The sequence below is a fragment of the Pseudooceanicola sediminis genome, assembly GCF_003575965.1.
GTDB lineage: Bacteria > Pseudomonadota > Alphaproteobacteria > Rhodobacterales > Rhodobacteraceae > Pseudooceanicola > Pseudooceanicola sediminis.
In genome coordinates this window covers 1-56,080 of sequence record NZ_QWJJ01000003.1, presented here as the reverse complement: position 1 = coordinate 56,080, position 56,080 = coordinate 1, and the positions used below count along the sequence as shown (strand labels likewise).

Annotated in this window: 56 protein-coding genes and 1 pseudogene; 19 read left to right on the top strand and 38 right to left on the bottom strand. The window is 65.1% G+C overall.

Going from position 1 to position 56,080, the window contains the following annotated elements:
* Window positions 1-117: 117 nt before the first annotated feature.
* Together DL237_RS03950 and rocF are read right to left on the bottom strand one after the other, a co-directional pair.
* On the bottom strand, window positions 118-1,170 hold the full coding sequence (locus DL237_RS03950; RefSeq protein WP_119397746.1) for an ornithine cyclodeaminase: 1,053 nt from the start codon (window positions 1,168-1,170) through the stop codon (window positions 118-120).
* A 10-nt stretch (window positions 1,171-1,180) separates the two neighbouring features.
* Window positions 1,181-2,107: an arginase gene (gene rocF / locus DL237_RS03945; protein WP_119397745.1), complete on the bottom strand. Its 927-nt coding sequence runs from the start codon at window positions 2,105-2,107 to the stop codon at window positions 1,181-1,183.
* Between the two features lie 127 nt (window positions 2,108-2,234).
* Between rocF and DL237_RS03940 the strand changes: the two genes are divergently transcribed.
* Entirely contained in the window at window positions 2,235-2,669 is a 435-nt protein-coding gene (locus tag DL237_RS03940; RefSeq protein ID WP_119397744.1) for an Lrp/AsnC family transcriptional regulator, read from the top strand.
* On the opposite strand, the gene DL237_RS03935 is transcribed toward DL237_RS03940, so the two are convergent.
* From DL237_RS03935 to DL237_RS03910, 6 genes are read right to left on the bottom strand one after another with little or no spacing between them, the layout of a single operon-like run.
* On the bottom strand, window positions 2,666-4,108 hold the full coding sequence (locus DL237_RS03935) for an aldehyde dehydrogenase family protein (RefSeq protein WP_119397743.1): 1,443 nt from the start codon (window positions 4,106-4,108) through the stop codon (window positions 2,666-2,668). The two genes, DL237_RS03940 and DL237_RS03935, sit on opposite strands and share 4 nt — an antisense overlap.
* Complete coding sequence (locus DL237_RS03930; RefSeq protein WP_119397742.1) at window positions 4,108-4,839, bottom strand: MBL fold metallo-hydrolase; 732 nt, start codon at window positions 4,837-4,839, stop codon at window positions 4,108-4,110. The genes DL237_RS03935 and DL237_RS03930 overlap by 1 nt, the downstream gene beginning before the upstream one ends.
* A gap of 2 nt (window positions 4,840-4,841) precedes the next feature.
* Entirely contained in the window at window positions 4,842-5,888 is a 1,047-nt protein-coding gene (locus tag DL237_RS03925; protein WP_119397741.1) for an ABC transporter ATP-binding protein, read from the bottom strand.
* Window positions 5,885-6,652 (bottom strand): ABC transporter permease, encoded by a 768-nt coding sequence (locus DL237_RS03920; protein ID WP_119397740.1) that lies wholly within the window; start codon window positions 6,650-6,652, stop codon window positions 5,885-5,887. Before DL237_RS03920 ends, DL237_RS03925 begins: the two co-directional genes overlap by 4 nt.
* Window positions 6,649-7,500, bottom strand: coding sequence for an ABC transporter permease (locus tag DL237_RS03915; protein ID WP_119397739.1), 852 nt, complete (start codon window positions 7,498-7,500; stop codon window positions 6,649-6,651). The genes DL237_RS03920 and DL237_RS03915 overlap by 4 nt, the downstream gene beginning before the upstream one ends.
* Window positions 7,497-8,549, bottom strand: coding sequence for an extracellular solute-binding protein (locus DL237_RS03910; protein WP_233544855.1), 1,053 nt, complete (start codon window positions 8,547-8,549; stop codon window positions 7,497-7,499). The genes DL237_RS03915 and DL237_RS03910 overlap by 4 nt, the downstream gene beginning before the upstream one ends.
* A 124-nt stretch (window positions 8,550-8,673) precedes the next feature.
* On the opposite strand from DL237_RS03910, the gene DL237_RS03905 reads away from it, so the two are divergent.
* Complete coding sequence (locus DL237_RS03905) at window positions 8,674-9,300, top strand: TetR/AcrR family transcriptional regulator (protein WP_119397737.1); 627 nt, start codon at window positions 8,674-8,676, stop codon at window positions 9,298-9,300.
* A gap of 29 nt (window positions 9,301-9,329) precedes the next feature.
* On the opposite strand, the gene DL237_RS03900 is transcribed toward DL237_RS03905, so the two are convergent.
* The 16 genes from DL237_RS03900 to DL237_RS03825 all read right to left on the bottom strand — a co-directional run bounded on the left by DL237_RS03900 (window position 9,330) and on the right by DL237_RS03825 (window position 24,088).
* Window positions 9,330-10,139: an IclR family transcriptional regulator gene (locus DL237_RS03900; protein WP_119397736.1), complete on the bottom strand. Its 810-nt coding sequence runs from the start codon at window positions 10,137-10,139 to the stop codon at window positions 9,330-9,332.
* A gap of 27 nt (window positions 10,140-10,166) precedes the next feature.
* A complete protein-coding gene (locus DL237_RS03895; protein ID WP_119397735.1) occupies window positions 10,167-10,628 on the bottom strand; it encodes a flavodoxin domain-containing protein in 462 nt (153 codons plus the stop codon).
* Window positions 10,625-11,929 (bottom strand): FAD-dependent oxidoreductase, encoded by a 1,305-nt coding sequence (locus DL237_RS03890; RefSeq protein WP_119397734.1) that lies wholly within the window; start codon window positions 11,927-11,929, stop codon window positions 10,625-10,627. Before DL237_RS03890 ends, DL237_RS03895 begins: the two co-directional genes overlap by 4 nt.
* A 15-nt stretch (window positions 11,930-11,944) precedes the next feature.
* A complete protein-coding gene (locus tag DL237_RS03885; RefSeq protein WP_119397733.1) occupies window positions 11,945-12,685 on the bottom strand; it encodes an SDR family oxidoreductase in 741 nt (246 codons plus the stop codon).
* Window positions 12,685-14,187, bottom strand: coding sequence for an aldehyde dehydrogenase (locus DL237_RS03880; protein ID WP_119397732.1), 1,503 nt, complete (start codon window positions 14,185-14,187; stop codon window positions 12,685-12,687). Before DL237_RS03880 ends, DL237_RS03885 begins: the two co-directional genes overlap by 1 nt.
* A 7-nt stretch (window positions 14,188-14,194) precedes the next feature.
* Window positions 14,195-14,998 carry an aspartate dehydrogenase gene (locus tag DL237_RS03875; protein ID WP_119397731.1) on the bottom strand — a complete coding sequence of 268 codons (804 nt, stop codon included), beginning with the start codon at window positions 14,996-14,998 and terminating at the stop codon, window positions 14,195-14,197.
* 5 nt (window positions 14,999-15,003) lie between these two features.
* A complete protein-coding gene (locus tag DL237_RS03870) occupies window positions 15,004-16,731 on the bottom strand; it encodes a thiamine pyrophosphate-binding protein (protein WP_199671960.1) in 1,728 nt (575 codons plus the stop codon).
* Complete coding sequence (locus DL237_RS03865) at window positions 16,697-17,488, bottom strand: SDR family oxidoreductase (RefSeq protein WP_119397729.1); 792 nt, start codon at window positions 17,486-17,488, stop codon at window positions 16,697-16,699. The genes DL237_RS03870 and DL237_RS03865 overlap by 35 nt, the downstream gene beginning before the upstream one ends.
* A 4-nt stretch (window positions 17,489-17,492) precedes the next feature.
* Window positions 17,493-18,425, bottom strand: coding sequence for a VOC family protein (locus DL237_RS03860; protein WP_119397728.1), 933 nt, complete (start codon window positions 18,423-18,425; stop codon window positions 17,493-17,495).
* Window positions 18,422-19,264, bottom strand: a complete 843-nt coding sequence (locus tag DL237_RS03855) for an alpha/beta fold hydrolase (protein ID WP_119397727.1) — start codon at window positions 19,262-19,264, stop codon at window positions 18,422-18,424. Before DL237_RS03855 ends, DL237_RS03860 begins: the two co-directional genes overlap by 4 nt.
* Complete coding sequence (locus DL237_RS03850) at window positions 19,257-20,060, bottom strand: ABC transporter permease (RefSeq protein WP_199671957.1); 804 nt, start codon at window positions 20,058-20,060, stop codon at window positions 19,257-19,259. Before DL237_RS03850 ends, DL237_RS03855 begins: the two co-directional genes overlap by 8 nt.
* An 83-nt stretch (window positions 20,061-20,143) precedes the next feature.
* Entirely contained in the window at window positions 20,144-21,133 is a 990-nt protein-coding gene (locus DL237_RS03845; RefSeq protein ID WP_119397725.1) for an ABC transporter substrate-binding protein, read from the bottom strand.
* Window positions 21,134-21,288: 155 nt separating this feature from the next.
* Complete coding sequence (locus DL237_RS03840) at window positions 21,289-22,068, bottom strand: ABC transporter ATP-binding protein (protein ID WP_119397724.1); 780 nt, start codon at window positions 22,066-22,068, stop codon at window positions 21,289-21,291.
* A gap of 29 nt (window positions 22,069-22,097) precedes the next feature.
* Entirely contained in the window at window positions 22,098-22,736 is a 639-nt protein-coding gene (locus DL237_RS03835; RefSeq protein WP_119397723.1) for a pentapeptide repeat-containing protein, read from the bottom strand.
* Entirely contained in the window at window positions 22,736-23,788 is a 1,053-nt protein-coding gene (locus tag DL237_RS03830; RefSeq protein ID WP_119397722.1) for a Rieske 2Fe-2S domain-containing protein, read from the bottom strand. The genes DL237_RS03835 and DL237_RS03830 overlap by 1 nt, the downstream gene beginning before the upstream one ends.
* A 21-nt stretch (window positions 23,789-23,809) precedes the next feature.
* Window positions 23,810-24,088 carry a recombinase-like helix-turn-helix domain-containing protein gene (locus DL237_RS03825; protein ID WP_119397721.1) on the bottom strand — a complete coding sequence of 93 codons (279 nt, stop codon included), beginning with the start codon at window positions 24,086-24,088 and terminating at the stop codon, window positions 23,810-23,812.
* 109 nt (window positions 24,089-24,197) lie between these two features.
* Here DL237_RS03825 and DL237_RS03820 point away from each other — a divergent pair, with 109 nt between their 5' ends.
* Complete coding sequence (locus DL237_RS03820) at window positions 24,198-24,539, top strand: hypothetical protein (protein WP_233544854.1); 342 nt, start codon at window positions 24,198-24,200, stop codon at window positions 24,537-24,539.
* Entirely contained in the window at window positions 24,536-24,910 is a 375-nt protein-coding gene (locus tag DL237_RS03815) for a RidA family protein (RefSeq protein WP_119397719.1), read from the top strand. Before DL237_RS03820 ends, DL237_RS03815 begins: the two co-directional genes overlap by 4 nt.
* 158 nt (window positions 24,911-25,068) lie before the next feature.
* On the opposite strand, the gene DL237_RS03810 is transcribed toward DL237_RS03815, so the two are convergent.
* On the bottom strand, window positions 25,069-25,926 hold the full coding sequence (locus DL237_RS03810) for a GNAT family N-acetyltransferase (protein ID WP_119397718.1): 858 nt from the start codon (window positions 25,924-25,926) through the stop codon (window positions 25,069-25,071).
* Window positions 25,923-26,633 (bottom strand): GntR family transcriptional regulator, encoded by a 711-nt coding sequence (locus tag DL237_RS03805; RefSeq protein ID WP_119397953.1) that lies wholly within the window; start codon window positions 26,631-26,633, stop codon window positions 25,923-25,925. The genes DL237_RS03810 and DL237_RS03805 overlap by 4 nt, the downstream gene beginning before the upstream one ends.
* A 349-nt stretch (window positions 26,634-26,982) precedes the next feature.
* Here DL237_RS03805 and DL237_RS03800 point away from each other — a divergent pair, with 349 nt between their 5' ends.
* The 5 genes from DL237_RS03800 (at window position 26,983) to DL237_RS03780 (ending at window position 31,893) form a co-directional block, all read left to right on the top strand.
* Window positions 26,983-27,978, top strand: a complete 996-nt coding sequence (locus tag DL237_RS03800; protein ID WP_119397717.1) for an ABC transporter ATP-binding protein — start codon at window positions 26,983-26,985, stop codon at window positions 27,976-27,978.
* A 57-nt stretch (window positions 27,979-28,035) separates the two neighbouring features.
* Window positions 28,036-29,301, top strand: a complete 1,266-nt coding sequence (locus tag DL237_RS03795; RefSeq protein ID WP_119397716.1) for an ABC transporter substrate-binding protein — start codon at window positions 28,036-28,038, stop codon at window positions 29,299-29,301.
* Window positions 29,302-29,509: 208 nt separating this feature from the next.
* Window positions 29,510-30,406, top strand: coding sequence for an ABC transporter permease (locus tag DL237_RS03790; RefSeq protein ID WP_119397715.1), 897 nt, complete (start codon window positions 29,510-29,512; stop codon window positions 30,404-30,406).
* 1 nt (window position 30,407) lies between these two features.
* Window positions 30,408-31,244, top strand: a complete 837-nt coding sequence (locus tag DL237_RS03785; protein WP_119397714.1) for an ABC transporter permease — start codon at window positions 30,408-30,410, stop codon at window positions 31,242-31,244.
* 1 nt (window position 31,245) lies between these two features.
* The gene (locus tag DL237_RS03780) at window positions 31,246-31,893 is read left to right on the top strand and encodes an aspartate/glutamate racemase family protein (RefSeq protein ID WP_119397713.1); all 648 of its coding nucleotides are present in this window, start codon (window positions 31,246-31,248) and stop codon (window positions 31,891-31,893) included.
* A 3-nt stretch (window positions 31,894-31,896) separates the two neighbouring features.
* On the opposite strand, the gene DL237_RS03775 is transcribed toward DL237_RS03780, so the two are convergent.
* The 4 genes from DL237_RS03775 to DL237_RS03760 form a co-directional block, all read right to left on the bottom strand.
* Entirely contained in the window at window positions 31,897-32,688 is a 792-nt protein-coding gene (locus tag DL237_RS03775; RefSeq protein WP_119397712.1) for an NAD-dependent epimerase/dehydratase family protein, read from the bottom strand.
* Between the two features lie 22 nt (window positions 32,689-32,710).
* Window positions 32,711-33,988, bottom strand: a complete 1,278-nt coding sequence (locus DL237_RS03770; protein ID WP_119397711.1) for a TRAP transporter large permease — start codon at window positions 33,986-33,988, stop codon at window positions 32,711-32,713.
* Window positions 33,989-34,510: a TRAP transporter small permease gene (locus DL237_RS03765; RefSeq protein WP_119397952.1), complete on the bottom strand. Its 522-nt coding sequence runs from the start codon at window positions 34,508-34,510 to the stop codon at window positions 33,989-33,991.
* 162 nt (window positions 34,511-34,672) lie between these two features.
* Window positions 34,673-35,647 (bottom strand): TRAP transporter substrate-binding protein, encoded by a 975-nt coding sequence (locus DL237_RS03760; protein WP_119397710.1) that lies wholly within the window; start codon window positions 35,645-35,647, stop codon window positions 34,673-34,675.
* A gap of 153 nt (window positions 35,648-35,800) precedes the next feature.
* Between DL237_RS03760 and DL237_RS03755 the strand changes: the two genes are divergently transcribed.
* The 4 genes from DL237_RS03755 to DL237_RS03740 all read left to right on the top strand — a co-directional run bounded on the left by DL237_RS03755 (window position 35,801) and on the right by DL237_RS03740 (window position 39,512).
* Window positions 35,801-36,523: a FadR/GntR family transcriptional regulator gene (locus tag DL237_RS03755; RefSeq protein WP_119397709.1), complete on the top strand. Its 723-nt coding sequence runs from the start codon at window positions 35,801-35,803 to the stop codon at window positions 36,521-36,523.
* Between the two features lie 77 nt (window positions 36,524-36,600).
* On the top strand, window positions 36,601-37,506 hold the full coding sequence (gene kdgD / locus DL237_RS03750; protein ID WP_119397708.1) for a 5-dehydro-4-deoxyglucarate dehydratase: 906 nt from the start codon (window positions 36,601-36,603) through the stop codon (window positions 37,504-37,506).
* A 6-nt stretch (window positions 37,507-37,512) separates the two neighbouring features.
* Window positions 37,513-38,649, top strand: coding sequence for a mandelate racemase/muconate lactonizing enzyme family protein (locus tag DL237_RS03745; RefSeq protein WP_119397707.1), 1,137 nt, complete (start codon window positions 37,513-37,515; stop codon window positions 38,647-38,649).
* Window positions 38,649-39,512 carry an amidohydrolase family protein gene (locus tag DL237_RS03740; RefSeq protein ID WP_119397706.1) on the top strand — a complete coding sequence of 288 codons (864 nt, stop codon included), beginning with the start codon at window positions 38,649-38,651 and terminating at the stop codon, window positions 39,510-39,512. The genes DL237_RS03745 and DL237_RS03740 overlap by 1 nt, the downstream gene beginning before the upstream one ends.
* 268 nt (window positions 39,513-39,780) lie before the next feature.
* Here DL237_RS03740 and DL237_RS03735 read toward each other — a convergent pair whose 3' ends face one another.
* The 3 genes from DL237_RS03735 to DL237_RS03725 all read right to left on the bottom strand — a co-directional run bounded on the left by DL237_RS03735 (window position 39,781) and on the right by DL237_RS03725 (window position 42,877).
* Window positions 39,781-40,563 (bottom strand): hypothetical protein, encoded by a 783-nt coding sequence (locus tag DL237_RS03735; RefSeq protein ID WP_147405308.1) that lies wholly within the window; start codon window positions 40,561-40,563, stop codon window positions 39,781-39,783.
* A 31-nt stretch (window positions 40,564-40,594) separates the two neighbouring features.
* Window positions 40,595-41,803 (bottom strand): amidohydrolase family protein, encoded by a 1,209-nt coding sequence (locus DL237_RS03730; protein ID WP_119397704.1) that lies wholly within the window; start codon window positions 41,801-41,803, stop codon window positions 40,595-40,597.
* Between the two features lie 180 nt (window positions 41,804-41,983).
* Window positions 41,984-42,877 (bottom strand): LysR substrate-binding domain-containing protein, encoded by an 894-nt coding sequence (locus tag DL237_RS03725; protein WP_119397703.1) that lies wholly within the window; start codon window positions 42,875-42,877, stop codon window positions 41,984-41,986.
* A gap of 131 nt (window positions 42,878-43,008) precedes the next feature.
* On the opposite strand from DL237_RS03725, the gene DL237_RS03720 reads away from it, so the two are divergent.
* From DL237_RS03720 to DL237_RS03695, 6 genes are all read left to right on the top strand, one after another.
* Window positions 43,009-43,773 carry an HAD hydrolase-like protein gene (locus DL237_RS03720; protein ID WP_158585583.1) on the top strand — a complete coding sequence of 255 codons (765 nt, stop codon included), beginning with the start codon at window positions 43,009-43,011 and terminating at the stop codon, window positions 43,771-43,773.
* Complete coding sequence (locus tag DL237_RS03715) at window positions 43,773-44,699, top strand: ABC transporter permease (protein ID WP_119397701.1); 927 nt, start codon at window positions 43,773-43,775, stop codon at window positions 44,697-44,699. Before DL237_RS03720 ends, DL237_RS03715 begins: the two co-directional genes overlap by 1 nt.
* Before the next feature lie 16 nt (window positions 44,700-44,715).
* Window positions 44,716-45,588 (top strand): ABC transporter permease, encoded by an 873-nt coding sequence (locus DL237_RS03710; protein WP_119397700.1) that lies wholly within the window; start codon window positions 44,716-44,718, stop codon window positions 45,586-45,588.
* 63 nt (window positions 45,589-45,651) lie between these two features.
* Window positions 45,652-47,205 (top strand): ABC transporter substrate-binding protein, encoded by a 1,554-nt coding sequence (locus tag DL237_RS03705; protein WP_119397699.1) that lies wholly within the window; start codon window positions 45,652-45,654, stop codon window positions 47,203-47,205.
* Window positions 47,206-47,284: 79 nt separating this feature from the next.
* Window positions 47,285-48,127, top strand: coding sequence for a metallophosphoesterase family protein (locus DL237_RS03700; RefSeq protein ID WP_119397698.1), 843 nt, complete (start codon window positions 47,285-47,287; stop codon window positions 48,125-48,127).
* Entirely contained in the window at window positions 48,124-49,785 is a 1,662-nt protein-coding gene (locus tag DL237_RS03695; RefSeq protein ID WP_119397697.1) for an ABC transporter ATP-binding protein, read from the top strand. Before DL237_RS03700 ends, DL237_RS03695 begins: the two co-directional genes overlap by 4 nt.
* An 87-nt stretch (window positions 49,786-49,872) precedes the next feature.
* Here DL237_RS03695 and DL237_RS03690 read toward each other — a convergent pair whose 3' ends face one another.
* The 5 genes and pseudogenes from DL237_RS03690 to DL237_RS20555 form a co-directional block, all read right to left on the bottom strand.
* Complete coding sequence (locus DL237_RS03690) at window positions 49,873-51,417, bottom strand: DHA2 family efflux MFS transporter permease subunit (protein WP_119397696.1); 1,545 nt, start codon at window positions 51,415-51,417, stop codon at window positions 49,873-49,875.
* Entirely contained in the window at window positions 51,414-52,532 is a 1,119-nt protein-coding gene (locus tag DL237_RS03685; protein ID WP_119397695.1) for an HlyD family secretion protein, read from the bottom strand. Before DL237_RS03685 ends, DL237_RS03690 begins: the two co-directional genes overlap by 4 nt.
* Window positions 52,529-52,972 carry a MarR family winged helix-turn-helix transcriptional regulator gene (locus tag DL237_RS03680; RefSeq protein ID WP_119397694.1) on the bottom strand — a complete coding sequence of 148 codons (444 nt, stop codon included), beginning with the start codon at window positions 52,970-52,972 and terminating at the stop codon, window positions 52,529-52,531. The genes DL237_RS03685 and DL237_RS03680 overlap by 4 nt, the downstream gene beginning before the upstream one ends.
* Before the next feature lie 287 nt (window positions 52,973-53,259).
* Window positions 53,260-54,282, bottom strand: a complete 1,023-nt coding sequence (locus DL237_RS03675; RefSeq protein ID WP_119397951.1) for an LLM class flavin-dependent oxidoreductase — start codon at window positions 54,280-54,282, stop codon at window positions 53,260-53,262.
* 202 nt (window positions 54,283-54,484) lie between these two features.
* A pseudogene (locus DL237_RS20555) lies at window positions 54,485-56,080 on the bottom strand (hypothetical protein); the annotation flags it as partial.

The window sequence follows — 56,080 nt, the reverse complement described above, 5'->3', positions numbered from 1 at the left end:
CTAATTCTCTTCCCGCTCGCCTGACTGATCGCTCGGGACCGATACCCCCTACCGATACCCCCTACCGATACCCCCTACCGATACCCCCGCCTATGAGCCCGCGGGCGGACACGGGCCTCAGACGGCACGCCCCAGCATTCCGAACAGATCACGCGGGTCGTCGGGATCGGCCAGCAGATCCAGCGGCTGGCTGAATCCGGTGCCGGCCACCCGATCCGCGACAAAGCGCAGCGCCGAGAAATCCTCGATCGCGAAACCGACGCTGTCGAACAGGGTGATCTGCGAGGGGCCCTTGCGCCCGGGAACCTCGCCCCGCATGACCTGCCACAGCTCGGTGACGGCGTGATCGGGGGCAAGTTGCTGGATCTCGCCCTCGACCCGCGTCTGGGGCGGGTATTCGACAAAGATCTCCGACCGCATCAGGATGTCGCGGTGCAGCTCGGTCTTGCCCGGGCAATCGCCGCCGATGGCGTTGATGTGCACGCCGGTGCCAACCATGTTGTCGGTCAGAACGGTGGCATATTGCTTGTCGGCGGTGCAGGTGGTGATGATCTGCGCACCCTCGACCGCCTGCATGGCGCTGTCGCAGGCGGTCACGTCAAAACCCTGCGCGACCAGGTTGCGCGTGGCCTTTTCCGTGGCGGCCGGGTCGACGTCGTACAGACGCAGGCGGTTGACCCCCAACAGGGCGCGAAAGGCCATCGCCTGAAATTCGCATTGTGCGCCATTGCCGATCATCGCCATGACCTGCGCATCCTTCGGCGCGAGGTATTTGGCCACCAGCGCCGAGGTCGCCGCCGTGCGCAGCGCCGTCAGCACCGTCATCTCGCTCAGCAGGATCGGATAGCCGTTGGCAACAGACGACAGCACACCAAAGGCGGTCACCGTCTGATACCCTTGGCGCATGTTCGCCGGGTGGCCGTTGACGTATTTGAATCCGTAGTTTTCGGCATCGGCGGTCGGCATCAGCTCGATCACGCCATCCTTGCTGTGACTGGCGACGCGGGGGGTCTTGTCGAATTCGGGCCAGCGCAGAAAGTCGGCTTCGATATACCCGGCGAGGCCGCGCAGGAACTCCTCGACCCCCGTGGCATTCACAAGGCGCATCATGTTGTCGACGCTGACAAAGGGCACATAGGCCAGCGCAGAGGGTTCGGGGCGGTCGGTCATGGCGTGATCCTCAATAGCTCTTGGTCTGACGGTCCAGCACGCGGCGGCCAAACAGGCTGGCCGTCAGGTCGCGCAGCAGCTTGGCAGTGCGTCCGAATTCGTCCAGAAAGGGGTTCAGCTCGACCAGTTCGAGCGAGGTGACGAGGCCGCTGTCGCAGAGGGTTTCCATGATCAGGTGCGCCTCTCGGAAGGTCATGCCGCCGGGCACCGTCGTCCCCACAGCCGGGGCAATTTCGGGATCGAGGAAATCGACATCGAAGCTGACGTGCAGCATCCCGTTGGCCGCGCGGACACGTTCCAGAAAGGCACGCAGCGGCGCGAGAATGCCGACCTCGTCGATGGTGCGCATGTCGTTCACGTCGATCCCGAGGTCGTCGATCTTTTGCGCCTCGGCGGCGTCGACCGACCGGATGCCCATCAGGCAGATGTTTTCGGGATCGACGGCGTGGGCCAGCGGCGGATAGGCATCGCACCCCGGCTGGCCGGTAAAATAGGCCATGGGCGTGCCGTGGAGATTACCGCTCTCGGTGCTTTCGGGCGTATGCAGATCGGGGTGGGAATCGAGCCAGAGCACGAACAGCGGGCGGTTCTGTTCGGCGGCATGGCGCGCGACGCCGGGCACTGTGCCGGCCGCCATCGAATGATCGCCGCCCATGAAGATCGGCAGGTCGTGATCGCGCGCGGCCTGGTAGGCGGCCTTTTCCAGCACCTCGATCCAGGCGCAGGTTTCGGCAAGGTGATGCAGCGCGCCGTTGGCATGGGCCATCGGAGTCTGCGGTGCGATGGTCAGGTCACCCAGGTCGCTGACCTGCCAGCCGAGCCGTTCAAGCGTCTCGAACAGACCAGCGGTGCGCAGGCTGTCCGGCCCCATGATGCAGCCGCGCTGCGACGCGCCAGTTTCGATGGGGGCGCCGAGAAGGGCTGTCGTGCGGGTCATGGTCTGCTCCGTGGTTGGGGAATAGGTTTGGATTGCGGTCATCATGCCAGTGGGAAAGATCAATTTCACATGCTATATTGATCAAAATGGCGTTATTTCTGATCATATCGAAAGCTAATCCGACAAAATGGCAAAACCTGAGCTGTCCGACACCGACCGCGCGCTGATTGCCGCATTGCGCGCCGATGCCCGTGCCTCGGTCACCGAACTTTCGCAGATGCTGGGCGTCTCGCGCACCACAGTCAAGGCGCGGCTGGACGGGCTGCTGGCCGAGGGGCGGATCCGGCGGTTCACCATCGAGACGGATGTGGATGTCGAAGGACAGGTACGGGCCATCACGATGGTAGAGCTTCAGGGCCGCATGTCACGCGCCGTGACCCGCACGTTGGCGCGCATCCCCGAGGTTGCGACGATCCATTCGACCAATGGCGCCTGGGATCTGGTGGTTGAGATCCGCGCGGAAAGCCTGGCCAGTTTCGACCGCGTTCTGCGCGACATTCGCGAAGTGCCCGGCGTGCTGAACAGCGAAAGCAGCCTGCTGCTGAGCCATGTGTCCGGTTAGCGCCACGCATCCGGCAGGCTGATGGTCTTGATCTCGACGAATTCGTCCAGCCCATGCGCGCCGCCCTCGCGGCCCTTGCCCGACAGGCCGTAGCCGCCGAACGGGCTGCCCCAGCCCAGCCCCTGCCCGTTCACATGCACCATCCCGGCATGCAACGCGGCACACAGGCGCAGGGCGCGCGCGCGGTCGCCCGTCTGCACATAGGCGGCAAGGCCATATTCGGTGTCATTGGCAAGGGCGATCGCCTCGGCTTCGTCCGCGAAGGGCGTGATCGCCAGCACCGGGCCAAAGACTTCGTCGCGCCAGATGGCCATGCGCGGCGTGACATCGGCAAAGACCGTCGGGCGCGCGAAATGCCCCCGATCCTGCCCATCGGGGATGCCCTCGCCCCCGGCCAGCAGGCGCGCGCCATCGGCGAGGGCGCAGGCGATATGGCCCTGCACGCGCTGCCACTGCACGCCGCTGGCCAACGGGCCGATATGGTCGCCCGGGCGCGACGGATCGCCGACCTGCGTGGCCTCGGCCTCGGTCCGCGCGATGTCGCAGACGCGGTCATAGACGCGCGCCTCGACCAGCATCCGGGTGGGCGCGTCGCAGGACTGGCCGGTGTTCAGAAAGCATTCCGCGACCGAGGCGCGCACACGCGTCTCAAGGGCGTCGCCGCAATCGGCAAAGATCAGGTTGGGCGATTTGCCCCCCAGTTCCAGCGCGACACGTTTGACCGTGGGGGCGGCCGCCTGCGCGACCTCGACCCCTGCGCGGGTCGAGCCGGTGAAGGAGATCAGGCGCACCCCCGGATGGCGCGACAGGGTTGCCCCGGCGACGGGTCCGGTGCCGTTGATCAGGTTGAACACGCCCGGCGGCACGCCTGCCTCGTCCAGCAATTCGGCATAGAGCATGGCCGACAGCGGTGTCAGTTCCGACGGTTTCAGCACGCAGGTACAGCCCGCCGCCAGCGCTGGCAGCACCTTGAGCGTGACCTGGTTCAGCGGCCAGTTCCACGGCGTGACAAGAGCGCAGACACCCACGGGTTCCTTGACCACCCTGTCGCCATTGGGCAGACCTTCGGACCACGCATAGGTTTCAAGCGCCTCGAGGAAGCCTTCGAGATGCCCGGTGCCGACCGCCGCCTGATCGGACCGCGCCATGGAGATCGGCGCACCCATTTCCGCGCTGATCACGGCGGCCAGATCATCGAGGCGCGCCTCGGTCACGGCCAGCAGGCGTTTCAGGATCGCGATACGCTCGGCCACCGGCGTGGCGGCCCAAGCCGGGCCCGCAGCCTTTGCCGCGGCAACCGCGGCGTCGACATCATCGCGGCTGGCCAGGGTAATTTCGGCAATCACCTCTTCGGTGGCGGGGTTTTCCACGTCCAGTCGCGTGACCGAAACCGGTGTGACCCATGCGCCGCCTATGAAAAAGCGCGTGCGATCCTGCATCACCCGGCCTCCTTCGCGTCCAGCCAGGCGCGGATGATGGCGCGGTGACGCTCTGCCCCGTAGCTGGGGAAATGCCCGCCGTGCACCACGCGCACCGGCAGGTCGAACAGGCGCACCATCGAGCGGTGATAATCGCCCGCGTCGGCATGATAGGTGTCTTCGATCAGCGGACCGTCATAGACGATATCACCGGAAAACAGGATGCCCTGCGCCGCCTCCCACAGGGCGATCCCGCCGGGGGAATGGCCGGGCGTGTGAATAACCTCGAAGTGCCGGTCGCCAAGGTCGATCACATCGCCATCCTCCAGCAGGCGCGTCGCCGGGGCACCGGGGATCGCGTAGCTGGAACTAGCGTAGGGCGCGGGGGGCAGCGCGTCAAAGATATCGTCGCTGACGTAGGGGTCGGCCAGCGTGGCGCGGTTGTCGGGATGGGCAAGGATCGCGGCCTCGGTACGGTGCACGCACCGGTCGGGAAATTCGTGGTGACAGCCGATGTGGTCGAAATGGGTATGGCTGGCGATGGCGGTCAGCGACCGTTCGGTGACCAGCGGCACCCAGCTGCGCAGCGACACCACGCCCATGCCGCTGTCGACCAGCATGTCGCGGTCACGGCCCCGCACGTGCCAGCAATTGCAGCGATAGAATTCCTTGATGAAAGGTTCGCTGATCAGCGTGACGTCATCGCCCTTGCGCGTGACGCTGTACCAGTCCTGGGGGGGCATCCGTCGCATGATCACGGCTCCGCAAATAGCCCAAGGTCGCCTGTCTCTGCCACAAGGTCCAGCACGTCGTCCGGCCCGGGCAGATGATCGGGGGGCAGATGTGCCACCAATACCATGTCCGGCGCGGCCTGCGGCACCAGGTGCGCGCGCACATGCGTGCCGAAAAAGGCCGCGTCGCGCACCCGCGCCGGGCCGATGTGCAGGCGGTCAACGCTGGCCTGCCCGATGCGGATCGCCTCGGGGCGCAGGGTCAGCACCAGTGGGCCGGACGCGGGGGCCGGTCGCGGCACCGCACCGAAGGCGCAGGTCACGACCCCGGCGGTTTCATGGGCGGGAATGCGGTTCATCTCGCCCATGAAACCAGCGGCGAACAGGCTGGCGGGCTGTCGATAGATGCGCGCGGGTGGGCCCTGATCCTCGATCCGGCCCGCGTTCATCACGACGATGCGGTCGGCGATTGCCATCGCTTCCTCCTGATCATGGGTGACGTGCACGAAGGTCGTACCGACCTCGCGCTGGATCGCCTTCAGCTCGTCCTGCATCGAACGGCGCAGCTTGAGGTCGAGCGCGCCGAGAGGTTCATCCAGCAACAGCACCTCGGGGCGCACGGCCAGTGCGCGGGCCAGCGCGACGCGCTGACGCTGGCCGCCCGACAATTCATGCGGGCGTTTGGAGGCAGCGGCACCAAGGCCGACCAGCGCCAGCATTTCGTCGGCGCGGGCGTGGCGGAGGCGCCGCCCCTGCCCCGCCATGCGCAAGCCAAAGCCGACATTGTCGCGCAGCGACATATGCGGGAACAGCGCGTAATCCTGAAACACGGTGGTCGTGGGGCGGCGCGCGGGGGCAACGCGGCTCATGTCGCGGCTCCCGATCAGCACACGGCCCTGATCGGGCATCAGAAAGCCGCCCAGCACCGACAGCAGCGTGGTCTTGCCACAGCCCGACGGCCCCAGCAGCGTGACGTATTCGCCCGCCCCGATGGCCAGGGAAATGTCGCGCAGCGCGCGGTAGCTGCCGAACCAGTGGTTCACGCCCTCGACAGTGACAGAGGCAGTCATTTGCGGCCTTTCAAAAGGGTCGTTTCCAACAGCACCACGATGGCCACCGACACCAGAAAGACGAGGCTGCCGATGGCGTTCAGTTCCGGCGACAGGCCGGATCGCAGCATCGACCAGATCTCGACAGGCAAGGTGACGTCAAAGCGGGTCAGCAGAAAAGAGATGATGAATTCGTCCCACGACAGCGTGACGGACAGAAAGAATGCCGCCGCGATGGCGGGCATCAGCATCGGCACGGTGATCAGCAGCACCACCCGCGCCTCATCCGCGCCGAGGTCGCGGGCGGCCCGTTCGGCGTTCTGCTGTTGCGCGCCCATGCTGGCATAGATGATCGCGAAACACAGGGGCAGGTTGATCACCACGTGCCCCACCCCGGCGGTGACCAGCGACAGGCCCAACCCGAGGCGCTGCACCACGATCAGCAGGCCCAGCCCGATGATCAGGTAGCTGACCGTCATCGGCGCGATCAACAGCCCCCGCACCAGGGCAGACCCCGGCAAGGCATGACGCGCCAGCCCGTAGGCCGCGCCGAACCCGAGCGACACCGCCACCGCAGAGGAGCAGAGGGCCACCAGCAGCGAATGCAGCAGGGCGCGCATCAGGTCGCCGTCGGACAGGATCGCGGCGTACCATTGCAGGCTCGGCCCGTCGAAGGGCGGCACCGGCAAACTGCCTGACTGGAACGAGAACAGCACCAGCGCCCCCACCGGCAGGTAGATGAACACGAAGGCCGCGATCAGGTAAGCAACGGACAGCACCCTCATATCCGATCCAGCCTCAGCCAGCGGGCAAAGGCCAGGTAGGCCAGTGTCACGATGCCCATCAGCACCAGCGCCAGCGCCGCCGCCAGCGGGAAATCGGCCCGTCGCCCCAGTTGCACCATGATGACCTGCGGCACCGTCAGCTCGGTATTGCCGCCCAGGATCTGCGGCGTGATGTAATCCCCGATGCACAGCACAAAGGTCAGGAAGGCGCCGGTCATGATCCCCGGCAGGGTCAGCGGCAGGATGACATGGCGAAAGGTCTGAAATGCGCTTGCCCCCAGATCCATCGCGGCACGGCGATAATTCGGCGGCAGCTGGATCAGGTTGGCATAGATCGTCAGCACCAGCAGCATGACGAAGAAATGCACGAACCCCGTCACCGTGGCAAACCGGGTATTGGCCAGCGTCACCGGCTCGGCAATCATCCCCAGCCAGATCATCGCCTTGTTCACCACCCCCTCGCGCGCCAGCACCAGCAGCCAGGCGTAGGAGCGTACGACATAGCTGGTCCAGAACGGCAGGATCGACAGCAACAGCACCAGCCGCTGCCAGCGTTTCGGCACGCGGAACGCGATGATCCAGGCCAGCGGATAGGCCAGCAGAACCGAAACGACCGTCACCGTCAGGGTAATTTCCAGCGACACGATGATCGCCCGCCAGAGGTACTTTTTCTGCGCAAGCGCCGCGTAATTGTCCAGATGCAGCCCCCAGATCAGGGTCCGCCCCTCCATCGTCGCCAGGCTCATCGCGCCCATCACGACGAAGGGCACGACAAAGAACGCCAGCGTCCACAACAGGGCCGGGGCGGCAAAGCCCCAGCCCCGCAGGGTGTCCCGGCTCAGGGTCACTGTTGCAAGGTCTCCAGCCACAGGTCCTGCATCTCGATATCCAGATCGGCATCGGGCGCGGGATACAGCTGCGCCTTGGCCAGGTATTCAGGCTGGCTGTCCCAGCGCAGCGTTTCTTTCTGGTCCGGTGTCAGGTGATCGCCGGCCAGCTTGTTCGCCGGCATCCCCCAGAAGCAGGACGAGGTTGCCAGCCGCGCCTGCCCCTCTGGACTGACGATGTATTTCACGAACTCCAGCGCCAGATCCGGCTGTTCACTGTCGGCCAGCACGCCAATGCTCTGCGACCACATCACCGCGCCCTGATCCGGAATCGTCCATGTCAGGTTGGGCTGTTCGCCCTCCAGCACCGCTGTCAGCCACTCACCACCGCCCACGACGATATCGACCTCGCCTGTCGCCAGCGCGGTCTGCGCGGCCACGACACCCGCGACCGAGGCCGCCGCGCTGCGCATCTTGCCCAGGGTTTCGCCCAACGCGGGCAGATCGGCGGCGGTGATATCGGTTGTCTTGATGCCGTCGGCCATGGCCGCCAGCCCGATCACCGGCAGGTAATAGTCATAGATCGAGATCTTGCCGGAATACTTGTCGGACCAGACCTTGCCCAGGTCCTGCATATCCGCCGCGTCGACCTTGTCGGCGTTGTAGCTGATGGTGTTGTAGCCGAATTTTTCGGTCACGGCATAGGGGGTGCCATCGACGGTGTTGTTGGCCTCCATCACCACTTCGGGAAAGAAATCGGCTTCGGGCAGATCGGCGGCAGGCAGCGGGGCCAGTATGCCCGCCTCGACCGCGCGGAACACGTCGATACCATCGACGACCAGCACATCCCAGTCGCCCGGGCGCGATTGTTCCAGCAGGGCCAGCGCGGCGCCGGTCCCTTCGTATTCGCGCAGGTTCACCTTGACGTCGAACTTTGCCTCGAACGGTTCGATCAGCGCCGGATCGGTGTGATCGCACCAGACCAGCGCATTCAGTTCCTCGGTCGCCTGCGCCGCCCCGGCCAGACCGGCCAGCGCCGTGCTCATCAGCAGCAGTGGTGTACGTTTCATCATCACAATCTCCCTGTTGTGGGGGGTGTGGCCAATTCTTTCGTGGCCCTCCTGACAAAAAAGTTGAATGGGTTCATTTTTATAGTCAACATCAAATCAACCTGAGATGCGGAAAGCGGGACGGATGGCCAAGACCGGATTAAGAGAGCGGCAGAAAGCAGCACGCGAGGAACGGATATTGCACGCCGCCGTCACGTTGTTCCGCACCGAGGACTACCGATCGGTTCGAATCGAGGATCTGGCCGAGATGGCCGAGGTTTCGGTCGGAACGGTCTATAATTACTATCGCACCAAGGGCGATATCCTGATCGCCTGCGTCGCGATGGAGGTGGAGGAAGTTCTGGCGAACGGCCGTCAGATCCTGTCAGCCCCGCCACACGATGTTGAACAGGCGCTGCTGGGTCTGATCTTCGGCTATTACGATCATTCGCTGGAATACCTGTCCAAGGACATGTGGCGGCAGGCGCTGGCCCTGTCGATCGAGGCGCCGGATACGCCCTACGGGCGGCGCTACTGGGATCTGGATGCGCGTCTTTGCGGCCAGGTGACGGACCTGATCAGACTGCTGCAATCGCGCGGCGAGGCGCAGCGCGATCTGGACGCCAGTGCACTTGGCCAGTTGCTATTCAACAACCTGAACATGATGTTCATCGAATTCGTCAAGACAGACGCGATGACGCTGCAACACCTACGCGATACCGTCACGATACAGACGCGCCCGATTGCCCGGATGATCGCAGGGGCGACATGATCCGTATCGGGTGTTTCTGACCCTGCCGGTCAGCCCGCGACCTGCGGCGCGCGCCATCCCAATGCCTCGGAAATCTCGGCAGCGCAGGCGCGGATGGCAGCGGCGTTCAGCTCGGCCTGCTCCGTACCCGGTGTGAAATCGGAATTCGACCCCGACAGGTTGATCGCCGCGATCACCTTGCCCGCATGATCGCGGACGGGACAGGCGCAGGACCCGATCATCGGTTCGAAATTCTCGTCGCTCCAGACGATGCCGCGGGCACGGTCCTGCTGCAACTGGCGGTGCAGCTCTTCGGGCGAAGTCGCTGTGGCGGCTGAATATTCCGGCATGGCCTTGCCGGTGTAGAGCCCGAACAACTCGGGCTCGCTCAGATGGGCCAGCAACATGCGCCCCATGGTCGTGGCATGGGCTGGCAGGCGGGTGCCTTCGCGAACATTGCTGACCAGACGGGCCTCGGGGACCTCGCGCAGCAGGTATACCACGTCCCGCCCATCCAGCACCCCAAGGTGCGCCGACAGGTGCGTGCGCCGGGCCAGCGCGGCCAGCCGGGGCCGCGCCGCCCGCAGGATGTCCCGGTTCGACAGCGCCTCGGCCGCCAACCCCAGCAGACCGACGCCCAGGGCATAGCCGCGCGCGTCATCCACCCATTCGATCATCCGTTCCTCGGCCAGCGTATTCAGCAGCCGGATCAAGGTGGTGCGGTTGATCCCCAGCGTCTTGGAGGTCTGGCTGATGTTGATGCAGCCATGCCCTGCCCCGACATGCCGCAGCACCTTGATGGCGCGCGTCACCGGCGGCACCGTATAGAGCGTTGTTTTTTCTTCTGTTTCGTCGCTCATATCCGGGCCCTCGGGGGTTATGTCTGTTCAGGTTTCCGCGAACAGGTCAGCGGCTTGCGCGATCCGGTCATCGGCCCAGGGCAATGCCAGGTCTTCGGCCATGTCCGACCCCATTGCATCGTGGATGGCGCGATCGCCCACCTGTTTCGCCCCATGCTTCACCAACAGCGCGGCCAGTTTTTCCGACCCCTGATTGTACGTCTCGTAGCTGCTGTCACCCAGCCCGAAGATGGCGAAACGGATCGCGGACAGATCTGTCCCGGCCGTCTCGAGCGTATCTGCAAATGGTTGTGCCGAGGCAGGCAGATCGCCATCGCCGTAGGTCGAACAGACCACAAGGTGAAAGGTATCTGCATCCAGATCGGCAGGATCGATATCATTCAGATTGGCCAAGGCGACCTCGTGATCGTCTGCCAGGTGGGTTTCGATATCTTCGCACAGCATTTCGGCATTGCCGGTCTCGGTGCCATACAGCAGTTGAATTTTCATTCATCGGTCTCCGGTGTTGCTGGGCCGGGTGCCGGGGCACAGGCCAGGGCCAGCAGTGTCTCAAGATCGGCGACCTTTGCCCTGACCCGTCCGTCAGTGCAAGCCGCCAGTTCCGCCGCGTCGATGCGCAGCCAGCCGTCGTAATCGGTCAGGTCCGGGTGGGTCGCGACCAGCGCGGCGCGGCCCGGTTTTTCACCGCCCTGCCCAGTGGCCTGCCCGGTGGTCTGCCCAGTGGCCTGTCCAGTGGCAAGATCCGCGACAATGCGGGTCGCAAGATCCTGCGCTGCAAGGCGATTATCGGGAATCGTGCCTCTCGGGCCCCGACAGAACCAGCCGGCCAGGTACAGCCCCTTGTCCACCACGCCGGTTTCACGATCCTCGGCCTGCGCCAGCAGATCGTCGCGCAGTCCGGGGATGTGGCTGTCAAAGCCGATGGCGGTGATGACGCTGTCACACGACAGGCCCAGCTCCTCGTCGCCCCGGCTGAAGTAGGCCGCGCTCACACGGCCCTCTTCGCCGCTCAGCCGCTCAGGCTTCCAACCAAAGCGGAAGGTCACCTCGTGACTGGCCACGGGAACGTCCTGCGGCAGCGCGGTCACGGCGGCGACGCGGGGATCATCGTCGTGCCCCTGTGACAGCTCGATCCCATCCAGCGCAAAGCGCACATGCTCCAGCTTGGCCAGCTCCTTGACCATGACGGGATCGAACTTGGCCTCATGCGCCGGCGACCGGCCCAGGATGTCGATCTGCGCGACGCCCGCGCCGGTGATGTGATCGGTGTGGCGCGGATGCAGGTCCGATCCGTCGAAATCCGGCTCCTGCTTGGCAAGGATGCGCAATACATCCATCGCCACGTTCCCCTGCCCCACGATGACGACACGGTTTCCGAGGTGCGGCACCTGGGCGGCTTCGTCGGGGTGGTCGTTCCAGTGTCGCGTCACGGCACCTGCTCCGGTGATCCCGGCCAGATCGCGCCCGGGCAGATCCAGCTCGCGGTCCTTTGACAGGCCAAGTGCCAGCACCACGACGTCGTAGGCCGCCCGCAGCTCGTCCAGCGTCACCGTTTCACCCAGTGTCACGTTGCCGATAAAGCGCACGCCCTGCCGTTCAAACAGCCGCGCAAACTGGCGCGATACCGCCTTGGTGCCCTGATGGTCGGGTGCCACGCCATAGCGTACCAGCCCGTATGGCACCGGCAGCCGGTCGAGGATATCGACCTCCAGCGTCTTGTCGAGCTTGAGCAGCGCCTGCGCGACGTAGCAACCCGAAGGCCCCGCTCCGACAATGGCGATCTTAGGCATGACGCGGCGCTCCCTTCAGTTGAACACGAAACCGTTGTCGACCGGCATGGTCTGCCCGGTCAGCGTGATCGCGGGTGGCGAAACAAGAAAGGCGGCAACCGCAGCCACGTCGCCCGTGCCCTGCTTGCCCGGCACGGCGCGGCCCGTTTCGTACAGGTCATGGCGCGCCTGCGGCACATATTCCGTGCTCTCGGTCGTCAGGATACCGGGCGCGATCGCGGTCACGCCCACCTGATCCGGTCCCAATTCGCGGGCCAGGCTGCGAGTCATCGCCATGATCGCCCCCTTGGACGAGGTATAGGTCAGCAGGTTCGGCGCGCCCCAAAGGGCGGTATCGGACGCAAGGTTCACCACCCGCCCCGACCCCGACGCGATCAGCGCATCCGAACAGGCGCGGATCATCAGCCAGGTGCCGCGGACGTTGACCTGCATCACCTTGTCCCAGACCGCGATGTCGATGTCACGAAACCCGATACCGCCGATGCCCGTGGCAATCGCTCCGTTGTTGATCAGTCCGTGCAGAGGGCCGTCCAGACCAGCACCAAGCGCGGCGATGGAGGCCGGGTCGGACAGATCGGCAAGGCGCAGCTCTCCGCTGCCGCCGGCCTCTTTCAGCGCGGCAAGGCTGGCCACCCCCAGCTCTTCGTTGAAATCCGACAGGATGACATGCGCCCCAGCCCGACCACAGGCCAACACGATGTCGCGCCCAAGGCCGCCCCCGGCCCCCGTCACCAGAATATTACGTCCGTTCAACATCATGACTGTCCTTCAATTCGTGCCCAGGGGTGCGGTTGCCCGGTCAGGTCCGCGTAGATCCCCTTTTGCCGCTGCCAGACCCGCAGGCCGTCGCGGCCCTTTTCGCGCCCCATGCCAGAGGCCCCGTCGCCGCCAAACGGCGTCGAGATCGAAAATTGCTTGTAAGTGTTGATCCAGACGGTGCCCGCCCGGATCGCCTCGGCAAGACGCCAGGCGCGGGGAAAGTCGCGGGTCCAGATACCGCAGGCCAGACCATAATCGTTGTCGTTCGACATGGCGATGACGTCTGCCTCGTCCTCGAACGGCAAGACCACCAGGACGGGGCCAAAGATCTCTTCCCGGCAGACCTGCGCGTCATTGCTCAGGCCGGCAATGATGGTCGGCATCAGGTAGCTGCCCTGCGACAGGGCCTCGCCCGCAGGGCGCGTCCCACCGCAGAGGATCTGGCCGCCCTCGGCCTTTGCCATCTCGATATAGGCCTCGACGCTGTCGCGGTGCTCGGCACAGATCATCGGTGCGACCTGCGTTGCCGGATCATCGGGCGCACCGACGATCAGCGCCTTTGTCGCCGCCACCAGCTCGGCCACGAAATCGTCATAGATCGCGCGTTGCACGAACAGGCGCGACCCGGCGATGCAGCTTTGCCCGGAGGAGGAGAAGATGCCGAACAGGATACCGGCAATCGCCAGTTTGCGATCGCAATCCTCAAACACGATGGTCGGGGATTTGCCCCCCAATTCCAACGAAACGGGCATCAGCTTTTCGCCCGCCTGCGCCGCCAGCCGCCGCCCCGTCACCGTACCGCCGGTAAAGGCGACGCGCCCGATCTCGCGGTGTTCGACCAGCAGGTTGCCGACCTCGCGTCCCGCGCCGGGCAGCACCGAAAGCAACCCTTTGGGCAGGCCCGCCTCTTCGCAGATTTCGGCCAGCACCAAGCTGACCATCGGTGACCAGCTCGACGGTTTCAGCAGCACCGCATTGCCCGCCGCCAGCGCCGGGGCAAGTTTCTGTGCGTCCGAGGCAATGGGCGAATTCCACGGTGTGATCGCCGCGACCACGCCGATCGGTTCATGCACGCTGGCCGTCAGCGCCGTGGCGCGGCGCGCCGTCAGCGCATCATCCGCGGTTTCCAGCACCGCCGCGAAATAGCGGAATGTGCCCACGGCCGAACCCGCCAGCGCCGCCGTCTCACCACGTGTCTTGCCGGTATCGCGGCTTTGCACATAGGAAATGCGGTCGATGTTCGCCTCGATCCCGTCGGCAATCCGATGCAGCAGGCGTGCGCGCACATGCGGCAGCATCCCCCGCCACGCGGGATCGGCCTGCGCCAGCTTGGCCCGCGCAATCGCGCGTTCCCCATCGGCCCGCGAGGCCCCCTTGAACGCCATGTTCAGCGACCCGTCATGCGGGTAGGTCGAAGTGATTTCAGCGCCTGTGCCGTCCTCCCATTCGCCAGCGACGAAAAGGCGGCCATCAGGCAGGGCGTGGGTCATGTCTTTCATGGCATCCTCAAACGGTGATCGGGGCGGTCTGGTTCAGGACCGTCCGCGCCAGCGCGTAAACCGTCGAAACGGAGGTTTTCGGGTTTTCGGGCGAAGGTTTCCCCTCAAGCGTGACCGTGAAGTCGAGCGCGCCGGAGCGTACGGTGAATTCGTGGATATTGGCCGTGACGGTCGGATCCGCGACCATGCGCACCTGCGTTGCCTCGAACCCTGCCCCGGCCAGCGCGATGGTGGCCGCGACATTGGCGTTCTTGGGATAATCGGTGGCGGCCTGGCGTGCGGTGCCTTCGTAAAAGGTCGTGGCCTGCGTCAGGCCCGGCAGGTCCAGCGCGTCATCGGCGGGGGTGCCGCGCCACGCCATCGGCGGCTTGCGAGAGGTATAGGTCACTGAGGTGATGCCCGACAGGCGCGCCGCGGCCAGCATGTCGATCCCGCCGACCGCGCCGCTGGAAAGATGCGCCTGCGTATGGCCCGCCTCGGCGGCCTCGCGCACCGCCGTTTCCAATGCCGCATCGGCCAATGCGCCGACCGACACGATCAGCACCGGCAGACCTGCCCGAAGGCACTCCAGCACCGAGGTTTTCACCGCCGCGTGCGTCGCGGCCTCGACCACCAGCGACGGGGCCGTAGCGATGAACGCGCCGGTGTCCTCATGCACCGTCACGGCGATATCCCCGAAGGCCGCGCGGGCAGCACTGGCGCGCCCGGGGCGCACCAGCACGTCTATGCGGGACGGCAAGGCGCCCTGCTGGCCCAGTATCCGTGGCAGCAGGGTCGCGATGTTGCCGTATCCGATCAGTCCCAGATGCATTGGCGTCACTCTGCCTTGCCGGCCGCACCGGCGGGCGGCCCGGCAAAGGACTGCGCATAGGGACCGATGGCGCACATGTCGACTTCGAGGACAACCGGACCGGGCCGCGCGATGGCCGCGTCCAGCGCCGATGCGAACTCCTTGATGTCCGACACCAGCATGTGCGGAAGGTTCACAGCATCGCACAATTTGCCAAAGTCGGGCGTGTTGAGCGCCGAATAATGACGACGGCTGTCGTATTGCGCGTCCTGGATGTTCTGGATCACGCCGTAGGCCGCGTCGTTCATCAACACGTAGACCAGCGGGGCCTCTTCCTGCACGGCGGTGATCAGCTCGGCAATGCTCAGCATCGCGCCGCCATCCCCGACCAGAGTGATCGCCTTGGGCGCGCCGGGCTTTTCGAGCGAGGCAAGTGCGGCCCCGATACCCATCGCGATGCCCTGTCCGATGCCACCGCCAAGCGCATGTACGCCCAGGCGCGGCTCGGCAATCTGCACATAGCGGTTTCCGAAGGTCGAATTGGTGATCGTCACGTCCCGCACCCAGGGGTGACGCCCCGGAAGAACGCGTTCCTGCAAAGCATCCGCGACCGTACGGTACGGCCCCAGCATCGCCCGCATCTCGCCCTCGGCCGTGGCACGGGCGACGGCAATTTCATGACGCAGGTTCGGGTCGGTATCCAGTTTTTCCGGCAGCAGCGCCAACACCCGGTCCAGCGTGTCGGCGGCATCGCCATGGATCATCATGTCGACCGGATAGTTGCGCCCGCCCTGGCTGGCCTCGGCGTCGATCTGGCAGATCGGCGGCAGCGGCATGGCGTTGTCCTTGGTTTCGTTGCCGCGCAGGCGCGACCCGACGACCACCATCAGGTCACAGCTTTCGTACAGGCGGATCGCATGGGGCGTCATGTTGAACGCCCCCAGTGTTGCCGGATGGTCCTCCGGCACCACACCACGCCCATTGGTCGAGGTGACGGCACCGATACCGCGATTGACCAGCGCGGTTGCGGCCTCCTCGGCGCCCTTGGCGCCACCACCCAGCCAGATCATCGGGCGTTTGGCGGCCATGATGCGCGCGGCCAGCGCCTCGATCTCGGACTGGTCCGCAATCGGTTTCACCACGGCGGGCTTGCCGATCTTGGCGCGACCCGCAACGGGCATACGCTGCACGTCCACCGGCACTTCGATGCTGACGGGACCGGAGGGCGCGGACAACGCCGCGCTCACCGCCGCTTTCAGGGTGCCAAGCGTCGCGTGATTGTCCCAGATGCGGAACACGGCCTTGGAGATGCCTTTCAGCATCTCGCGCTGCGTCGGCACGTCGTGGATCGGCGCACGATCGCGGTCGGCGAATTTCGTATCGACCTGCGTGGTGATGTGCAGCACACGGCTGCCCGCCGTCAGCGCCTCGACCTGACCGCCGGCGGCGTAACCCGCAGCGGTACCGGTCGAGGTCATGACCACGCCCAGACTACCCGAGACACGGGCATAGGCGTCGGCCATGTTCATTGCCCCCGCCTCGCCGCGTGCGGGCACGAAACGGATGCGGCCCTGGCGCGCAATGGCATCCAGGATCGGCATGTTGTGGATCGAGATCACCCCGAACAGGGTAGTCACGCCAAGGTCGGCCAGCGCCTCGGCAATCAGGTCGCCGACAATTTCCGGCTCTGCGGGGGTGACAGGCTGTGCAATGGCCATGTCAGATGTATCGTGAAACGCCGCCAGAGATTTCAATTTGAGCTCCTGTGATATAGGACGCAGCCGGGCTGGCGAGGAAGACCAGCGCGCGCGCTGCCTCCTCGGGTTTGCCAAGACGGCCAAGTGGGATTTTCTTTTTTGCAGCAAGGGCACCGAACCAGTCGTCGCGCGACTGGCCCTGATCTTCCCTTGCCTCGAAGCGGCGTTGCCACTGGTTTGAATCGACAAGACCGACGAGGATCGAGTTGACGCGGATCGCCGGGGCCAGTTCGACCGACAGCGATTTCAGCAGGCTCTGCACCCCGGCGCGGGCCGAAGAGGTGCAGACCATATGCGGTTCTGGCTGATAGGCCAGCAGCGAATTGGTCGCGGCGATCGCGCCCTGCCCGCTGGCCGCCAGCATGTCCTGAAAGGCGCGCACGGGGCGGATCTGGCTGAAATACTTCAGTTCCAGTTCATCACGCCAGGCCTGGTCGTCGGTATCGGCAAACGTCGACACCCGCCCCTGCCCGGCATTGTTGATCAGCGCAACCGCGCCGCCAAAGCGCTGCGCGACCGCCTCGGCAAAGCCGTTCACCGCCGCCTCGTTCAGCACGTCGACGGGCTGCGCCAGAATGCGCCCGGACCCGAATTCGGCGCCCAGCTCCTCCGCGACGGCGGCCAGCCGCTCGGCCCCGCGGGCACAGAGCGCGACATTCGCGCCCTCCTCCAGCAGCTGCCGCACCGCCGCCAGCCCGATGCCAGAAGACGCACCCGTCACCACGACCGTCTTGTCTGTCAGTCCCAGATCCACCAGATCACTCCCCGTTGGAGGGCGGAAAGCCCGGGTCGGGGCGGCCCATCATCACCGCGCGTTGCGCCGCCGTCGGCGGTCCTGCGGTCATCCACTGGTCCATCTTCTCGGGATCGTCGCGCGGCCAGACCTGCGGTTCGTGCGTCATCTCGTCAATCTTCTGCACTTCGGACGTGAATTCGATCACGAAGCCCGACGGCGACACGAAATAGGCGAAACAATTGTCGCCCGGCCCATGGCGGCCCGGCCCCCATGACGGCACGACACCATTCTGCCGCATCCGCCCGATCGAGCGCATGTAGGCATTGATGCTGCCGGTCTCAAAGGCGACGTGATTGACGCTGGCATAGGGCGCCCGCACCAGCGCGATGCAATGATGGTCCGCGCCCTCTTCCACGTCCGCCGCGGCGCGCAGGAATACCATCTGATCCGCCGAATAATCAGAAATGCGAAAGCCCAGAACATCCCGATACCATGCCTCGACGCCGTCCATGTCGGGGGTGTTCAGCACGCAATGCGTGATCTTCTGCGGGTAGGCGAAACGCTCCACCGGCTCCAGCATTTCCAGGTCGCAGGTAAAGCGCAAGCGGCGGAAATCGGGGTCCAGCATTTCAAAGCCGTAGCCGCCGATGGCATCGTCGAACACTGCCGGGCTGCCCAGCACATGCGCGCCCTTGTCGAGGACCTGCGCATGCAGCGCGTCGATCCCGGCGCGGTCGGGCATCCCCATGTGGATATACTCGATACCGTAATCCTTGCCGTCCTTCAGCGCATAGATGAACGGTTCGCGTCCCGTGCCGCGCAGGTAGACAACGCCATCCGCCTCTTTCGCGACGCTCAGGCCCCAGCTGTTTTCATAGAATTTCACGGTGCTGGTCATGCCGGGCGCCCGCATCACGATGCCGCGCAGGTGCCCTGCTCTGATGATCTCGCTCATGTCGTCCTCGTGTCAGGTTGGTCCAGTTCGGACAGGATCTCTTTCAGCGCCCCGGCAAACGCCTCCGGGGCCTCTGCGTGCAGGGCATGGCCCGCGGTCTCGATCACCCGCAAGGGCGCGCGCCCTTGCAGCGCGGTGGCCGCCCGGTCGGTCTGGGCGCGTGGGGTCACCACGTCGCCCGCCCCCCAGATCAGGCCCGTCGGCACGCGCACCTCGGCCAGGCTGGCCTCCAGCCTCCCCGAGGCCAGCATCCGCACCGCCTGCCCGTAGCCGGGCATCGTGACCGCCGCCATCGCGCGCTCGACCCGCGCCAACGCCTCCGCGTGCCCCACCGGATCGGCCAGCAGACGCGGCGCACGCTTGGCGGCAAAGGCCGCCGCGCCCTCGCTCTCAAGCGCGCTCAGCCGGTCGGCGGCAGCGTCGGACAATTGCCCGACCGCGCCGCCATGACCGCAGGCACAGGCGCCCAGCACCATCGCGTCGACCCGGCCAGGGTGATCGGCGGCAAAGCGCGCCGCCATCAGCGTCCCCAGCGAATGCCCCAGCAGGGTCACCCGCCCCAGCGACAGCGCCTCCAGCATCCCCAGCAGGGACGCCGCATAATCGCCCTCGACCGGCCAGTCGGCGTCCAGGGGGGCGGATGCGCCATACCCCGGCGCATTCCACGCGATCACGTCCCAGTCCCCGGGCAGATAGGGCAGCATCGGCGCAAAGCTGTCGCCACGTGATCCGATGCCATGCAGGCAGACCAGCACGGGGCCCCGGCCCGCACGGCGCAGGTAACTCACCCCCGCTGCCGTGCCGGGCTGAAACACCGTATCTGTCGCCAGATCAGCCATCGTTGCGCTCAAGGTAATGCAGCACGCGTTTTTCCACGGCGGCGACGGCGAAATACAGCGCCACGCCGATGATCGTCAGCAAGATGATCGCATCGAACACCATCGCGGTATTCGCCTGCCCCTCGCCATAGGTGATCAGAAAGCCGAGGCCGGTGTTGCCGCCCACCAGTTCACCCACGGTGACACCGATCACGGCAAGGGTGGACGAAATCCGCAGACCCGCGAACAGCTGCGGCAGCGACGACGGCAGCTCGATCTTCAGGAACATCTTCCAGCGGCTCATGGAATAGACGCGCGCCAGGTTCATCAGGTCCTGATCCACGGTCTTCATGCTTTGCAGCACGTTCACCAGGATCGGGAAGAAGACGATAAGAACGGTCACCAGCAGTTTCGGGATCGAATTATAGCCGAACCACATGATGAACAGCGGCGCGAACGCCACCTTGGGCGCGATTTGCAGCGCCAGGATATAGGGGGCCAGAACCCGCTCCCACAGCTTCGACATGCCCAGCAGATACCCGGCACCCGCGCCCAGCAATGCGCCCAGGCCAAAGCCGACGATGGAGGAGATCAGCGTCGAGATGAAGTTCGGCCCCAGATCCTCCTGTGCCCACATGCGGGCGAATTCGGCCATGCACTGGGAAAACGTCGGGATGATGTACCGCGGAACACCCAGGGCCGGGGGCAGGAATTCCCAGACCGCCAGGAAAAGCAGGCCAAAGCCCACCATCATGCCGACCTCTAAGGTCGCGCGCGATCCATTCCCCTTGACGGGGTTTACTTTCGTCTCGCTCACGCCGGTATCCTTTCCAGGCTTCGTGGCAGAGCGGCCCACCGGCCGCTCCACAGTCAGGGTTTCTTCCGCGGTAACACTCATTGTTATTCTGCCGTCACGAAGTCGTTGGAGTAGTAGTCGGCAGCAGGCTCAACCGAGGACACGATGCCCGCGTCGAGGTAGAATTCGGCAACCGCCTTCATGCGCGCCTCGTCAAAGGTGCCAAGGCTGTCCATGTCGTCGACCGCATAGACCAGGCTGTTGTAGCGGTTCATGACTTCCAGCAGGAACGCCTCCTTGCCCGCATATTGCGGGATCGACTCGGCCAGCAGCTTGGCGCTGCCTTCGGGGTCGGTCATGACGTCCTTAAGGCCGTGCAGCGTCGCCTGGACAAAACCGGTGACGACCTCGGGCTTGTTCTTCATCGTGTCTTCCGACGTCAGGACCGCCTGCGCCATGGCCGGGAACATGTCGTTGATCGGCTGGACCGCCACGTCGACGCCCGCACCCTCGATCGCCGCGGCCCAGTCGGGCGTGCCCGAGATCGCGTCAAGGTCGCCCGAGATCATCAGTTGCACCATGCCACCGGCGCCGACCGCCTGAATGTCGATGTCTTCCTTGGTCATGCCATTGGCGGCCAGGGCAGCCAGCAGGTTGTAATAGGTGGTGTCCTGATAGGCGATCACGCCGACCTTCTTGCCCTTCAGGCTGGTCATGTCGGTCGCACCGCTGTCGCTGCGGATGACCATCTGCGTCAGGGCCTTGCCGCCCATCAGCAGCACACCTTTGACCGGCAGACCGTTGGCGCGCACGATGATCGGCGTATCGCCGATACCGCCGCCCAGTTCCGCGTTGCCGACAGCAACCTGCTTGGCCACATCAGCGCCGCCCTTGCCGATCACCCAGTTCACGTCCAGGCCTTCGTCCTCGTAATAGCCCTTGGTCCGTGCCACCTGAAACGGCGTGAACGCCGGCAGGAAATCGGGGGCAGGATAGAGATAGGTCATCTTTTCCAGATCGGCGGCCTGCGCGGCAGGCACGGCGACCAGCGCCGAAAGCGCCACTGCGGCGGCTTTCATGAAGGTCATTTTCATCAGTATAACTCCCGGTTGGTATGGGGTGGTGTCTACGCTGTTGTCAGCTTGTTCAGATTGTTTTGGTCGTCTTTCCGTCGGGTGCCTGGGCACCCGCCGTTCCCTTCGTCAGATGCCGGGCATCCGCGTTTCCGTCTGCCGTAGGCGTTGCATCCTCAGGCGTCTTCGTTTTCCAGATGCAGCGCATCGAACAGCCGTTTCACATAGACACCGCATTGCGGCTCAAGGCTGCGTTGCAGCGGGTCCGTGCGGTGCGGCAGGTCGATTTCGAATTCGTCGACCACCCGGCCCGGGCGGCCTGACAGGACCACCACGCGGTCCGACATGATCACGGCCTCGTTCAGATCGTGGGTGATCAGCACACAGGTCACCCCGGCATCCGCGATGGTCCGGGCGAAATGGCGCTGCAACACCAGTTTGGTCTGCGCATCCAGCGCGGAAAACGGCTCGTCCAGCAGCACCAGCTCAGGCTCGATGGCCAGGGTGCGCGCCAGCGCCGCGCGTTGCCGCATCCCCCCCGACAGCTGGTGCGGATAACTGTCTGCGAAATCGGCCAGCTGCATCCGCTGCAATTCCGCCAGGGCGCGCTTGCGCCGCTCCGCCTTGTTGAACGGTTTTTCCTCCAGCCCGAACTCGACATTCTCGACGATGCTGCGCCAGGGCAGCAGCAGATCCTTCTGCAACATGAAGCCGACTTCGGGGCGGGTGCCCGTCACCTTCTCTCCGTCGATCAGAACCTGGCCCTCGGTCGGCCCATACAGGCCCGAAACCATGTTCAGGATGGTCGACTTGCCGCATCCCGACGGCCCGACGACGGCCACCAGTTCGCCGGGGGCCACGGAAAACGACATGTCCGTCACCGCCGTGACCGAATTTCCCGTCTTGCGGTCGCTGAACACCTTGGTGATGTTCTGTAGATCCAGCCGTGATGTCATGTCTGTCTGCCCTGTGTTGTCATGTCCGTTCAGCCCCAGATGTAACCAAAGCTGCGGATCTGCCGCGCCAGCGGCTGTGTCGGCGCCCCGATCGCAGATGGCGCAGCGACCCGCACCCCCCGCAACCAGTTGCGCCCGTGAACTTCCATGCCCGCCGCCGACACGCGGGCGCGAAACTCGGTATCGTCGGCCCAAAGCCCGCCGTAAGCCTCCGTCGCGTCGAGCGAGACGGCCGCCCCGAACACCGTGCCCGCCATCGACAGGCTGCCGAGGATCTGCATCCGGTCCAGCCAGGCATCGCCTTCCAGCACCGCGTTATCCAGCACCAGCGTGCCACGCGCCTCCGCACGGCTCAGTGTCAGATCTCGGCTGAAAGCTGCGCCGTCGAACCGCGCATCATGGGCAAAGACAGCGCCCGTCGCACTGACAGACCCCAGAAACTTGCAGTGGCGAAACCACGTCAGCCCCCGGAACATTGCACCATCCAGCCGCACCGGCCCCTCGAACGTGCTGCCGCTCAGATCGAACCCGCAGGGGGTGCAGCCGCTCAGATCCAGCGCGCCGGTCACCTGCCGCCCTGTCAGATCCAGCGCCTGGCCCGCCGCGAAGGGGGCCGCAAGGGCCTCCTTCACCGCGTCGGCCGTCATCGGGATCAGCGCATCAGGCATCAGGCGCTCTTCTTCCCGGCCTCGGCGGCGTCCAGCGCCTTGAAGTGCTCTTTCGCGCGCCGCACCATCATCTGGCGCAGACGGCTGACGCCGATGTCATGCTGATACAGCATCTCGCGGCGGCGGCTGTCTTCGGGAATGCTCTCCAGCATCACGCGGTCCTGCTCCAGCACGAACCAGTGACGGTCCTCCAGATAGGCACGGTACAGGAAACGCCAGCTCTCGGCCGCCAGCCCGGTAACCTGACGGCAGCGCCAGAAAAAGCTGTGGTGGGTATGTTCGTCGATCGCCGTGGCAAAGCCGATGATGCGGAACGGGCCACCCGGGCCGGCCCCGTCGGGATAGGGGATGTCCAGGCGAAAGAACATCGTGCCTTCGTCCATCACGACTTCGGTTTCGTCCAGGTTCACGCCCTTCTGGCCCATCCGCTCGATCAGGAAACCCTTTTCGGTGCGTTCCAGGTTCATCGTGTCCTGCTTGGCGCCGTATTGCAGGGTAAAGCTGTCCGAATGCAGGTAGATCGCGTGCATCGGGTCGGCGGCGTTGTCCAGGCTCAGACGATAGGAACAATCCCACCGCGTCATGCAGGGAAAGACTTCCCATTCGCCATTGGTGAATTCCACCGGCGGCTCGAACGGCGGCGCCTCGGGGCGGTCGGCGGACGGCAGATAGATGAACACGGCACCGGCGCATTCCTCGACCGAATAGGCGGTCAGCGCCTTGCGGCCCTCAAGCGCGCAATCGGGCATGGCGGGCACGCGGGCGACGGTGCCGGTGCCATCGACCATCACACCGTGATAGCGGCAGGCGATATTGCCCTCCTGCACCACGCCCAGGCTCAGCTTGGCACCGCGGTGCGGACAGAAATCCTCGACGCAGCGGATCTTGCCCGCGCCATCGCGCCACATGACAAGGTTCTCTCCGGCGATCTTGGTGGCAAAAGGCTTGCCCACCTTGACCGAGACGGAAACCGCCACCGGCACCCAGAAGCCGCGAAGCCCGCGGTTGATATACTCGTCGACGCGGTCGCGGGTATTGGCTGCGCTGTCCATTTCGATCACTCCCTCTTTATCTCAGGCGCCGATGCCGTGTTCGGCATGGGCAGCATCATGGCTGGCATTGATCGCCTTCAGCTCGGCCTCGAAGATGTCCAGCGTCCATGCGCCCGTCTCTCCCGAAGGGCGCGCATCACCGCGTGCGTTCAACTGCTCGACCACCTGCGCGAAATCGTGGCAGCCGGTTTCATAGATGCGCTCCAGTGCGGCGGCAAAGGTTGTCTCCGCCGCGTTCAGATCACGCCCCTTTGACTGGGTTCGAAGTGCCGGGTCCTGCATCTCGTCCTCGCTGTTCAATAAAGATCACTCTGTTCCTATTTGAAATAAACCCGATTCACGGTATGCTCTGCAAGTGTTTTCCCGACCCCGACCTGAAAAAGCTGAGGACAAGATGACAGAAACCGTGATGCTTACCGTATTTCTGAGGCACGACCAGTCAAAGAACCTTGAACAAATTCAAAGTCATCTGTCGGATCAGGACTGGTGGCGCGGCTTCCCGCCAGAAGGTGCCGAAATTCTCAGCTGGAATGTCGTGATGGGCATCGGCCAGGTGGTGACGCTGCGCATGGCGCCCGAAATCCTGCCAAAAGTGAATGTCGAGCTTGAGCGCCGCGCCTGGGGAGTCTTCTCGACCGAATTCTTTCCCACCTACGATTTCATCCCGGTGCGTGACCGGTTGGGCCGCGAAGATGCTGAAAAACGCGCCAAGGACGCCGGCGAGAATGCCCCGCAGGGGGCGGCGGAATGAAGGCAGTCACCGCTCCAGGCGTCCCCGATCCGGTTCCGGGCCTGTTTTCCAACGCCATCGTCGCGGACGGTATCGTCTATATTTCAGGCATGCACGCCGGTGGCCCCGATCCGGTGCCCGACGCCATGCTGGATCAGGCCCGGATCGCGATCGGCCGAGTCGTCGCGCTGGCCCGGGCCGCCGGGAATGCGCGGATCACCAAGATCACCGTCTATGTCACCGACATGGCCGACCGCGCCGCCGTGGCACAGGCCCGGCGCGAAGCCTTTGCCGATGCGCCCCTGCCCGCCGCCACCATGCTTGAGGTTTCGGGCTTCGTAGACCCCGCCCTCAAGATCGAGGTCGAGGCCATCGCGCACCTGCCGCGCTGATACACCACGTCACGCCAGAGGCACGAAAACGGCCTGACAGCCGATCCACGTGACCAGAACGCTTGACCAAGCGACCGGGCCCGGCGGCCCGGTTGCCAGATCCCCATCCCGGTTTCAGCCCAGCTCCATCGTGGCTTCAGCCCAGCTCCATCCCGGCTTTAGCCCAGCTCCATCGTGGCAATCGCCTGCATCCGCGCGTCGCCTTCGGGCGGTGCCCCGCGGTACATCCGCGCGGTTTCAAAGGTCATGACGAACCCCGCGGCCAGCAACAGCGCGCGCAGGCCCTCATTGGCCTCGGGCAGATCCACCGTGACGGGCGCACCCGGCAGCTCGGCACAGGCGGCCCGGATCAACATCATTGCGGCGGCGGCATTCGGGGCGATGACAGGCCCGATCTTCACGCCGTTCCGGCACTGGCGGATCGTGGCAAAGCCGCCCAGATCGTCCCGCACGACCGTACGTCGCACGGATGACCGGCCCAGCCATCCCGACAGGAACGCCGGGCGCGGCACACCTCCGGCGGCGGCGTCCAGCGCGATCATCGCCTTGATTTCACCTGCGGCCAGCGGGCGGATGCCCTGCCGCGTCGGCTGTTCCCCGGGCGGGGCGCCGCCGCCGCTTCCCTCGAAGTGGCCCTCGAACCGCCCTTCAAAACGCTGTGTTGCGCCCTGGCGGAGAAACCCGGATCGGGCATAATTCTCCTGCTGTGCCGCCACCCCGTCCAGTCCGATGCTGCGCATACCGGCGTGGGCCACCGCGTGTTGCCATAGCGAAAAGCCGACGCCCCGACCGCGCCATTCCGGGCGGCACAGGTACAGGCCCAGAAACGCCTGACGCGGGTTGTGGTTGATCACCGCGATACCCGCCACCGGGGCCCCCGCGCGCTCCGCGATGAAAAAGCCGCCCGGGTCGGCGGCATGGAACGCCTGCGCATCGCCCAGTCCGGGGTTCCAACCCTCTTCGGCCGCCCAGTCCAGCAGCATATGCAGGTCCTGTGGCTGCGCCGTGCGGATCATCCCCCCAGCGCCTCTTGCAGGGTGCGGGGTGCCGAATTGACGTTGCGCAGATCCAGCGATGACAGCAGGTCCAGCAGATGGCTCTTCATCAGGTCCTCGGCCAGATCGCCATTGCCGCTGGCCAGCGCATTCAGCAACGCGTCATGGGCATGGCTTTCGCACATGGCCGTGCGCCGCTGCCAGTACAGCGCGATGATCAGCGACGACCGCGCAATCAACTGGCGAATGAAATCCTCGATCGTGGCCTGATTGGCAATCCGCGCGATCTCGATATGAAACAAGCCGGACAGATGCAGCGCGCGCCCCGGCTCGCCCCGGTCCAGCGCCGCGTGTTCATCCGCGATATGGCGGCGCAGCGCGACGATATCCGCCTCGGTCACGCGCTCTGCCGCCGACCGCGCCGTGCGCGGCTCCAGCAGGGCGCGCGCCTCAAAGACCTCGCGCGCCTCGCGCACGCTGGGCTGCGCCACATAGGCCCCGCGATTGCGCCGCAGCTCGACCAGGCGGTCGTGCGACAATTGTTGCAGGGCGGCGCGCACCACGGTTCGGCTGACACCGTAGATCGCGCCGACCTCGTCCTCGCTCAGCTTGGCGCCCGGTTGCAGACGGTGTTCATGAATGGCCAGCGCCAGCTCGGCCACCACGCGCTCGCTCGCGCCGTCACGGGTGGTGTCCTTGGCGGCCGTTTGTCCGTTCTTCCGATCCATCATGCGTCGCGCCCTGTTCCCATGTCCGATTCTTCGCGCCACGGGCCGCGAAAGGCAACAGGTCTCGCCGCCGGCAGGGGGAACGCCCCGAATGCGACAGTGTTGTATACAATTATGTGTTGAAAATTGTGCACAAGGCCAGCGCAACCGATGCAAGAACAGGCAAATCGTGTTTCCGGTGGCGCGGTTGCATTTTTTGCTGCGCCTGCAACGCAAAGCTGCCCCAGGCTCAGCTGCATCGACTGCGCCTCGCCCGCCGCCAGCCGCCGGGCACGGGGCACAGGCTTCACGGGGCACAGGCTTCACGGGGCGCGGGCTTCACGGGGCACAGGCTTTCAGAGGGGACGACATGCGGACAGGCCAGGATCTGGAACTCAGCCACGTGACAAAGCGCTACGGGCATACCGTTGCGGTCAGCGACATCAACCACGTCTTCACCAATGGCTCCTATGTCTGCCTGCTGGGGCCATCGGGCTGTGGCAAGTCGACCACCTTGCGCATGATCGCCGGGCACGAAACGATCAGCGAAGGCTCGATCATCCTCGACGGGACGGATGTGTCCCATTTGCCCCCCGCCAAACGCGGCACCGCCATGATGTTTCAAAGCTACGCGTTGTTTCCGCATCTCAGCGTTCGCGACAACGTGGCGTTTTCCCTGCGCATGCAGGGCCAGGACAAGGCGACACGCCACCGCGCCGCGAACGAGATGCTCGACCTGGTCGACATGATCCACCTGGCCGACCGCCTGCCCGCGCAACTGTCTGGCGGCCAGCAACAGCGCGTCGCACTGGCCCGTGCGCTGGTGACGAAACCCCGCGTGCTGCTGCTGGACGAACCGCTCTCGGCGCTGGACCCCTTCCTGCGCATCCGCGTGCGCGGAGAGCTCAAGCGCCTGCAACGCGAGCTTGGCATCTCGTTCATCCACGTCACCCATGGCCAGGACGAGGCGCTGGCGCTGGCCGATGAATGCGTCGTGATGAACAACGCTGTCATCGAACAATCCGGCCCCGCGCGCGAGGTATTCAGCCACCCACGCACCGAATTCGTTGCCCGCTTCATGGGCGGCCACAACGTGATCGACCTTGACGGGGCGCGCTATGCGCTGCGCGCCGACGGGGTGCACTTTGCCCCTGCTGGCCTGCCCGCCGCCGTTCCCGCCATCGTGCGCACCATCGAATACCAGGGCAGCCATGTCGCCGTCACCTCGTCCATGACCACTATGGGCGAGAACACCGAAGTGCTGGCCCTGATCCCCGAAGAGACCTTCTTTGCGGACCCGAAAAACCCAGGCGATGCCGTCGGCCTTGCCTGGGACGAAGGGCGGCTGCACCGCCTTCAGGCCTGATCGATCGCGGGCCACCCCACCCAACCAAGAACACGACAACAGCGAGGAACTGAGAAAATGAGCAAGATGCGCTATAGCCGCCGCTCCATGTTGAAAGCCGGGGGCGCCGCCCTTGCCGCGTCTGCGCTGCCGGCGCCGATGGTCTGGGCGCAGGAGATCAAGGACATCACCCTGCGCCAGTTCGGCACGGGCGTGTCGAACCTGAACGACGTCGGCAAGAAGGTGAAGGAAGACCTGGGCTTTACCCTGGAAATGACCGCGCTGGATTCCGACAGTGTCACACAGCGCGCCGCCACCCAGCCCGACAGCTTCGACATCGCCGATATCGAATACTGGATCTGCAAGAAGGTCTGGCCGACCGGCAACCTGCAGGCCATGGATGTCAGCAAGATCGCCAATTACGACAAGATCGTCGGCATCTTCAAATCCGGCAAGCTGACCCCTGAGAGCGAGATTGCACAGGGCACCGCGCCGCATACCGTCGGTTTCATCGAAGAGCCGGGCGCGACCAGTTTCGCGGACGAGCAGACCAACTGGATGACGCTGATCCCGACCATCTACAACGCCGACACGCTGGGCATCCGCCCCGACCTGATCGGTCGCCCGATCAACACCTGGGCCGAGCTGCTGAACCCCGAGTTCAAGGGCAAGGCATCGATCCTCGACATTTCCTCGATCGGCATCATGGACATGGCCATGGTCTGCGAGGCGATGGGAGAGATTCAGTATGGCGACAAGGGCAACATGACCCGCGAAGAGATCGACAAGACCTTCGCGATCTTTACCGAGGCCAAGAAGGCCGGCCAGTTCCGCGCCTTCTGGAAGACCTTCGACGAGAGCGTCAACCTGATGGCGTCGGGCGAGGTCGTCATCCAGTCGATGTGGTCGCCCGCCATCACCGCCGTCAAGTCGCGCGGTATCGAGTGCGTCTACCAGCCGCTGAAAGAAGGCTATCGCAGCTGGGGCGGCGGCCTGGGCCTGTCGTCGTCGCTGTCGGGCATGGAGCTGGATGCGGCCTATGAGTACATCAACTGGTACCTGTCGGGCTGGGTCGGCGGCTATCTGATGCGCCAGGGCTACTATTCGGCCGTGCCCGAAACCTCGAAGGACTACATGAGCGAGAACGAGTGGGGCTATTGGTTCGAGGGCAAGCCCGCGACGGATGTCATCACCTCGCCCACCGGTGACACGCTGGCCCAGGCCGGCGAGCTGCGCGACGGCGGGTCGTTCTATGACCGCATGGGCAGCGTCGCCTGCTGGAACGCCGTCATGGACGAGAACCAGTACATGGTACGCAAGTGGAACGAGTTCATCGCCGCCTGACCGGGCGCGCGAGATGACAAAGGGTGGGGGGGCTGTCAGCCCCCCCACACCCCCCGAGGGTATTTCCGGCCAGATGACAGGGAGGCCGCGGCGCGAATGCCGCAGCGCGGCACCGACGTGAAGCCGACAGGTTGCAGACGGGATACCGTGCGCGGTTTTCCCATGATTCCGGCGGGTTGCCCGCCGCAGGGCGGAGAGTGATGCCGACATGAGTGAACGCACCGCAAAAAGATCCTTGGGCGGTCTGGCAGTGTTGCGCAACCGCCACGTGACGGGCTGGTTGCAGGCGGCGCCGCTGAGCCTGATCCTGATCGCCTTCCTGATCTTGCCGATCATCACGATCGTGATCGTCAGTTTTTGGCGGGCCACCGAGTTTTCAATCATTCCTGCATTTTCCCTTGAGAACTACGAGTTTCTCTTTGGGTCGCCGGTGACCTACCGGGTGTTCGGCGCGACGTTCAAATATGCCTTTCTGACCTGGGCCTTTACCCTGTCGATCGGATTCACCGTGGCCTATTACCTGGCCTTCCACATTCGCAGCCAGCCGGTTCAGATCGCGCTGTTCCTGATCTGCACGATCCCGTTCTGGACCTCGAACATCATCCGCATGATCTCGTGGATCCCGTTCCTGGGGCGCAATGGCATCGCCAACCAGATGCTGATCAGCTGGGGCGTGATCGACGAACCGCTGGAGTGGCTGCTCTATTCCGATTTCTCGGTGATCCTGGCTTTTGTGCATCTCTATACGCTGTTCATGGTGGTGCCGATCTTCAACACCATGATGCGCATCGACAAGTCCCTGCTGGAGGCGGCGCGCGACAACGGGGCGAGCGGGTTTCAGACATTGGTGCACGTGATCATTCCGCTGACCAAGCCCGGCATCATGATCGGCACGATCTTCGTGTTGACGCTGGTGATGGGGGATTTCATCACCGTGCGCTTCATGTCGGGATCGCAGCGGGCCAACGTCGGCCGCCTGATTTCCAACGATATCGGGCTGTTGCAGTATCCATCTGCCGCGGCCACCGCCGTGGTGCTGCTGCTGACGGTGCTGATCGTGATCGGCATCCTGCTGCGCTTCGTCAACATCCGAAAGGAGCTTTGAGATGGAACCGCGTCCGCGCAGCTTTTACGTTCTGACCGCGTTTTTCGCCCTGTTCGTCCTGTTCCTCTATGGGCCGACCCTGACCATCGGCGTGCTGAGCTTTCAGGGCCCCGGCGGCGGCCTGACGTTCCCGATGCGGGGGGTCTCGCTGAACTGGTTCCGCGAGTTGTTCATGGAGCAGGCGGTCGGCGACATCTGGGGTGCGTTCCGGCGCAGTGCCGCCCTGGGGCTGATGGTGATGGTCACCACCGTCGTCGTTTCGGTCATGGGCGGACTGGCATTTCGCAAGCGGTTCGCCGGATCGGCGGTGCTGTTCTACCTGACGATCACCTCGCTGGTGATCCCGTCGATCCTGATTTCGCTGGGGGTCGGGCTGATCTTCAACCAGCTGGGGTTCAAGGTGCATTGGGCGACGTCCGGCTTCGGCTCGCAGCTGACCTGGACGCTGCCTTTCGGCCTGTTGATCATGTTCGCCGTCTTCAACCGCTTTGATGCGAGCTACGAGGAAGCTGCGCGCGATCAGGGCGCGACCGCATGGCAGACGATCTGGCATGTCGTGCTGCCGATCATCGCGCCGTCGCTGATCGGGGTGGCGCTGTTCGGCTTTACCCTGTCCTACGACGAATTCGCCCGCACGCTGCTGACCGCCGGCAGCTACAACACCCTGCCGCTTGAGATTTTCGGGATGACCACCAACGTCACGACCCCGGTGATCTATGCCCTCGGGTCGCTGACGACGCTGTTTTCCTTTGCCATCATCGGGGTTTTCCTGGTCGTGGTGTGGACCATGGGCAAGCGGCGCGCGCGGCTCGGCTCGGACGCGGGCAAGGGCGTCTGAGGTGCGATTGCTCTATATCAATCCGAACGCGACCGAGGCCGTCACCGACACCGTCGTCGCCACTGCGCGCGCCGCCCTGCCGCAGGCCGAGGTGATCGGCTGGACCAACCACGACGGCCCGCCCGCGATACAGGGTCCCGCCGATGGGGCCGCCGCGGTGCCCGGCCTGCTGGCCCTGCTGCCCGGCGCGGCGCGGATCGGCGCGCAGGTCATCGTGATCGCCTGTTTCGACGACACCGGACTGGCCCAGGTGCGCGCTGCCGCCCATTGCCCGGTCATCGGAATCGGGCAGGCCGCATTCCACATGGCGGCCCTCTTGGGGGGTGGCTTTTCGGTTGTCACCACGCTGCCGATCTCGGTTCCGGTGATCGCGGCCAACATCGATGGCTACGGGTTTTCCGACATCTGCGTGTCGGTGCGGCCCAGCGACCTGCCGGTGCTGACGGTCGAGGCCGGTGGCCCCGCCGTCATGGCCCGCCTTGGCACGGAAATTGCCGCCGCCCATGCTGAGGGCGCCGCCTCGGTCGTGCTGGGATGCGCGGGCATGGCACACCTCAAGAACGACCTGGCGGCGACCGCGCCGCTGCCGCTGATCGATGGGGTCGCCGCCTCGGCCCTGCTGGCCGGGGCGATGATCACCCTGGGCTGATGCCTATTTGTGGATCGGCTCGGCGGTGAACATGCCACCCTGATAGACCGATTGCGGCGCATCCGGGGCGGGACAGGCCTCTGCCGCCTCGATCTCGTCGCGGTAGACTTCGGAGTTGTCCTTGGCCCGCCAGCCGATCAGCTTGGCGGTCGAGGTGTCCCACCAGCAGGCGTCGTTGTCCGACACGCCCCAGATCACCGGACAGCCCAGCATCGGCACCCGGAACACGCATTCCACCAGATGCACGAAATCGTCCGGCGACATCCATGTCGCCATCATCCGCCGGTCGCGCGGTTTCTCGAAACACGACCCGATGCGGATCAGCGCCGTCTCCTGCCCGAACTTGGAATGATAGAGCGAGGCCATCGCCTCGCCAAAGCACTTGGAGACACCGTAGAGGCCATCCGGCTTCATCGGATCGGTGACATCCAGAACCTGATCCTGGCGGTAATATCCGATCGTGTGGTTCGACGTGGCAAAAAAGATCCGCGGATGGCCATGGGCGCGCGCGGCCTCATACAGGTTGTAGACGCCGGTGATATTGCCCGCCTGGATCAGATCCCAGCTGCGTTCTACCGAGACGCCGCCCAAATGCAGGATGGCGTCGCAATCCTTGACCAGATCCATCACCGCGGCGGCGTCGGACAGGTCGCATTGCACGACCTCCTCGTTCGCGGCGGCGGGTGCCATCTCGGCAATATCCGACAGCCGCAGCACTTCTGCCAGATGCCCCAGACGGGCGCGGGCGAGTTTGCCCAGATTGCCCGCCGCGCCGGTGATCAGCAGTCGTTTCATGAAAGTCTCCTCAGATTCGTCATTATTTCAACAGGCTGGGCAGGAACATCGAGAACGCGGGCACATAGGTCACCAGCAGCAACGACACCAGGATCGCCAGGTAGAATGGCCAGATCGTGCGCACCGCATGTTCGATCTTGATCCCGCCCACGACGCAGCCGACAAACAGGCAGGCCCCCACCGGCGGCGTGCACAGCCCCAGCCCGAGGTTCATCATCAGGATCACCCCGAACTGCACCGGATCCATGCCGATGCCGACGACGACGGGCAGGAAGATCGGCGTGCAGATCAGGATCAGCGCCGCCATGTCCATGATCATGCCCAGCAGCAGCAGCGTCAGGTTCAGCAACAGCAGGATGACGATCGGGTTGTCCGAGATAGAGGTCATCGCCGTCGCCAGCGTTTCCGGCACCCGGTAGAGCGCCAGCAGATAGGCAAAGGACGACGCCGTTGCGACCAGCAGCATCACCAGCGCAGTCGTCCGCACGGCCGAGATCACGGCCAGCTTGAACCCAGGCCAGCTCATTTCCCGGTACACCAGCAGCGTCACGACAAAGGCCCAGATCGCCCCGAACGCACCGCTTTCGGTCACGGTCATGACACCCGACAGCACACCGCCGACGATGATCACCGCCGTCAGCAGCCCCGGCAGGGCGACGACAAAGCTGATGGCCAGCGCGCTCCAGCCCGGAAAATCCTCGCGCGGGTAGCCCCGCTTGACCGCCACGGCCCAGGCCACGACACCCAGGCACAGGCACATCAGGATGCCCGGAATGATCCCCGCGATGAACAGTTGCGACACCGAGACACCCCCGGCGGCCACCGCGAACAGGATCATGTTGTGACTTGGTGGGATCACGACCCCCGCAACCGAGGATGTTACCGTCACGTTGACGGCATAATCCGCGTCATAGCCCTTTTCCTTCATCACCGGCATCAGGATCGCGCCAAGGGCCGATGTGTCGGCCACGGCAGACCCGGAAATCCCGCCGAACAGCATGGAAGAGGCCACGTTGACCACGCCCAGCCCGCCGCGCGACCGGCCCACGACACTGGCGGCCAGCCGCACCAGACGGGCCGCGATGCCGCCCTGCAACATCAACTCGCCCGCAAAGATGAAGAACGGGATCGCCAGCAGCGAAAAGACCGAGATACCGGACATGACGCGCTGAAACGCGATGAACAGCGGCAAGCCTTCAAAGGTGAACCCGGCGACGGTGGCAAGCCCAAGGGCAAAGGCCACAGGCATCCCCGAAATCAACCCGATGAAAAAGGTGCCGAACAACAGAATAAGGCCCATTCAGCCCTCCGCGGGGTCTTCGCCACGAAACAGCGCAGCGAGGTGTGACAGGGAAAACAGCACGGACAGAAAGCCGCAGATCGACATCGGCACGGCGCGCCAGCCCTCGGAAAAGCCCAGCATCGGGATGCTGCGCTGCCATGTCTTCTGCGCCAGCTCCAACCCGTACCAGCCAAGGTAGGCACCAAAGACGATGACGCCGATGACCGCCAGCCAGCGCAGCGGAACGCAGATCGCAGGGGGCATCATCTCGCGCACGAAATCGATCGACAGGTGCGCCTTTGCCCAGACCCCGGCGGCGCCGCCCAGAAACGTGATCCAGACCACCATCAGCAGCGCGGCCTGTTCGACCCACGTCGGCGTGTCGTTCAACACGTAGCGGCCAAAGACCAGCCAGCCGAAGATCACGATCAGCGCGACCAGCAAAATACCCGCCACGACCATGCAGACCTGGGCCAGCAGCGCCAGAACCGCATCGACCGTCCCGGTGCGTGGTTCTGTCTTGCGTGAAAGATTGGACATGCCTGTAAATTCCGCCCCCTTGGTTTTCAGCTCGGCCATGTCAGCCGGCCGTTTATCGGCGTTGAGGTTTTCGGGCCACGCCAGCCCGCGCGCCGGAACACCGGCACCGGAAACTCAGACGCCGGGCCATTTCTGGCCCGGCGCTTTGCGGTGTGCTGACGATTACTCGGTGGCCTGGATATCCTTGACCAGCGGCTCCAGATCCGGGTTTGCTTCCAGGAAACCGGCATAGACCGGTGCCATTGCATCCTGGAAGGCCTTGGGATCTTCGACCTCGTTGATCTCGACACCGGCCGCTTCGACCTTGGCGCGGCTCTCCATCTCACGCTTGGCCCACAGCTCACGCTGCAACACCGCCGCGTCGACCGCAGCCTGCGTCACGATCGCCTTGTCCTCCTCCGAGGTGGCATCCCATGTCGCGGTGGACACGCAGATGCACTCGGGGATGATCAGGTGGTTGGTGATCGAGTAATACTTGGCCACTTCGTAGTGGTTCGAGCTCTCAAAGGACGGATAGTTGTTTTCCGCGCCGTCGATCACGCCGGTCTTCAGCGATTGATAGACCTCGCCGTAGGCCATCGGCGTGGCGTTGCCGCCCAGATCGTCGACCATGTTCACGTAGAGCTCGTTGCTCATCACGCGGAACTTCAGCCCGTCCATGTCGGCGGGTGTCTTGATCGGATGCTTGGTGTTGTAAAAGCTGCGCGATCCGCTGTCGAACCAGCTCAGCGCGACCAGCCCCGCCTCGGACAGGGCATCGGAAAAGCGTTGGCCGATCTCGCCGTCCATCACGGTGTGCATCTGCTCGACATCGCGAAAGATGAAGGGCAGCGACAGCACGTTGGTCGCGGGCACGATCTCGCCCATCGGACCCATGTTGAAGTTCGCGAAATCCAGGCCGCCGTTGCGCACCTGTTCGATGGCATCGGGCTGGTCGCCCAGCGTGGCGTTGTTGTAGACCGTCGGTTCGATCCGGCCATCGGTCTTTTCCGCCACGTCCTTGGCAAAGGACTCCAGCGCAACCGTGTTCGGGTAACCTTCGGGGTGAATATTCCAGCCGCGCCAATCCTCGGCAACAGCCGGAACAGCGATCAAGGCAGCCAACGCGCCTGACAGCGCAAAGCGGGTGAACGTCATGGTCTCTCCTCCCAATCGTCCTTGGCGGCACATACCGCCGACGGAAAGATGTATGACAAGTTGTATGATCACCTGTCAACACATATGATCTATGCTGTCAGAAATTGACATCCGCGCGTCAATCGTCCTTATGGAATCTGAAGGGAAGCACTTATGGCACAGCAGGTAACACCGCGCGGCAAACGCAATCTCGTGGCCTCGGTCGCCGGTCATCTGCGCAGCCAGATTACCGATGGTGCCTTTCAGCCGGGTGACAAGCTGCCCTCCGAATCACAGCTCACCACCGAATTCTCCGTCTCTCGCACCGTCATCCGCGAAGCGATTGCCACCCTGCGCGCCGATCACCTGGTCGAACCGCGGCAAGGCGCGGGCGTTTTCGTCCTGCCGCCGCTGGAAGAGGTGCAGCGCCCGTTTCAGATGGTCGATTCCGCCCGAATTTCGCAGATACTCGAAATGCTGGAACTGCGCGTCGCGGTCGAGATGGAGGCCGCATACCTCGCCGCATCGCGCCGTTCCCCCGCCCAGGAAGAGGCGATTTACCAAGCCGAAGCCGAGATTCGGCGCCACGCCGCAGCGGGCGAAGCCACGTCCGAGGCCGACCTGACCTTTCACCTGGCCATCGCGGACGCCTCCAACAACCCGCGGTTTCGTGAGTTTCTTGAGCTTTTGGGCATCGCCCTGATCCCGCGCGCCAAGCTGCAAGGTGATGGCAACACCCGCAGCCCCGAATCCTACATCGCGATGATCAGCGCCGAACACCGCGCCATTGCCGATGCCATTGCCACGGGCGAGGCGGACGCGGCGCGTGATGCCATGCGCCACCACCTCAAAGGCAGCCAGGAACGTTATCGCGCCCTGATCCGCAATACCGCCTGACTCATCATACATATTCTTGACATTCATCATGTAAGTTCGCTACCCCTGAACGCGGCATAACGTTAGGGAGGCGCGCCATGGATCACACCGCATTGAAGACGGCACTCGGGTCGGGGCTGTTGTCCTTTCCGGTCACCCCGTTCGGCGCAGATGGCAAATTTGCCCGCGCCCCGTACGAGGAGCACGTGGGCTGGCTCTCCAGCTATCCTGCCGCGACCCTCTTTGCCGCTGGCGGCACGGGCGAATTCTTTTCCCTGGCACCTGACGAGATCCCCGACATCGTCGCCGCGGCCAAATCCGTGGCTGGCGACGTGCCCATCGTGTCCGGCTGCGGCTATGGCACCGAAATCGCCAAGGGCATTGCACGGTCCGTCGAAAAGGCGGGCGGCGACGGCATCCTGTTGCTGCCCCACTACCTGATCGACGCCCCGCAGGACGGCCTCTTTGCGCACGTCAAGGCGGTCTGCGATTCCACCGGCCTCGGCGTCATGGTCTACAACCGCGACAACGCGATCCTGCAACCCGACACGCTGGCCCGCCTCTGCGACGTCTGCCCCAACCTTGTCGGTTTCAAGGACGGCTCGGGCGATATCGGCCTGGTACGTCAGATCACCGCCAAGATGGGCGACCGCCTGACCTACCTAGGTGGGATGCCCACGGCGGAACTCTTTGCCGAATCCTACCTCGGCGCGGGCTTCACCACCTATTCCTCGGCCGTGTTCAACTTCGTCCCCGGCCTCGCCATCGAATTCTACGACGCCCTGCGCGCCGGCAACCGCGCCCGCTGCACCGAAATCCTCAACGATTTCTTCTATCCCTTCATGGCAATCCGCAATCGTCGCAAGGGCTATGCCGTCGCCGCGATCAAGGCGGGCGTGCGCCTGCAAGGCTTTGCCACCGGGCCGGTCCGCGCACCCCTCTCCGACCTCACCTCGGAAGAGGACGAAATGATGGCCGCCCTCATCGCGCCCTACAAACGGTAAGCGCAGATGAAGATTGCAGCCGTCAAGACACACCTGCTCGAACACCGCCTCGACAAGGCGTTTGAAAGCGCCTCGATGCGCTTCGACAAGCGCGTGCATATCCTGGTCGAGGTGATCTGCGACGATGGCACGGTCGGCTGGGGCGAATGCCTCGGCCCCGCCGGGCCGAACCGTGCCGTGGTGCAGGCCTATGCCAACTGGCTGATCGGCATGAACCCATTGGAAACCGAAAAAGTCTGGGCCGTTCTCTACAACGCCCTGCGCGATCAGGGTCAGCGTGGCCTGACCCTGACGGCCCTGTCGGGCATCGACGTCGCGCTCTGGGACATCAAGGGCAAGCATTTCGGCGTGCCCGTCTCCACCCTTCTGGGGGGCCGTTTCCGCGACACGGTGCGCGCCTATGCCACCGGCGCCTTCAAGCGTGACGGTGTCGACCGGGTGCAGGACAACGCCGAAGAGGCCGCGCGCCACCGCGCCGCCGGTTTCCACGCCATGAAGATCAAGATCGGCTTCGGCTTTGACGAGGATATGGCCGTCATCCGCGCCGTCCGCGACGCCATGGGCGACGACATGCGCCTGATGATCGACGGCAACCACGGCTATGACACCATCGAGGCGATCAGGGTTGGCCGCGCCGCCGCTGATTACGGCATCGACTGGTTCGAGGAACCCGTGACCCCCGAACACCTCGCCGCCTATCGCGAAATCCGGGAAAAACAGCCGATCCCCGTTGCGGGCGGCGAAACATGGCATTCCCGCTGGGGCATGCGCGAACCGATCGAAACCCGGGCGGTCGACATCATCCAGCCCGACCTCTGCGGCTGCGGCGGCTTTACCGAGATGAAGCGCATCGCCGACATGGCCGCCCTGCACAACATCCGCGTCGTTCCCCACGTCTGGGGCACCGGCGTACAGATCGCCGCGTCGCTGCAATTCATGGCCGCGATGATCCCGAACCCCGTGCGCGTCAACCCGATTGAGCCGATCCTGGAATTCGACCGCACCGACAACCCCTTCCGCCAGGCCGTGCTGACCCACCCGATCGAGCATGTGAACGGCGTCGTCACCATCCCCGACGCCCCCGGCATCGGGATCGAGATCAACCGCGACGCCCTGCGCGACTTTGCCCCCAAGGACACCTGATGATCACCCGCACCCTCACCGGCCCCGCGCCGCAGATCACGCTGCCCGCCGGGGCCGTCGACTGCCAGTGTCACATGTACCTGCCCGGCTTTCCCGCCCTGCCCGGGGGCCCGCCAAACCCCGGCGGCGAAACCCCGACGCCTGCGCAATACCGCGAAATGATGGGCTGGCTCGGCATCTCGCGCACCATCGTCACCCAGGGCAACGCCCAGCAGGCCGATAACGAAAACCTCCTCGCCTGCCTTGCCGACATGACCGCCGCCGGTGTCACAACCCGAGGCGTCTGCGTCATCACCCCCGAAACCTCCGCGGCCGAGATGCAGCGCCTCTCCGACGCCGGGGTCATCGGTGCCCGCCTGATGGACCTGCCCGGCGGCGCCATCGGCCTCTCTGCGCTCGAAGACCTCGACGCGATCTGCGCCGATCACGACTGGGTGCTGGCCGTGCAATTCGACGGCTCCGACATCCTCGACCACGAACCCCGCCTCGCCGCCCTGCGCAGCAACTGGGTCTTCGACCACCACGGCAAGTTCTTTCGCGGCGCCGCCCCCGACGGGCCTGAGATCGCGGCCACCAAGCGCCTGATCGACAAGGGCAATTGCTGGTTCAAACTGACCGGCGGATATGAGAGCAGCCAGACCGGCGGGCCTGATTACACCGACATCGCCGCCAACACCCGCGCCCTCGCCGCCCACGCGCCCGAGCGTCTGATCTGGGGCACCAACTGGCCGCACAACCTTGCGAAAACGACCGAAGAATACCCCAACGACGCGGCCCTCCTCGACACCGTCCTCGGCTGGCTGACGCCCGAGCAACGCCACCTCGCCCTCGTCACCACCCCCGAAGCCCTCTTCCGCCTCTGAGCGAGAGCGGCCCGCAAAGTCGCTGACCACCCCAACAGCCCCCCCGCCGGAGCAAAGCCGAAAGCGCCGGGCGCGCCTGCCCGTCCCCACGGGCTGGCGCTTTTGCCATTTGCAGTCGGGGCGGGGCTCTGGGAGGTCTATTGCCGCCATTAAGCGCTCCGCTGAACGGTCAGAGGCCACCCCACTGACAAGCGCGCGCCAGGCTTGGGGCGATCAAATCGTCATACTATTAAACAAAACCAAAAATCACAGCGGAACGACGGTTCCCTCAATCATCGCCACACGCACCCTTGATTATTTTCCAGTATTCTAAGCTCATAGCTTTGGAAGCATAAATCCTCATATCTAAAGATACCTGAGACATATTCCGCCAGTAACAATCAATACAAATACATAGATCCATTACAGAGTCTCCGAAACTCAGAAGTTCCTTGACTAACATCTCGCCTTGCCACCCGTCCTCCGGCCTAAGAATTCGCTTATGTGAGAGGGCAGTGCTGTGCGCATAGCCTTCATTACGAATTATATCGATTTTTTGGTAAATATCATCAGAACCTAAAGATTCCACTGTAGCGCAATGCTCAAGAAGCTTGGTCTTTCTGTCCTCAAGCGCTTCGCAGCTCAGTTCTTTACGGTATTTTACCCCCTCAACTCTGGTCGATTTATATTGCGTCGAAAACAGATCTGGCCACTTCCTGAGGCCGTCCTTCAGCAACCACGACACACGTGTTAGAGTTTGGTTTTGATCACCATCGGCGCGTTTCTCCTTCCCCTCTAAACTTGCAAGCCCACCCGGCGCCTCTTTACCTTTTTTATTTTTCTCCAGAAGCCTCCAAGGAAGCATAACAAACTGAAAGTTTATAAGCTCCACCTCAGAATTCACGTGCCTGATTATAGGCATTGGCGCTTTGTCAAGCCAATCTATGTTTTCTTGTATGCCTTCCATCATTCCGCGATACTTGGCGTAGGCATCAACCAATTGCATACTGGCCGCCAAGCAACTGTCGATTTCTTCGATATACATTTCTTTCTTTATCGATTCATTAATCAATACTTTGTCCTCCAGACCATTTTAACCCCCCTCACCACTTCAACCCCACCTTCTCCCGCTCAAACACCACCCGCCCCCGCTTGATCCCCAGCAAGGGCACCGCGATCTCGGCCACGGCCGACGCCGCACTGCCCGCGTCGAAGACCACCACATCCGCCACCCCGCCGACGTCCAGCCCGTAGTCAGGCAGGCGCATCACCCGCGCCGACTGGGCTGAGATCATGCCAAAGCACCCCTCCAGCCCCGCAGCATCCCCCACCTGCGCCACATTGGCGAACAGGTTGGCGATCCGCATCAGCGAGCCGTCCCCGAACGGGGTGAACGGGTTCAGCACGTTGTTCGTCGACAGGCAGCAACACACCCCCTGCGCCGCCAGCCGGTGCGCCGGGGCGACGCCGCGCGGCACGTTGTGATCCACCCCCCGCCCGGTCAGGAACAGATCCGTGGCGGGCAGGATCACCGCCGCAACCCCGGCCTCGCGCATCCTCTCCGCCATCGCCGCCAACTGATCCGCGGGCAGGGCCGACAGCTTGGTGACATGGCCGACGCTGACCCGCCCCTGCATCCCATGTTCCACCGTCAGCGCACAGACCTCCGGCAACTCGGCCCCCATCGGATCAAGGTCGAAATCCAGATGCAGGTCCAGATCGACGCCGTACCGCACCGCCAGCTCGAACACCTTTCGCAGATGCGCGCCGGGGTCGCTGTCGGCATAGGAACAGCCGCCCAGCACCTCGGCGCCGCCCTCCAGCGCCTCGATCAGCAGGGCCTCGGTGCCGGGGCGGTTGAACAGACCCTCCTGCGGGAAAACACAGATCTCGATATCGATGGCCCAGCTATATTCCTCGCGCAGGCGTTTCACCCCCTCGATGCCGCGCAACCCGATGGCGGGGTCGACCTCGACATGGGTGCGCATCCGCGTCGTGCCTTGCAGGATGCAACGCTCCAGCGTGCGGCGGGCGCGGGCCATGATGTCCTCGACGCTCATGGCCTCCTTCAACGCCGAGACCTTGGCGATGGCATCCGCCAGCCCGTCGGCACCGGGCACCGACAGACAGGACTTGTCCAGGTGGATATGCGTCTCGATCAGCCCCGGCGTCACCAGCGCGCCCGCCAGCACCTTGACCGGCCCGCCGCTCAGCCCCGGCGCAATTGCCGCGATCCGGCCCTTGCGCAGCCCCAGGTCGACGGCGCCATGCCCCAGCACCACACCGCCTTGCAGGATCAGATCAAAACCCATCGCCATACTCCCCTTGCCTCGGGCAGGAGGGTTCCCGATCCGAACGCGCGCCACAAGTCGCGACCCCGCAAACGGCACACGCCAGGTGCATTCTGCCCAATTTGGCACCGCTCAGTTACCGTTCGGATACCGTTCAAATACCGACGTTGGAATTCAGCCATTTCAGGGGCTTAGCCCGGATCAGCCCGCCAATGCCGACGGTGCCCCCTCAAAATGCGCCGCCATGTCGAAAAACGCGTCGACAATCTTGCCCGTCGTCTCGCGCAGGGCAAAGACCGTCTCATGGGTTTCGGCGCGCCCCATTTCGGCAATCGGCAGGCGCTTTATGCCATCCCCGCGCGAGGTGCCGTCGCGCCACAAAAACCCGACGCCAAGGCCACTGACCACCGCCTCGTACAAGCCATCGCGCGCATCCAGCGTCAGGAACGGCTCGGGCACGGGACCGCTGCGCGCGAACATCCGGTCCACCGCCCGCTGCGTCGATGACCCGCTGGCGCGATAGATCAGCGGCTCGCGGCGCAACTGATCGGCCGTCACGCTGTCGTGCCGGGCCAGCGGATGGGCCAGCGGCGCAATCGCCACCACCTCGGTGCGCGCCAGGTGCGTGCGGCGGAACCGGCGGTCCTGCGGCACCTCGGGCAACACGGCCACATCGGCGCCATGGCTCAGCACAGCGCGGGTAATCTTTTCATGCGATCCGGTTTCCACCCTTATGCTAACCCCGGGATAAGCCTTGTGAAACGCCGCCACCAGCGCCATCCCCGGCATGGCATTTCCCAACCCTATGGTGATCTCTCCCCGCGCCAGCGACGACCGGCTTTGCAACAAACGCTCGGCATCGCCGCGCGCCTCGGCCATGCGTTCAGCGGCATCGCACAGCTTCTGACCCAGCGCGGTCGGGACCAGCCGCCCCTCCAGCCGCGCAAACAGCCGCACACCATAGTCCGCCTCGAGGCTGCGCACCTGCTGCGAGATATTCGGCTGCGTCACACCCAGCACCCGCGCCGCGCCGGCGTATGACCCCGTTTCCGCCACGAATCGCACCGCATCCAGACGCACATTCGACAGGGACATCGCATTCCTCGCAGGCCAGCTTTGCTTTGCCCAAACTCTAGCTTTGCTTTGTTACAGCCACGTCACAGCGACCGGTCATTTGGGGCCTCAGACAGCCGGACACCCCGGCCCAGATCCGAGGAGCCCGAGACTTGCACGCCACGACGATCCCCCAATATCCGCCGACCCTGCTGCGCCAGGCGCTCGACGCCCGTGATGTTTCGCATGCGAAACGCGTGCTCTGCGATCTTGACGGCTGCCTCATCTCCGAAGGGCGCCCCTATGCGGATGCGGCTGAATTCATTGCCGAATGCGGGTCGCGGCTCTGGGTTGTCTCGAACAATTCCGACACCACCGGTGCCCGGCTCAGCGCGCAACTGGCCACGCTCGGCCTGGATATTCCGGCGCGGCGCATCTTGCTGGCGGGCGAGGTGGCGCTGCACAGAATCGCCCGCCTCGGGGTGACACGTCTGTGCCTGCACGCCAGCCCGGCGCTGGTCGCGGCGGCCCGCGACCTCGGGTTCGACACCACGCATCCCGCGCCGCAGGCCGCCCTGCTCTGCCGCGATCCGGCCTTCGGGATCGATGATTTCGGGCCCCTGCTCAGCCTCGCCGCCCGTGGCGCGCCGCTCTGGGTCGCGAACGAGGATCTGTCCCACCCCAGCCATTCCGGACAGCCCATCGCGGAAACCGGCGCGCTGCTGGCCGCGCTGCGGGCGATCCGCCCGGCCCTGTGCTGGCACAGCCCGGGCAAGCCGGACCCGCTGATGCTGACCCTCGCACTTGGTGACACCGCCCCTGCGCAAGCGATGTTTGTCGGTGACAATCCCGCCACCGATGGCCGCGCCGCCCGTGCCGCCGGCCTGCCTTTCCTGCATCTGCAACGTCCCGCCGCCGTACAAGAGGAGGCCCTGTGATGGCCGCTTACCTGCTGAGAATCCTCGTAAAGATGGTGATCACGCTGTTCGCCATCCTGACCATCACCTTCATCGCCACGCGCCTGTCCGGCAACCCGATCGACACCTTTCTGGGCGAAGGTCTGACGGCCGAGGGGCGCGCGACGCTGATCGCCTACTTTCAGCTCGACCGCTCTCTCTGGCACCAATACCTGGCCTTTCTGCGGGCGGCGGCCTCGGGCGATTTCGGCCTGTCCTTCGTCGAACGGCGCCCGGTGACCGAGGTCGTCGCACACCGCCTCTGGCCCTCGGCGCAACTACTGCTGACCTCGGTGGGCCTGACGCTGCTGGTGTCGATCCCCCTCGGTGTCCTCGCCGCCGTCTACCGCAAAAGCTGGATCGGGTCGGTGGTGATGGTCGTGGCCTTCGCAGGCTACGCCGTGCCCGCCTTCATCCTCGCCATCGTGATGATCCTGGTTTTTTCCTACACGCTCAACTGGTTGCCCGTGGTCGGAAACGGCACAGCCGCACACTTCATCATGCCCACCATCGCCCTGTCGGGGGTGCTGATCGCCGCCCTGACCCGCTTTACCCGCAACGCCATGCTCGACGTGCTGGGCCAGGAATACATCCGCACCGCCCGCGCCAAGGGGTTGTCGGAATTCTGGGTCGTCATGCGCCACGGTTTCGGCAATGCCTCGATCACCGTGATCTCGGTCATCGGGTTGCAGATCGCCTCGCTCGCCGCCGCGGGCAGCGTGGTGGTGGAAAGCATCTTCTCCTGGCCCGGCATCGGGCAGCTTCTGGTGAACGCCGCCATCGTGCGCGACTACCCGGTGCTGCAATTCGGCGTCATCACCGTCGCTGTCGCCGTCGTGCTGATCAACGCCGCCACCGACATCGCCTATGCGCTGGCCGATCCCCGCATCCGCCTTGCGCAGAGCTGAAGAGAGAGCCATCCCCATGACAACGCTCGCAGATCCGATCACCCGCACGCGCCGCCCCGCCGCAACCAACCTCATCCAGAAGGTCGCGCTCTGCCTGGCCGTGCTGCTGGCCGGGGCGGCCATCCTTGCCCCGCTGATCGCGCCGTTCGATCCGCTGGATCAAAGCCTGATCGCGCGCCTGCGCCCGCCGCTGGGGTTTGACCGCTACAGCCCCGGCCATTTCGCCGGCACCGATGAACTGGGCCGCGACGTGTTTTCACGCGGGCTGTATGGCCTGCGCCTGACGCTTGCGCTGGCCTTTTGCGGGGCGGTCATCGGGCTGGCCATCGGCGGCCTGCTGGGCCTTGTCGCGGGCCTGCGCCCCGGCTGGGCCGAAGATGGCATCATGGCGCTGGTCGACATGCAGATCGCCATTCCCTTCACCCTCGTCGCCCTGCTGGTGCTGGCGCTGCTCGGCTCGTCGCTGACCGTGCTGATCTTCGTGCTCGGCATCGCCGGGTGGGAACAATACGCCCGCATCGTGCGCGCCGAGGTCCGCCGCCTTGCCTCGCAACCGTTTATCGAGGCCGCGCGCGCCGCCGGGGGCGACACCGCCTATATCGCGCGGCGTCACCTGCTGCCCAACATCGTCTCGCCCCTCGTGGTGCAGTTCACGCTGGCGCTGTCGAACATCGTCATCCTGGAAAGCACGCTCAGCTTTCTCGGGCTCGGCGTGCAGCCGCCCACGCCCTCGCTCGGCTCGATGGTGGGGCTGGGGCGCGACTACATGCCGACCGCCCCCTGGATCGTGCTGATCCCCGCCGGGCTGATCGTGCTGCTGACCTTCACCGTGCAGATCCTGGGCGACTGGTTGCGTGACCGCGCCGATGTCCGCCTGCGCGACCGCTGACACCAACAAGAGCCGCCCAAAGCGGCCCCTGCCAACCTTCTCAACCCCTTACCGGAGATTATCATGTTCAGACTGATGCTCACCACCGCCCTTTCGGCCGCCCTGACAACCGCGGCCTATGCCGCGGATATCACCGTCGGCGCCGCCAACGTCTCGGCCTACCTCGATCCGGGCCGTGACCATTCCAACGTCGGATCGCAGTTCTACTACAACAGCTTCGACACCCTGATCGACCGCGACCATTCCAAGCTGGAGTCGGTCTGGGTCCCCGCCCTCGCCACGTCGTGGGAACTGATCGACCCCACCACGATGGAGCTGAAGCTGCGCCAGGGCGTCACGTTTCACAACGGCGAGGATATGACCGCCGATGACGTGGTCTTTTCGCTCAACCGGATGTTCCAGGCGACGTTCGCGCCCTACGCGGTGCGCGCCAAGGATCGCCTGGGCAATTTCTCGGGCGCGGAAAAGGTCGATGATTATACCGTCCGCATCCATGCCGTGCGCGAAGAACCCCTGTGGGAAACGCTGATCTCGCTCCAGCAGATCATGATCATCCCCGAAGACTATACCAAGGCCCTGACCGGCGATCCCGACGTGGCCGAAGACAGCGACTACGAGGCCTTCTCGATGGCCCCCGTCGGCACCGGCCCCTACAAGGTGGCCGAATTCATGCCGGGCGAGAAAATCGTCTGGGAACGTTTCGAGGACTTCTGGGGTGACAAGGCCCCGCTGGATCGCGCAACGGTCGTGCAGATCTCGGAAACCGCCAGCCGCATCACCGCACTGAAAACGGGCGAGGCCGATATCGTCACCAATATCGCCCCGGACCAGCTGGCCCTGATCGACAATGACCCCAGCCTCAAGACCGAAGGCTCGGCCACCGCGCTGTTCCATGTCATGATCATGAACCAGAACAACCCCAAGCTGGCCGATCCCCGCATCCGTCAGGCGATGAGCCTGGCCATCGACCGCGACACGCTGAACCAGGCGCTGTGGCAGGGCAAGGCGATCGTGCCGTCCTCGCATACCATGATGGAAATGGGCGATCTCTACATGCCCGACCTCAAGACGTTCGAATATGACCCGGAAAAGGCCAAGGCTCTGCTGAAAGAGGCCGGTTACGACGGGTTCGAGATCACCTATGACACCGCCGCGACCTATTACACCAACGGTCTGCTGGCCGCGCAGGCGATCATGGAAATGTGGGCCGCCGTCGGGATCAACGGACGCGTCAACGTGCAGGATCAGTGGTCGGGCAACGACCCCGAGATGATGGCGCGCAACTGGTCGAACCCGATGTACTTTGCCGACCCCTTTGGCAGCTTCGGCGTCATGTGGGCGCCCGACGGCCCGTCCGAGGGCGAAGGCCGCTTCAACACCGATGCCGATTATGCCGAAAAATGGGACCGCTTCCGCTTTTCGAAAGACGTCGACGCCCGCCGCGCGGCCTACGCCGAGCTGATGGAGCGGATCAAGCAGGATCCGCCCGTGCTGCCGCTGTACCGCCCGTTTGAAAGCTGGGGCATGAAGCAGTCGGTCGACTGGGCACCGCAACAGGGCCACATCCCCTACGTGCTCGATTTCCGCGCCGGCTCCATCACCCTCGCCGGTAGCTGATCGTGGCCGGGCCGGGCGGCATCGCGTCGCCCGGCCCCCTCTTTTCACCTCCCTCGCCCCCTCATCCCGGAACAAAACCATGACCCGCATCGCGATTGTCACCGACATCCACCACGGCGCCCCATCGCACACGAAACGTGGCGATACGGCGCTGGACCTGCTGGCCGATTTCACCAGATGGGCCAACGCCGAGGCCCCCGACCTGATCCTCGATCTGGGCGACCGCATCTCCGACATCGACACCCCCACCGACAACCGGCTGGAGCGTGAGGTGGCTGAGGCCCTGTCGCACCTCGACGCGCCGATCCACCACATTTGCGGCAACCACGACCGTGATCACCTCGGCGTGGCCGATAACGAAGCGATCCTCGGCACTCCCCTGCAAAGCCAGGTCATCGACCTGGGCGACTGGCAGCTAGCGCTCTGGCGCGCCGATGCCAAGATCCATCGCAACACCGCCACCCCCGGCTTCGACCTGCCAGAATCCGATCTGCTCTGGCTGTCGCGCATGGCCCAGCAGGCCGAAAAGCCGACGCTGGTGGCCAGCCACGTCCCCGTCTCGGGCCACAGCCAGATCGGCAACTACTACTTTCAGCGCAACGCCTCTGTCTCGACCTACCCGCAGGCGGATCGCGCGCGTCAGGCACTGGCGCAGGCCCGTGTCCCCGTCGCCTGCATCGCCGGGCACGTCCACTGGAACACCGTCACCACCGTCGATGGCATCCCGCACATGACCCAGCAGAGCCTGACCGAAAGCTTCACCACCGGCGGCGAACCCGCCCGCGCCTGGGGCATGCTGACACTTGGCAAAACCCTGCACTGGCAGGTCTTTGGCGATGACCCGTTCGAGGCCCGCCTGACGCCCGGCCGCCGCTGGACCCCACCTCTGGCCCCCTTCCTGCAAAGTCTGGCCGCCGAATGACCCTGCGCCCGCACAACCCGCCGCTGCTGTCGGTCAAGGACCTGCGCATTGCCTTTGGCGATGTGCAGGCCGTGCACGGGCTGTCCTTCGACATCCACCGCGGCGAAACCCTGGCGCTGGTCGGCGAAAGCGGGTCCGGCAAATCCGCCACTGCCCTGTCGATCCTGCGCCTGATCGAACGCGAGGGCGGGCGCATCAACGGTGGCTCGATCCGCCTCGGCACCATCGACCCGGTCGAGATCACGACCCTGCCCGCCGCCGCCCTGCGTGCCCTGCGCGGCGACCGCATCGCAATGGTATTTCAGGAACCGATGACCTCGCTCAACCCGGTGATGCGGATCGGTCAGCAGATGATGGAAACCCTGCGCCTGCATCGCGGCCTCGGCGGCGCTGAGGCGCGCTCGGCGGCGCGTGCCGCCCTCGACCGGGTGATGATCCCCGATCCGGGCCGCCGCCTCGATCAGTATCCGCACGAACTTTCGGGGGGCCTGCGCCAGCGTGTCATGATCGCCATGGCGCTTGCCTGCGAACCCGAAGTGCTGATCGCGGATGAACCGACGACGGCCCTCGACGTGACCACCCAGGCCGAGATCCTGACCCTGCTGCGCGATCTGCAACGCGACATGGGCATGGCCGTGCTGTTCATCACCCATGACCTTGGCGTGGTGGCCGAAATCGCGGACCGCGTCGTCGTCATGCAGAAAGGGCGCAAGGTCGAAGAGGCGCGCACCCCGGCCCTGTTTGCCGCCCCGCGCCACGCCTATACGCAGGAACTGATCGACGCCTCGCCCCGTCTCGGAACGGGCGCACCCGCCCCCCTGAAAGGCGCCCGAACCCTGCTGGAGGTCCGCAATCTCAGCACCAGTTTCGGCGGCACCTCGCTGCTGTCGCGCACCGCGCCGACGCCGGTGGTGCGCGACGTCTCCCTCACCCTCGGGCGCGGTGAAACCCTTGGGCTGGTGGGGGAATCCGGGTGTGGCAAATCCACCCTCGCGCGCTCTGTCCTGCGCCTGATCGAACCGACCTCGGGCGTGGTCGCGCTGGATGGCACGCCGATCACCGGCCTGTCGCCCAAGGCGCTGAAACCACATCGCGCCCGTATCCAGATGGTGTTTCAGGATCCCTACGCCTCGCTCAACCCGCGGATGAGCATCCGCGATCTGGTGACCGAACCCGCCTTTCTGCACGGCGTCGCGCGCGGCTCGGACCGCGCCGCGCTGGCCGCCGATCTGCTGACCCGCGTCGGCCTGCCCGCAGAGGCCGCGGATCGTTATCCGCACCAGTTCTCGGGTGGCCAGCGCCAGCGGATCTGCATCGCCCGCGCCCTGTCCGTGCGTCCCGCGATCATCGTCGCGGACGAGGCTGTCTCGGCCCTCGATGTCTCGAACGCACGGCGTATCACCGACCTGATGGCAGACCTTCAGCGCACCGAAGGCCTGTCGTTCCTGTTCATCAGCCACGACATTGCCGTGGTCGAACGGGTCAGCCATCGCATCGCGGTGATGTACAGGGGAGAGATCGTCGAAACCGGCCTGACGAACGAGGTGCTGCGCGCGCCACAGCATCCCTATACCCGCCGCCTGCTGGCCGCCGTGCCCAAGGGCGCGCCGCTGCGCCTGACCGGCACGCCCGCGCGCGCCCACCCCGAGACCGTGTGAAACGCAAACGGCCCGGAGCCTGTGTCAGACTCCGGGCCGCCAATCATGCGCCAGCCGCCGGTCGATGGGCCGCCGGCCCGTCCGGTGCTATTCCATCGCCGCATGGACCTCGGGCGCGGGACCATGCGCCGGGGGTTTGCGCAGGAACAGCACGATGGGAAACACCGCCAGCGTCAGGTACATCATCAGCAGAAAGTTATCGACATAGCCGATCATCGCCGCCTGCGCGCTGACCATCTGATCCGCCTGTGCCAGCAGCCCCCGTGATCCGCCAATCAGCTGCGGCATCTGCATTTGCACCTGCGGCGCGGTCGCGGTCAGGCTGGCGCCCAGTTCCTCGTGGTTGACCACGCTCATCCGTGCCAGAACCGTCGTCACAACCGATATGCCCACGCCCGACCCCACGTTGCGCACCAGACTGAACATGCTGGTGGCATCGCCCCGGAACCGCGCGTCGATGGTGGCAAAGGTCAGCGTCGACAGCGGCACGAAGACAAAGCCCAGCCCAAAACCCTGAAGGATACCCGACATCACGATCAGATGGGCATCCATGCCCACGCTGAACCCCGCCATCATCCACATCGACACCGCCGTCGCCGCCAGCCCGAAACACACCAGCGCGCGGGAATCGATGACGCTGACCAGCCGCCCGACCAGGATCATCGACACCATCGTGCCGACGCCGCGCGGCGCCATCACGATCCCGGTCGAGATCACGGGATAGCCCATCAGCTTTTGCAGCAGCGGCGGAAGCAGGGCGAGGCCGGAAAACATCGTCAGCCCGACGACAAAGATAAAGATCAGCCCCATCGCAAAGTTGCGGTCCGCGAACATGCGCGGATTGACGAACGGGTCCGCGGCGGTAAACGAATGCACGATAAAGACCCAAGTACCACCGACGATCAGACCCAGATAGATCCAGCTTTCGACCGCATGGAACCAATCGACCGATTGCCCGCGATCCAGCAGCAACTGCAGCGACCCCACGGCAACCGCCAGCATCGCAAAGCCAAACACGTCAAAGCGCCGCTTGCGGGTGTCTTCCTTGGGCAGAAAGGCCCAGACCCCGGCCATGGCGATCATCCCCACCGGCAGGTTGATGAAAAAGACATAGCGCCAGTTGAACACCTCGGTCAGCCAGCCGCCCAGCGTCGGGCCGATGATCGGACCGATCATGATGCCCGCGCCGTAGACCGCCATCGCCTGCCCGATGCGTTCGCGCGGGTTGATATCCAGCAAAACGGCCTGCGCCAGCGGTATGATCACCGCGCCGAAAATCCCCTGAAGGATGCGAAAGGCCACCATCTCGGGCAGCCCAACCGCCAGCCCGCAGGCCAGCGAGGTCAGCACAAAGCCCGCGATCGCCGTCACGAATACCGCGCGGCGGCCGAACCTGTCCGCCACCCAGCCGGTCAGCGGCGTCGCGATGGCCGAAGCGACGATATAGCTGGTCAGGACCCAGGTCACCTCTTCCTGCGTCGCCCCCAGGCTCGCCGCCATGTGCGGCAGGGCGACGTTGGCGATGGTCGTGTCCAGCACCTGCATGATCGTCGCCAGCATGATCGACGCGGTCAGCCAGCCCGGTGCCGCGACACGGACCGCCGGCGCGGAATAGACCGGCTTGGCGCTCATAGCAGGTCGTCCAGGTGGCTCTTGCCCGTGTCCACCGATGTCTGAACGCTCATCCCGTCACGCAGCAGGCCGCGGCTGTCGCTGTCGATGCGAATCCGAACGGGGATGCGCTGCACCACCTTGACCCAGTTGCCGGTCGCGTTCTGCGCCGGGATCAGCGAAAACTGCGATCCGGTCGCGGCGCCGATGCTCTCGACCACGCCACTCAGATGCAGGTCGGGATAGGCATCGACGTCGATCTCGACCGGTTGCCCCACCGCGATCTTGGTCAGCTGCGTTTCCTTGAAGTTCGCCTCGATCCAGCTGTCGTCGGTGTTCACCAGGCTGGCCACGGTCGACCCGGTGCCAAGATACTGCCCCACGTTCAGGCTGTCGATCTGCGACACCACGCCACCGATCGGGGCAACCACGCGGGTCTTGTCCAGGTTGCGCAGCGCCGCATCGCGCTGCGCTTTGGCCGCGCGCACCGATGGCACATCGTCGGTGGCGATCTTCGGATCGCCGCCCAGGGCCGCCGCCGCCGCGTTCAACTGCTGCTGCGCGACGGTGACGCTGTTTTGCGCCTGCCGGGCGTCCATGACCGCCTCGTCATAGGTCGTGGCCGAAGACAGCCCCTTCTGCGACAACGAATCCTGGCGGTCCAACTCGCGTTTCTGAACATCCAGAATGCCCTTCGCGGCCTCCAGCTGGGCCGCGACGGTGGCATAGTTCGCGCGCAGCTGCTCGACCGACAACCGGGCAGCGGCAAGCGCGGCATCCGCCTGCGCCAGCGCAATGTCATAGGGTGTCGAATCCATGCGGAACAGCGCGTCGCCGGCGGCGACCTTCATGTTCTCGCTCACATTCACCTCGACGATGCGCCCCGCGACATCCGCCGACACCGGCACCAGCGGCTGATGCACATAGGCGTTGTCGGTATCCATGTAGCGCCCGCCGCTCAGCCAGGCATAGGCGCCCCCCAGCACCAGCAGCGCCGGAACGGCAAACATCAGCACCCGGCGGCGCCCCTTGCCGCGCGGTTTGCCCTGCGCCGGCGCTGCCGCGGGCGGCGCAGCGGTTTGCGCGATCTCGGGGACGGGTGTCGGATCGACGGGTTTCTTCTCGGCCACGCTCATGTCTTCATTTCCTTCTTCGGGGCCTTGCGGTCCTGTAAATTCTCGGCAATCCGGGTCAGCACGCGTTCGGTGACCGCGCGCTCTTCGGGGTCTATTCCCTCCAGCGTCCGGGCGTAGACCTGTTCGGCCAGCACGCGCATCTCGGCGCGCAGGGCGGACCCTTTCGCGGTGATGCAGACACGCTTGGCACGGTTGTCGCTGGCATCCACCTCGCGCGTGACCAGGCCCACCTGCTCCAACCGCTCGACAACGTCGCTGATCGTCATCGCGCCGGTGCGCAGATCCGCCATGAGGTCGGTCTGCGTCACGCCATCGCGTTCGGCCAGGCTGGCCAGCACGCGCCACTGCATCAGCGTCAGCCGATGGGGCTTCGCGCTCCGCTCGAACTCGCGTTTCAGCAGCGTCGCGGCTTCATAAAGCATCAGACCGATGGAATTCATCGCAGCACCCTTCACAGCCCCAACGGGCAGAGGGACCAGCGGGGGGCGAGACTCAGCCCCGTGCCGGTCGGCTGCGTGCAATTAGTATCGGTCCGTAATGATGTAAAGTCATAGAATCGCGTTTCATGTCCGCCGGGGCGAAAAAGACGCGAAATCCACCCTGCCATACGCAAAACCCCCTGAACGGCAGCGCCATCCAGGGGGTCGAACGCCTTGCAAGGCGCCGTTTACAGTCCTCAGTCGGGGTCGTGCTCGAAGCGCCTCGCCTCAGCCTCCCGCGCGGGATGTCAGCGCCAGCCGAGGCCCGGGGCCACATGGGTCAGGATCGCCTCGATCACATGCGCATTGTACGCGACCCCCAACTGGTTCGGCACGGTCAGCAGCAGCGTATCCGCCTCGGCCACCGCTTCGTCCTGCGCCAGTTCCTTGATCAGCTTGTCCGGCTCGGCGGCATAGCTGCGGCCAAAGATGGCGCGGGTGTTGGCATCGATATACCCCACGGAATCCTTGCCCTTTTCGCCGCGCCCGAAATAGGCCCGATCCATGTCGTTGGTCAGCGCGAATATGCTGCGACTGACCGAAACACGCGGCGTGCGCTTGTGACCCGCGGCCTTCCAGGCCTCGCGATAGGCGCGGATCTGCTTGGCCTGCTGGATATGGAACGGCTCGCCCGTCTCATCGTCCTTCAGGGTCGAACTTTGCAGGTTCATCCCCAGCTCCGCCGCCCAGACGGCGGTCGCGTTCGACCCCGCGCCCCACCAGATCCGGTCGCGCAGCCCCTCGGAATGTGGTTCCAGCCGCAGCAATCCCGGCGGGTTGGGGAACATCGGGTTCGGGTTCGGCTGGGCGAACCCCTCGCCGCGCAGCACGTCGAAAAAGATCTTGGCGTGATGGCGCCCGATATCGGCATCCGTGCCCCCCTCGGGCGGCGCATAGCCAAAGTGCCGCCAGCCCTCGATCACCTGCTCCGGCGATCCCCGGCTGATCCCCAGTTGCAGACGCCCGCCCGCGATCAGGTCGGCCGACCCGGCATCTTCGGCCATGTACAGCGGGTTTTCATAGCGCATGTCGATGACGCCGGTGCCGATCTCGATCTTGCTGGTCTTCGCGCCAACCGCCGCCAGCAGCGGAAAGGGCGAGGCAAGCTGACGGGCGAAATGGTGCACCCTGAAATAGGCCCCGTCGGCCCCCAGCTCCTCGGCCGCGACGGCCAGGTCGATGGATTGCAACAGGGTGTCGGCGGCGGTCTGGGTTTGCGACCCGCGACCGGGGCTCCAATGTCCGAAAGACAGGAAACCGATATTCTTCATGGCGAACGCGCCTCCGATGCGCGGGTCGTACAAGACAATGCGACAGCGCCCTTGGGATGCGCCGCCTTGCACGGCGCCCCGCGGGCGGATTGTGCCGAACCTATGGGCCGCACCGCCGCGCAACAAGACCGCACGTCATCGCCCCCACGAACAGCGATTGTGCGCAGACGCGGCCCCGCCGCCGGTTTCAGGCCGACGCCGCCTACTTGGTCAGTTCGATCACCCGCACATCCCCCAGCACGTCACGCGCCAGATCGACCAGGTGGCGATGATGGGTGAACAGGATCGCCTGCCCGATCTGACCCATCTCTCCGGCCAGTTCCAGCGCGGCCCGCGCCCGCGGATCGTCAAACGTTTCATGGATATCGTCGGTGACAAAGGGCAGCGCCCCGTTGCGGGCCACGAAATCCGCATGGCCGGCAATGCGCAGCGCCAGGTACAATTGGCCCCGCGTGCCCGTCGACATGCCCTCGGCCGTCACCGGCTCGCCGTCGCGCAGGGCCACCAGGCGTTCCGATTTGCCGGTGGTCCGGGTTTCCAGACGCGGCCATTCGCCATGCGTCAACCGCGCAAAGGCCGCCTCGGTCGCGGTCAGCATGTCGCCGCGACGTTCCTGTCGGAACCGGCGCAAGGCCCCTTGGGCCGCCATCAGGCCCAACAGCTTGGTTGCCGCCAGCCGAGCCTCTTCACGCAGGCTCTCAAGCGCGGTGGCGCGGCGCTGGTCAATCTCCGCACCGCCCCCGCTCGCCATCGCCTGTCGCAGCGCCTCGTCGGCCTCTCCCGACCGGCGCAGCACCGCGTCGCGCTGTGCCTCTGCCTCGGCCAGCTCGGCCCCAAGGCGCGCCAGCCGCGCCGGGTCGGTGTCCTGTTCCTCCGCCGCCAGCGCCTGCGGCTCCAGATCGCCCGCCGCACGCGCGTGCTCCTCGTTCAGGCGGGCCAGAGCGGCGCGCATCTGATCGCGCGCGGCCAGGGCGCCGACATGTTCGCGGGGCGCGACATCGGGCACATCCGCCTGCCCCTCCAGGACAGATGCAATCTCGGCGGCACTGGCAGCCAGGGCGACCTGCGCCGCCCCTTCGGCCTGACGCGCCGCCAACAGCTCTTCGCCAAGGGCGCCAATCCGCGCCTGCAACGCCGCAGCATCCGCCGCGCGTTGACGCGCCACCATCAGGGTTTCGCTGACCTCTGCCGTCGTCGTCAGGCCCAGCGGTGCGCGCAGCGGTTGCATTGTCGCCTCGAACGCGGCCAGCGCCGCTTCCATCCGCGCGATCCGCCGTGCCAGGGTGCTGCGTTCACTCTCGATCTGCGCCAGTGTCTCAAGGTCCGGCAGGCGCGTCAGGATCGCCTCGGCCTCCAGACCCTTCGCCCAGCCATCCGATGTCAGCCGTGCCAGCGCCGCCTCGTGCGCCTGCAACGCCTGCGCTGCCGCCTCTCGTGCCTGGGTCAGCGTGGCCAGGCTGGCCGACGCTGCCTGCCGTGCCTGTGCCGCCTGTGCAATGCGGTCCAACCCGGCCAGCATACGCTCTGCCGCAGGCAAGATCCGGTCTGGCGACAGCGATGCGTCCTGTGCGCCAGTGCTCTCCTGCCAGCCCGCTCCCTCGCCCGCGTCCTCGACTGTTCCCGGGGCCGCGTCCTGCATCGCGTCCTGCATCGCGTCCTTCAGGCGCGCCAGCAAGGTCGCGCGCCGCGCCGCGGTGCGGGCCGCCTGCTGCATCGCGCCCTCGGCCTCCAGCGCCCGATCCAGCGCAGTGGCAAGCACGCCGCGCCGTGCGCCGAACCCCGCCGCCGGGCTGTCCGC

Coding starts and splice junctions, on each gene's coding strand:
- DL237_RS03755 (WP_119397709.1), top strand. CDS start 35,801: ATGGCACAGCAGGTAACACCGCGCGGCAAACGCAATCTCGTGGCCTCG.
- DL237_RS03855 (WP_119397727.1), bottom strand. CDS start 19,264: ATGGCTGATCTGGCGACAGATACGGTGTTTCAGCCCGGCACGGCAGCG.
- DL237_RS03765 (WP_119397952.1), bottom strand. CDS start 34,510: ATGTCCAATCTTTCACGCAAGACAGAACCACGCACCGGGACGGTCGAT.
- rocF (WP_119397745.1), bottom strand. CDS start 2,107: ATGACCCGCACGACAGCCCTTCTCGGCGCCCCCATCGAAACTGGCGCG.
- DL237_RS03820 (WP_233544854.1), top strand. CDS start 24,198: ATGCTTACCGTATTTCTGAGGCACGACCAGTCAAAGAACCTTGAACAA.
- DL237_RS03815 (WP_119397719.1), top strand. CDS start 24,536: ATGAAGGCAGTCACCGCTCCAGGCGTCCCCGATCCGGTTCCGGGCCTG.
- DL237_RS03890 (WP_119397734.1), bottom strand. CDS start 11,929: ATGCCTAAGATCGCCATTGTCGGAGCGGGGCCTTCGGGTTGCTACGTC.
- DL237_RS03725 (WP_119397703.1), bottom strand. CDS start 42,877: ATGTCCCTGTCGAATGTGCGTCTGGATGCGGTGCGATTCGTGGCGGAA.
- DL237_RS03680 (WP_119397694.1), bottom strand. CDS start 52,972: ATGAATTCCATCGGTCTGATGCTTTATGAAGCCGCGACGCTGCTGAAA.
- DL237_RS03730 (WP_119397704.1), bottom strand. CDS start 41,803: ATGGGTTTTGATCTGATCCTGCAAGGCGGTGTGGTGCTGGGGCATGGC.
- DL237_RS03705 (WP_119397699.1), top strand. CDS start 45,652: ATGTTCAGACTGATGCTCACCACCGCCCTTTCGGCCGCCCTGACAACC.
- DL237_RS03885 (WP_119397733.1), bottom strand. CDS start 12,685: ATGTTGAACGGACGTAATATTCTGGTGACGGGGGCCGGGGGCGGCCTT.
- DL237_RS03835 (WP_119397723.1), bottom strand. CDS start 22,736: ATGCCTGATGCGCTGATCCCGATGACGGCCGACGCGGTGAAGGAGGCC.
- DL237_RS03710 (WP_119397700.1), top strand. CDS start 44,716: ATGACAACGCTCGCAGATCCGATCACCCGCACGCGCCGCCCCGCCGCA.
- DL237_RS03745 (WP_119397707.1), top strand. CDS start 37,513: ATGAAGATTGCAGCCGTCAAGACACACCTGCTCGAACACCGCCTCGAC.
- DL237_RS03860 (WP_119397728.1), bottom strand. CDS start 18,425: ATGAGCGAGATCATCAGAGCAGGGCACCTGCGCGGCATCGTGATGCGG.
- DL237_RS03690 (WP_119397696.1), bottom strand. CDS start 51,417: ATGAGCGCCAAGCCGGTCTATTCCGCGCCGGCGGTCCGTGTCGCGGCA.
- DL237_RS03900 (WP_119397736.1), bottom strand. CDS start 10,139: ATGAGCGACGAAACAGAAGAAAAAACAACGCTCTATACGGTGCCGCCG.
- DL237_RS03695 (WP_119397697.1), top strand. CDS start 48,124: ATGACCCTGCGCCCGCACAACCCGCCGCTGCTGTCGGTCAAGGACCTG.
- DL237_RS03675 (WP_119397951.1), bottom strand. CDS start 54,282: ATGAAGAATATCGGTTTCCTGTCTTTCGGACATTGGAGCCCCGGTCGC.
- DL237_RS03940 (WP_119397744.1), top strand. CDS start 2,235: ATGGCAAAACCTGAGCTGTCCGACACCGACCGCGCGCTGATTGCCGCA.
- DL237_RS03795 (WP_119397716.1), top strand. CDS start 28,036: ATGAGCAAGATGCGCTATAGCCGCCGCTCCATGTTGAAAGCCGGGGGC.
- DL237_RS03920 (WP_119397740.1), bottom strand. CDS start 6,652: ATGAGGGTGCTGTCCGTTGCTTACCTGATCGCGGCCTTCGTGTTCATC.
- DL237_RS03950 (WP_119397746.1), bottom strand. CDS start 1,170: ATGACCGACCGCCCCGAACCCTCTGCGCTGGCCTATGTGCCCTTTGTC.
- DL237_RS03685 (WP_119397695.1), bottom strand. CDS start 52,532: ATGAGCGTGGCCGAGAAGAAACCCGTCGATCCGACACCCGTCCCCGAG.
- DL237_RS03845 (WP_119397725.1), bottom strand. CDS start 21,133: ATGAAAATGACCTTCATGAAAGCCGCCGCAGTGGCGCTTTCGGCGCTG.
- DL237_RS03895 (WP_119397735.1), bottom strand. CDS start 10,628: ATGAAAATTCAACTGCTGTATGGCACCGAGACCGGCAATGCCGAAATG.
- DL237_RS03805 (WP_119397953.1), bottom strand. CDS start 26,633: ATGGATCGGAAGAACGGACAAACGGCCGCCAAGGACACCACCCGTGAC.
- DL237_RS03910 (WP_233544855.1), bottom strand. CDS start 8,549: ATGAAACGTACACCACTGCTGCTGATGAGCACGGCGCTGGCCGGTCTG.
- DL237_RS03830 (WP_119397722.1), bottom strand. CDS start 23,788: ATGGACAGCGCAGCCAATACCCGCGACCGCGTCGACGAGTATATCAAC.
- DL237_RS03715 (WP_119397701.1), top strand. CDS start 43,773: ATGGCCGCTTACCTGCTGAGAATCCTCGTAAAGATGGTGATCACGCTG.
- DL237_RS03875 (WP_119397731.1), bottom strand. CDS start 14,998: ATGCATCTGGGACTGATCGGATACGGCAACATCGCGACCCTGCTGCCA.
- DL237_RS03700 (WP_119397698.1), top strand. CDS start 47,285: ATGACCCGCATCGCGATTGTCACCGACATCCACCACGGCGCCCCATCG.
- DL237_RS03925 (WP_119397741.1), bottom strand. CDS start 5,888: ATGACTGCCTCTGTCACTGTCGAGGGCGTGAACCACTGGTTCGGCAGC.
- DL237_RS03880 (WP_119397732.1), bottom strand. CDS start 14,187: ATGAAAGACATGACCCACGCCCTGCCTGATGGCCGCCTTTTCGTCGCT.
- DL237_RS03935 (WP_119397743.1), bottom strand. CDS start 4,108: ATGCAGGATCGCACGCGCTTTTTCATAGGCGGCGCATGGGTCACACCG.
- DL237_RS03840 (WP_119397724.1), bottom strand. CDS start 22,068: ATGACATCACGGCTGGATCTACAGAACATCACCAAGGTGTTCAGCGAC.
- DL237_RS03785 (WP_119397714.1), top strand. CDS start 30,408: ATGGAACCGCGTCCGCGCAGCTTTTACGTTCTGACCGCGTTTTTCGCC.
- DL237_RS03770 (WP_119397711.1), bottom strand. CDS start 33,988: ATGGGCCTTATTCTGTTGTTCGGCACCTTTTTCATCGGGTTGATTTCG.
- kdgD (WP_119397708.1), top strand. CDS start 36,601: ATGGATCACACCGCATTGAAGACGGCACTCGGGTCGGGGCTGTTGTCC.
- DL237_RS03740 (WP_119397706.1), top strand. CDS start 38,649: ATGATCACCCGCACCCTCACCGGCCCCGCGCCGCAGATCACGCTGCCC.
- DL237_RS03760 (WP_119397710.1), bottom strand. CDS start 35,647: ATGACGTTCACCCGCTTTGCGCTGTCAGGCGCGTTGGCTGCCTTGATC.
- DL237_RS03810 (WP_119397718.1), bottom strand. CDS start 25,926: ATGATCCGCACGGCGCAGCCACAGGACCTGCATATGCTGCTGGACTGG.
- DL237_RS03930 (WP_119397742.1), bottom strand. CDS start 4,839: ATGCGACGGATGCCCCCCCAGGACTGGTACAGCGTCACGCGCAAGGGC.
- DL237_RS03905 (WP_119397737.1), top strand. CDS start 8,674: ATGGCCAAGACCGGATTAAGAGAGCGGCAGAAAGCAGCACGCGAGGAA.
- DL237_RS03800 (WP_119397717.1), top strand. CDS start 26,983: ATGCGGACAGGCCAGGATCTGGAACTCAGCCACGTGACAAAGCGCTAC.
- DL237_RS03790 (WP_119397715.1), top strand. CDS start 29,510: ATGAGTGAACGCACCGCAAAAAGATCCTTGGGCGGTCTGGCAGTGTTG.
- DL237_RS03775 (WP_119397712.1), bottom strand. CDS start 32,688: ATGAAACGACTGCTGATCACCGGCGCGGCGGGCAATCTGGGCAAACTC.